The organism is Actinophytocola algeriensis (assembly GCF_014203735.1).
Classification (GTDB): Bacteria; Actinomycetota; Actinomycetes; order Mycobacteriales; family Pseudonocardiaceae; genus Actinophytocola; species Actinophytocola algeriensis.
In genome coordinates this window covers 1,091,464-1,147,388 of record NZ_JACHJQ010000002.1, presented here as the reverse complement: position 1 = coordinate 1,147,388, position 55,925 = coordinate 1,091,464, and the positions used below count along the sequence as shown (strand labels likewise).

Genomic DNA, 55,925 nt, shown 5'->3' with positions numbered 1-55,925 from the left:
GTCCAGCCACTCGGGAATCACGGTCGGGCCCACGTCGGCGAACGGCACCCGCACGTACTCGGCCTGGCCGCCGTCGTACCCACCGCAGGTGTGCGAGTACCCGTAGATCCCGCCGACGGCAGTGGCGTTCGGGTTCACGTTGTGGCAGTTCGAGTACAGGCCCCGGGCACAGAACCAGCACGTACCGCAGAAGACGTTGAACGGCACCATGACACGGTCGCCGGGACGAACGTTGCGCACGTCGGGACCCACCTCGTCGACCACGCCGATGAACTCGTGCCCGAACGTCATGCCGACCCGGGTGTCGGGCATCATCCCGTGGTACAGGTGCAGGTCCGACCCGCAGATGGCCGCCATCGTGACCCGGACGACGGCGTCGCCCGGATGTTCGATCCCCGGCCTGTCCTTCTCCTCGACCCGGACCTTGTACGGCCCGCGATACACCATCGCACGCACCAGCGCCTCCTCCGACCAGTTGTCCCGCGGGCGCTCAGACTCGGCGAGCCGGGTCGCGACAGCGGGCCACCCGCGGCATTCGGTCCGCGGAGTACCCGCCGCGTAACCGGCGAACCACCCCCGCACCGACCGCAGGGCCACGACTTGGAGGGTCGTTGAGCGTTTCCGGCGCTTGGCCGCGGGTATCTGCTCGGTCCGAGCCGCTACGGGCTCTCGACGAAAGGGACAACCATGACCAGCGCAGCAGGCCAACCAGAGCAGATGGCAGGCAGACCCGGCGTGACGACAGGAGTGTGGCGCGGGTGAGAATCCGTCCTCTGGGTGGCCGTGTCGGATGCCTACTGATGATCGTCTTGTCGGTGCTCGTCTCAGTGGTACTGACCGTGGTGCTGAATCTCGTGCTCTGACGTGCCGCGCAAAGGGGTGACAGTCGTGATGACGCCGGACGAGCAATACGAGGTATCACGAGGACCACTGCGCGGATCGGTGGTGGTCTACCAGCACAGCCAGGACGACCAGGACCGGTTCCGCATCGGCGTGGTGGTCGGGCCGGTGGTGCCCGAACCGATGACCGGGGACCTGTGGGTCGGCGTTCGCCTGTCTCAGCACGCCACAGCGGGCTCAGCAGTCGACTTCATCGACGTCGCCGCCATCGTCGACACGAGCCCGCCCGACGATGGGCCCAGCCGCTGACGGTGGCGCAGGACTCGTCGAGCTCCCGCCCGAGGTTCGCGAGGGGCCTCATGGTCTGACCCCGGTTTGGGGCCGTACCGGTGAGGAATCCGCTGTGTACAGGGCGGATGCCGAGCGGAGGCGACGTCGATGACCGAACCGAGCGCACGAGGCAGATCACCCATGGCGCCACGGAGAGCCGAGCAGAAGCCCTCGGGACGTGGTGAACCCGACGACGGACCGCCGGATCCTGTGCCGGTCACCGGCCGTTTCCTGCTCGCGGGCATCGATGCGGTGCTCCCACGGCTGACACCACCCGCACCGCCGACACCCCAGCTGGTCGAAGACTTGCGCGCCGCCTTGGCCCGCACCGCCGCCTGCGGCGAGACCTGCCAGGTCGCCGCCGCGGCCGACGACGTCCGCCTCGCCACGACCCTGCTGCTCGCCGGCTCGACCGACGAGGCGTGCCAGGCGCTGCGGCACGCGCGGACCGCCCTGATCGACCGCCCCGACACCCACCGTTGAGCCGGTCGAGCCACCAGTGGGTGAATGGTCGGGCGGCGGGGCTGACGGCTCGGCGACCACGACGCGGAAGCCAGCGGCATATCCGCTTCCGGCCAGGGTAGCCAGCGGGCATGGCGAACGTGACCAGCGTGAGAGACCGGCTCCAGCGGAACGGGCGGCGGATCCGGCAGCGGTATTCGGGAGGGCAGGACCGTCCGCTGCTCGCGTACTCGGTCGTGCTCGGCGGGTACGCCGGCGTCGTCGGTGTGATGGGTGCGATCGGGCGGGCTCGTGGTGTTCGGCTGCCTGCGCGGTTCGGCGTGCAGGACACGGTGCTGTTGTGCCTGGCGACGCACAAGGCGAGCCGGTTGATCAGCAAGGAGTCGGTGACGAGCCCGCTGCGGGCGCCGTTCACCAGTTACGAGGAGCCGACCGGCGAGGCGGAGGTCAACGAGTCGGTGCGGGGCCACGGTGCCCGGCACGCGTTCGGTGAGCTGCTCACGTGCCCGTTCTGCCTCGGGGTGTGGATCGCGAGCGGGCTCACCGCGGGACTGGTGTTCGCGCCGAAGGTGACGAGGTTGGTCAGCACGGCGCTGACGGCGATCGCCGTCTCCGACACCCTGCAGATCCTGTACGACGGCGCCAAGAAATCCGTTTGAGCGGTACCTCGCTGGGTAGCCTGCACGGCCGACGCGGAGCCGCCCGTCTGCTCGATCTCGGCGGCGAGGGCTTCGAGGCGGTCGCGGCGGCGAGCCACCAGCACGACGGAGGCGTCGTCCTCGGCGAGCCGGCGGGCGGTGGCCTCGCCGATACCGCTGCTCGCGCCGGTGACGAGCGCGACGGTTCCGGCCAGTTTCGATGTCATGGGCTGCTGTCCTCCTGAGGGTGCGGGATGGGATCAGGCGTGGGCGAGGCTGGTGGACAGCTCGCGGTGGGCTTCGGCCTGGGCGAGGAGGTCGTTGGCCTTCTGTTCGAAGGTGGCCACGGCGTCGGCGCCGGCGGCGAAGCGCACCGGGGGCTCTTCGAGGGCAGCGAGCTCGACGAGGGCGTCGGCGAGCTTGGCGGGATCGCCGCGGTTGCGCTGTACTCACCGATCTACGCCGACCCAGCACGACCGGCCAACACCGCCAGGTTCGTCTTCCTCGACCCGCACGCGACCCAGTTCTTCCGCGACTACGACAAGGCCGCCAACGACACCGTCGCCCTGCTGCGCGCGACCCTTACGACCGGGACCTCTCGGACCTGATCGGCCAGCTCTCCACCCGCAGCGAGGAGTTCCGCCGCCGCTGGGCCGCGCACAACGTCCGCATCCACATCAGCGGCGTCAAACTCCTCCACCATCCCGTCGTCGGCGACCTCGACCTGGCCTTCGAGTCCCTGGCCCTGCCCGCCGACACCGGTCAAAGCCTCCTCACCTACACCACCGAGCCCGGATCGCCCACCCAGGATGCCCTGGGCCTACTGGCGAGCTGGGCTGCAACCGGCGACAACCTCGGGCTACCCCGCTCTCTCAGGGACGCGGAGCACTGACTTGGACGGACCGCGGTGACGGCTGGGTGCGGGGGAGTCGGCCGGCAGCGCCGGGCTGTCGACGATCAGCTGGCCTCGACCTCGTTGAGCCGCGTAGCCGGTTGGCGTTGCCTGCACCGGTGGCGTGTGCGAGTCGTTCGGCGGTGTTCGTGTCGAGCACGTCGTCGGCGAGCCAGGTGTCGAGGAGGCGGCCGAGGTGGTGGCGCCACAGCGCGGCCGCGAGGTGGTGCAGTTCGGGCAGGACGTTGCCGTCCGACGAGTACAGCAGCGACTCGAACGGGGCGACCTCGAGTGTCTCGGCCAGGACGCCGCCCGCTCTGGTGCCGACGAACGGGATCATCAGCCCGGTGTCCACGTACACACGTGGGCAAGGTAGGCGGCGTTGCGGTGTGCCGCGCCTGATCGTCGGTGGGCTGGTCGCCGGGTAGGTCGAGCCCGGACTGGTAGGTGAGGACGGATTTCAGTGCGACCGCGTCGTGTGCCCGCTCGCGCGGTTCGGCGCGGAACCGGTCGAGCAGTGTGGCCGCTGAGTCCGCTTAGGAGCCCGGTGAAGCAGTCCGCGTCCCCGACGTCAAACGGCCGCGCTCTCACCGAGGCGCGGTCGTTTTCGTCGTCCCTGTTCATCCGGGGCGAGTAACTGGATCAGCTGGTGGGGGTTGCTTGCGGCGTGGTCGGCAGGAGGCAGGCGTAGCTCAGGGGGAGGAGGTTCACGAACGTTCCGCTGGCTCCGGTGCAGATGTTGCTGGCCTCCTGGACGCGGCGGTTGGTCGGGCTGAGGGGGTTGAACACGCAGATGTATCCGACCGGGTTCACGGTGAGGGACAGCACGCCGCCGGTTGCGTGGCACAGCGCGGTCGCGTTTCCCAGGCCCGAGCCCGGGCCCGTTACGGGCGGGGTGCTGGTGCTCTCGCAGCTGGCGTGGATGTCGGGGTCGGGGGCGGGGCCCTGGCAGGTGTCGACGCCGTCGCCGCCGTCGAGGCTGTCCTGGCTGCCGTCGTTGGAAGGGCCGATGAGGGTGTCGTTGCCCGCGCTACCGGAGATCGTGTCGATGCCCAGGCCGCCGGTGATGGTGTCGGCGCCGGTGCCTCCGGTGATGGTGTCGTTGCCGTCGCCGCCGTCGATCGTGTCGTCGTAGGCTGAGCCGGTGATGGTGTCGTTGCCGCCGTTGCCGTTGATCGTCTTGGCGGGGTCGGTGCCGCCGCAGTCGATGGTGTCGTTGCCGGGGGTTCCGGTCACGACCGTGCCGGTCTGGGTCACGCCGGCGCTCACGACGCAGTTGATGGCGGCCTGGGCGGTCAGCGGGGCGACTGCCCACAAGACCGGGACCGCGAGAACTCCGGCCAGTGTGGCCACGATTCCCCGGCGGATCTGACTTCGTTGAATCCTCATGTCTTCATTTCCTGGAACGCATTATTAGCGATGACTCGCACGGGCGCGGCGCGCCGGCGGGATTGAGTTCGTGTGGACCACGCGTCGCCGACCTTTCGGCGTTCGCTTCGTTCACACAAAGAACCTCGGTTCGTGATCTGCGTCCGCGATCATCGCGGGTATGTCACGTTCACCGAGGTCTGGGGTACAGCACGCGACGTTACTCCTGCGCGGCGGAGATTGATACCGCTGCACCCCGAATGGACGCACGCTCCCACGGAGATCTGCCCATATACCCACGAGGCATGTACGCCATGAGGCCGCGGACTTCGTGAACGCACGGCAGCCGACCCGGCACGAGCGGGTGTCCTCGGTCAGCAAACCGTATATTGGCCTTTGTCGTCGAGAAATTCGAACGCGGCTCGCTCGGCAAGCCGAAGTTGTCTCCCAGGCAGTCGACACATGCACGCAGGTCCGGCCACAACGGAACGTGTTTCGCCTGCTCGCGAGGTCCACCTCGGTGACCTGGGGGCGTCGGCGAGCGCGACCAGGGCACCACCTGAGGAAGTTGATCTAGCAACACTGAGGAAGATCAATAGCGCCAACAAATCAAGGCCTTGCAGCGCATACTGCCGTCTTCTTCCCCTGCTGAGCTATCTCCCTGCGGTCATTATGTCTCCGAGTAGCGATACGATCACCCGCCGTATCGACCAGGTGTTTATTTGCCGGATCTCGGACCACCGGCGAATTCGCGACGTCACGAGCCATGAACCTCCGCCTGACACAACCTCTGGAGGTGCGACACGTCTATATCGGTAAGCCGTATTTCACGGTAATTCAAAAGGAGTCGATGACGATGATGTTGCGAAGAGCCGGGCTGTTGCTGGCGGTCATGGCAGCCGCTGTGGGAGTTGTGCTGCCGACGAGCGTGGCGACGGCGGATCCGTACTGCGGGATCACCTGGGGATCAGGACTCAAGACGGCCTCATCGACGGCGTGGGGCCCGATGGTCGGGCTGCGCGCGGGACGGCACGATTGCTACGACCGACTGGTGTTCGACGTCGACAACTCGGCCAATGGCTACTGGGTGTCCTACGTGGACACAGTGACTTATGACGGGAGTGGTACGCCGGTTCCGTTGCGCGGCGGGGCGCGGCTCTCAGTCGCGGTGCATGCGCCGGCCTACGACGACTCTGGTGCAGAGACCTACACCTTCGCCAACAAGTCGGAACTGGTGAACGTCAACGGCTACCAGACCTTCCGGCAGGTCGCCTGGGCCGGCTCGTTCGAGGGGGCGACGACCGTGGGCCTCGGTGTTCGTGCACGCCTTCCCTTCCGCGTGCACACGCTGCCTGGCCGGATCGTCATCGACGTCGCGCACCACTGGTGACATGGCCAAGGACGTTGCGGAGCTCCTCGGGGACTCCGTCAACGCGCGCCGGGATGCGAAAGCACCTGCCCGCGCAGCGACTGGACCGGCGGTGAGGAGGACGCCGGGACACGCGAGCTGGTGCGCCGCTTCCGACCAGCGGTGGGGGTGGGCGTCGTGACGGTAGCAGCGAGGTGACCGTGTGAGAGCGTCCAAGATCGGCGGCGACCAAGCTCACCGGACCGGAATGCCTCGACTCAGCTGAACCCACGGCGCGGCTAGTGGCTCGTCTCAGTAGGTTGACCCGGTAATTGATCTTGGTGGTGGTGAGTCAGGCTGTCTCCTGCAGATCGAGTGCGGGAGGTGGTTGTGGCTCGTCGACCCGAGGTGTTCGTCCGGGCACTGTCGATGGAGGAAGGCCGCAAGCTGCAGCGTGTGACCAGAACCAGCAAGGATCCGGTCCGGTTGCGGCGGGCGATCGTCGTCATGATGTCCGGCCAAGGTCAGACGGTTCGGGACATCACCTCGTTGCTGCAGGTCAGCGCCGAGTATGTGCGGGATGTGATCCATGCGTTCAACGAGCGGGGGTTCGACGCGTTGGACCCAAAATGGAGCGGGGGACGGCCGAAGGTGATCGGTGAGCAGATCCGGGAACGGATCTGCCTGATCGCCAGGACGTCCCCCGCCGACTGGGGCATCACCGCGTTCTCCACGTGGTCGCTGGCCAAGCTGCGTGAGCATCTGATCGGCCGGGGCACGGTCGCGGCGATCAGCCGGGAGACACTGCGGCGGATCCTGCACGCTGGTGGTGTTTCGTGGCAGACCACCACGACCTGGAAGGCCTCCACGGATCCGGACTTCATCGCGAAGATGCACCGTGTCCTCGATCTCTACGACCACCCACCCGCTGACGGGCGTGTGGTTTGTGTGGACGAGTTCGGGCCGTTGAACCTCCAGCCCCGCAAAGGGAAAGCCTGGCGCCCGGTCACCAAGCCGGCGCGCCAGCGGGCGACCTACAACCGCCACGGCGGAGTGATGCACATGCTCGCCGCGCTGGACCTGGCGACCGGGAAGATCTTCTACCGAATCCGGGACCGCAAACGCCACCGCGAGTTCCTTGACCTGCTCAAGACACTCCGCACCCGCTGGCCCGACGAGAAGCTCTATGTAGTGGTCGACAACTTCTCCCCGCACCGCCACCCCAAGGTCCGCACCTGGTGCGCCGCCCATGACGTCGAGTTGGTGTTCCTGCCCACCTACGGATCCTGGCTGAACTGGATCGAGGCCGAGTTCGCCGCCCTGCGCTACTTCGCGCTCAACGGCACCGATCACCGCAGTCACGAGGAACAGAACGCCGCGATCGAGGGCTACATCCGCTGGCGCAACGCCCGCGCCCAACCCAAGACCGCGTTCGCCACCGACTCACCCATCCGAACCTGGACCCATTACCCGACCAAGGTTGCCTGACGCACCACTAGTTGCGCGCTGCCCAATCGCGGATGGCGGCGATGAACTCCTCGGGCGCGTCGGACTCCGTGTAGAGGCCGGCGCCCTCGAGGATGACGGTCTCGTGGTCGGTGAAGGTCGCTTCCAGACGTTCGCGCTCCTGAGGACGGAAGGCGATGTCGGCGTCACCCCACACGATCAGTGTCGGCAGGTGGGCAATGTCGGCAAGGCCGGCCTCGACCTCGGCGAAGAAGGCCCGGCTGGCGAGGACCCGGCTGGGGAACATGGCGGAAGCCTGACGCCGCTCGGGGGTGTCCAGCGCCCGGCGGTAGTGGGTCATCTCGGCTGCGGTCAACTTCCGCCTTCGGTGGCCTGCGGGCATGAACCAGTTGACGAGGACGTTGAGCCGCCGGACCAGGAAGCGGAACGGGGGGCCGCCGATGATGCGACCGAACCACTCGAAGTGGAATACCCCGTTGACCGGCCAGGCAAAGGTGTTGGCGAGCACCAGCCGATCGAAGACGCCCGGCCGCCGCTGCACGGCGGCCAGGCCGATCATGCCGCCCCAGTCCTGCCCGACCAGAGTGGCCCCCTTGAGGCCGAGCGCGTCGACAAACCCGGTGACCACGTCTGCGTGCTCCTCGGGCAGGTAACGGTAGCCGGGCTTCGGCGTCGACAGCCCGAAGCCCGGGTAGTCGAGGGCGATGCACCGGAAGTCGTCGCGCAGCGCGCGGATCACGTCGCGCCAGAGGAACGACCAGGTCGGGTTGCCGTGCAGGAGCAGCAGGGTGGGACCTGACCCCTCGTCGACGTAGTGCACGGTGTGCCCGTCGATCTCGACGAAGCGGCTCTCGAACGGGAACAGGTCGTCGTCGACCCAGGCGGGCCGCGCGCTCTCGGTGGTATCGGCCATGGCAGCCCTTCTTGGCTCGGTCTGCGGTAAACTTGAGGCTGTCACGCGCACTTGAGACCGTCAAGTAGAGGGTATTATGCGTAGCTACGGCCAGTACTGCGGGCTCGCCCGGTCCCTTGAGGTCGTCGGCGACCGGTGGAACCTGCTCATCGTCCGCCAGCTCCTCATCGCCCCCGCCCGCTACCGTGACCTGATCGACGGCCTCCCCGGCATCGCGACCAACCTGCTCGCCGACCGGCTCCGCGACCTCGAGGCCTCGGGCGTGGTCGAGCGGCGACTGGCCGGCTCGGGCAGCGTGGTCGAGTACGCCCTCACGCAGTGGGGTGCCGAGCTGCGCCAGCCGATCGAGAGCCTGATCCGTTGGTCCACCCCGTTGATGGTCCGCGGCCCCGACGGCGACTCCTTCCGCCCGGAGTGGCTCGCCCTCGCCGTCCCTGCCCTGCTCGGCACCCGGGTCAAGGTCCGCCGCGCGGCGACGGTCGGCCTCGAGATCGGCGGCCAGCTCTTCGAGCTTCGCGCGACGCGCTCCGGCTTCGAGGTCGGCCCGCATGACGGCCGCGACCTCGACGCCACGGTCCGCGCCGACCCCGCCTACGTCCTCGGCCTCGCCGCCGGCGCCCTCACCCTCAGCGACGCCCGCGCTCTCGGACTGGTCGAGATCGACGGCGACGAGTCCGTCGTCCACACCGTCTTCGCCACCTGACGGGGCCGCTCCGTCAGACCCGCGTCAACAGCATCCCGGCGGCTTCCGCAACCGCGACCACCACCGACTACGCATGCTCCTCATCGGTGTCGGACTCACCCACCCCACCCCACCTCAGCCAGGAAGAGACCGAAACCCGACTCCTCAACCTCACCACGAAGATCAACTTGACTAGTGCAGAGAAACTTCGAACTGCGGAGTGTGGCCCTCGGAACCTGTGGTCGCGACCACGGAACCCCTTGCCAGCACGAAAATGCGTGTGTCAGATGCCCACTCCTTCGGGCTGATTCCGCCCACATGCCGCGACTGGAGGAGATCCACGCCAACCTCGTCGACCGGCTGGCGATCATCCCGAACACATCGAGCACAGCAGTATGAGTCCCGGCAGCGGCCCTGTGGCTTCCAACATCTCGGCAAAGTCGGCAAGGCCGCGGCCGGCGTCCGCCCTATCGCGGCAGTTGGCTTCCCGCAAGGCTGATCAGCGCCGCCACCACGGCACATCTCGCTTCGTTGCTCATGGCCGCATTCTCCGCGACCAGAACGCGAGGCAAATCCGCTGCCCGATGCTGCACGTCAACCCCAAGATGCCCGCCCGGCTCGACGAACTCGAAGCCGACCTCGTCGACCGCCGCACCCGCGCCGAGGGCTGGGCCGGCGAGATCGAAGGCATCGACATGACCCTGACCTTCCTGCGAGCCAAACGCGGCTACACCCAGCGTCGGCTCCGGCGACCAGCAGTCCACCTTGGCATCCCGGTCACAAGCCAAGCCTCACACCGGCACTCGGAGCCGACATGACAACTCAACCACCCACTCAGGCAACACAAAACTCGTTTCCTTCGGGGTCATACATGACGACGTGATCGAGGACACCGCCGTTCGACTCCTCGCTCACTGCTGTCGCTCCGGCAGCAACCAGTTCGGTCACCTTCGCGCGGATCAGCTGTTCACGCTCCATCATGTCCCATGGAGGCTCTCCCGCGACCCGGATGTCGACGTGCATGCGGTTCTTGGCGGTCTTCGGCTCAGACACCCTGAGAAATCCGATCGCCGGTCCCTTGCCGTCCGGATCGATGATCGACGCACCCTCAGGGAAGTCATAGCCAGGCTCATCCACATACCCGAGCGCCAACGCCCAGAACGCGGCAAGCCGCCTGGGGTCGGCGGCGTCACAGCCAAGTGTCCAATGAGTAGCCATGCCCGGGAGGCTACCCGAGCGCGATCACCCAACCGGGTCACTGAAGCACGGCATTACTGCTGCTCTATCAGGTCGTTCCTGAGCAGGCCCGCAGCCAGGGTCCCGCTCTCTGCTACCCCGTGCGCCACACCAACCCTGGTGCAGACAAGCACCAGCGAATACAAGATCAACCCACTGAAGAAAGCAGCGCGGGAACTGCTGGGATATCCACACCCTCGACGCGTGCCACGCGGGGTATTCGCCGAGCAGGCCATCGGCATCAGCACCGACGAGAACGGCCGCGCCCGCGACTCCGGTGTCCGGTCCCTGCGCAACGTACTTCCTGCACCGTTCGCGCTTCCCGCTCGATCAGGTCGACCTCGACGCGCCCCGGCGTCGCAAGGCAAGCGCTACCTTCGACTGGTCACTGCCGACGCGCAGAACCGTGCGAACCGTCGCCGTGTGTGGACAACGTGTGGATATTCGCGTCTGGTCCTCGCACCAGGGCGGGTGACACCAAGAAACACGGTGACGCAGAACATTCAGCGTGCGTACCAGCTCCCGACGACGGTTGTGGGGGCGGCACACCGTGCCGCCCCCACAACTCAGGCCCTACCCCAGGTTGTCTGGCTCAGATATTCCGTGTCGAGCCGAGATAAACGTCGTTGGCATATCCTTTCGCGAACGCCCGATCACCCTGATGCACGAGGGTGTCCCCGTAGCACACCGACCACGAATTCTTCGCAACCCCTGACCGCGGGCAGTCCCAGACACCCAGCGCGTCTCCGGATGGGTAGCCGGTCAGGCGTACTGAGGCGTCCGTCTCAAAGAGGCTGGATCGGTTGTTGCGCACGATTATCGCGCCCTGTACGGAGACTCCGCTGGGCGACCTGATCACGCAGACTTGGGCGCCCACGTTGGGTGCGAGAGTCTTAGTGGACGAGCACGACCACGTGCTGGGACTGGAGGTGATCGGGTTCGTGTTGCCGTAAGGCTTCCAAGTTCCGGTATCCGCGGCGGCGGGCCCGGCGACCGCCAGACTCAGCCCCAGGGCAACAGTGACCATGGTTACCAAGCCGGCGAGGACTCTTTGTGCGAAGCCCATTTGCTCTCCCACCTGTTCATGCTCGTGATACTGAAGACGCACCTGCACCGCGTCCACCGCAAGACTAGGAACCTCGATACCACTCGACTGTCAGGTGAACACCGGACAGGCCGTTCGTCAGGACGGATGAGGTCGGCGGTGGCAAAGAACCCGTTGTTCCCGCATCGAGCAGCGCGCGGTCATGGGCGGCGACGACGGGATGATGTCGACCTACGGGCGTCCAGCTCCGCTTGATGGCACGGTCGATGTCGTAGTTGTCTTCGCTGCCAAGCATCGCGTCGTAGACCCGGCTTGCCCGAGCCGGGTGCCGAACTCAACGCGGCGGATGCGCGTCGTCTCGGTTAAGCAGGTCGCGTACTTCGGAGAGGTGTGTGGGCCAGCGCTTCACGACGGTCCGCCACGCCGCCCACAATGACACTCCTTGTGCCAGTACGAGAACCGGTCCCTCCCGCCATGGACTTGCCACCACCGTGCCGACCCGGTCCGGAGTGCCCGGCTTCGGTGGTCCACCGGGCAGGAAGTCGACGATCATCGCGCCGGATGTGCTCATCAGGTCGTCGACCAGGCCTCGCATGGCGACGTGGTAACCCCGCAACTGATGCCGCGCCGCACTGTCGGTCGGCATCGCGCAGGCTGGGTACGCGGCGTTGTAGGCGGCGACCGAGGGATATCGGCGGAGTTCGGGAGCGGTCACGTCTGGACCCTATCGAGGTCGGTGGGTGGCGCATTGGCCGAGGGCAGAGCGGGGCGCGCCAGCCCTTGCAGTTCTTGTCCGGCCGCGACTGGGGTTGAACCCAATCCATCTCCTCTGGGCGTTAACCAGACAAAGAAGATCACACCTCGGACCTGACCCGTCGTGCCCCCTCCGCCGTCTCCACTAACGGTTCGACCTGCTGGTGTGGATCCTGGCGGTCTTGCGGGGACACGATCCTTGCTGGGTACGCGGAAGCCGCGATCCGCGGATCGGCACGAGGACACCCTCCCTGGTGACCAACGGTCACCTCAGACGAGGTTCCGGGCAACGGGAAAGCTCAGCGGCGAGGGTGGTGCGTTGTCGACGCAAGGTCGTGTTCGTCTCCTCAAGGCTTGGTTGACAAAGGTGAGCTGACCAACGCCGACGGGGTGGTCGTCGCCGACGCCGTCCGGCTGATCCGCCGGTAACGGGTAGGTCACGGCGGCTCTCGGGTGGCAACGGGTGCTCGCGGTCCGGCGTGTTAGGGGCGCTGAGGCTGGGGTCGGGGACGAACCTGAGGAGGTCCACGTATGAGGTCGATGCGCGCGGTGGGAGCTGTTGTGGCGGTAGCCGGAGTGCTGACCGGGGCGGCGGGGGTCGCGCGGGCGGAGCCCGAGTCGCCGGATGTCGCGGTCGTGGCGACCAGGTTCGACAAGCTCGCGTACCAGGCGGGCGAGGAGGCCGCGGTCAGCTTCACGCTCGCCAACTACGGGCAGGTCGACGCGGAGCATGTGGTGATCAACAGTGGCGGCAACGGTGACTCCTGGGAGCTGGGGATCACCGACTGGGGTGGTGTCGAGTACGAGGGGGAGGGCGTCAACATCCTGGCCGGTGAGCGGGTGACCGTCGTGTTGCGGGGTGTGGTGTCGGACGGGTCGTATGACGTCGGCCGGGTCACGATCGCGTACGGGTTCGGGGCGGCGAACGGTGACTACGACGAGTCGAACAACATCGGGTCCGCTCGTGCCTCGGTTCCCGGCGCCACCGGGATCATGATGGGTGACGCCATGTACGACCAGGATGGCGACGGGCAGCTGGACCCGGGCGAGGGGGTGCCCGACGTGAAGGTCACGATCGTCGGCTTGTTCGACATCGAGCACATCGCGACCGTGCACACCGACGCGGACGGCCACTTCGGGTTCACCGACCTGCCGGTCGGCGAGTACGAGTTCCGGGTGACCCCGCCTGCCGGGTGGTGGCTGGTCCACGGAGGAAACGTCTCGCACGTCGAGGTGCGCAGGACCGAGTATCCGGGGCTGAGGCTCGAGGTCGAACCCGTCACGTGATCACGTTGTGGCGGACGCGGATGAGCGCGATCACGGTGTCGGCGGTGCGGTCGAGGTGGCTGCGGCCGTGCTTCGCCGTCCGATCCGTCTAAAGGCTGCTGGTCGCGGTCTTCTGGCGCACGAACCTGACCGTGCGCCAGATCGGGCCCTTGCTCGGCGTCGCACACGCCGCGGCGCACCGGGTGATCGGCAAATGACCGGCCCGTCATGGCCGACGGCGGCTACCAAGGTAACCCCGAGGTGATCATGCCCTACCGCAAAACCCGCGGACGGCAGCGAACGTCCGGAGTGGAAAGGAGAACTGATGGACTGAACTGACAACGTTGGGACCCAGCCAGAAGATCAGTAACGTGACAGCGCTTAGTGGAGGTACTCGCGAGCCGGACACCACCCGCCACGAATGGCGGTCGACCAGACACAAACACCCGGCCATGCCAGGCGTTTGTTCAGCCGCCTGGTCGGCACACCCGCCAGGACTAGAGTTCCTCCACCGCCTTGCTGAGGTAGTCCTCGACAGAGGAAGCCCACCTCATGATGGTGGCCTGGTTTAGGGTGTGGAAGGTGAGCAACTTGCTGTTGGCGTCCCAGGCCACCAGGAACGCCTTCGCGTCGGGGGTCTTGGGGTCGTAGTTGTGCGTGACGAACTTGTTGCCCTGGTTGCGCATGTTCTCCCGGTTGTCCCACCAGAAGGCCATCGCCGCCTTCGTGTACTCCTCGACCGAGGAGAAGGGGAACTCGTCCCCGTGTTTCGCGTAGTGGTGCTCCGCGTTCGCCTTGCCGCTGCCTGCCTTCCCCTGGGACCAGGCACCGGCGTACGTCCACCCCTCGGCCCCGGTGTCGAACTTCCCGCGTTTCACCTCCGGCTCCTGCTCGGCCTGTTCCTGTTCCTCGCCGAACTGGTCCGGGTTGTCGTCGCTGAGCTGGGCGTTGTACGCCTTGGCGATCTCAGCGCGCCACGGGTGGCCGCTGATCGCCGCCTTCAGGTCGCCGAAGTCGACGTTGCTGTCGAGGGTCGGCTTGGCAACCGGCTCTGCTCCCGACTGTTCCCGGCGTCGGTTGACCTCCGCGGCCCACAGTTCTCCGATGCGCTTTCGCGCGGCCGTGAGGCCCCTCTTGAACTCGGCCCTGTGTCGCTCCTTGGTCTTCTTGTCGAACGCCGGCGGCACCTGCATGGCCGCGGCGTTCCGCTTCATGCCCCGCTGCTCGTCCGGGCCCGTCGGTGGCACCGTGGCGGTCGGGGCCGAGTCGGACATGATGGCCGAAGCCTCGGCGAGCGCCGTGCTGACGAGCAGGTCCGCGACGTTCGCCAGTGGGCGCTGCTCGTCCTCCTCCTCGTCGCCGCCACTGCCACCTACCGGTTCGGTGCTGGCATCCATGCTCATGACATGTCTCCTCAGACGACGGGACGGGGGTGGGTGCGCTCGAACTCGGCCGCGAACGTCGCGCGGGCACGGGCGATCTCGTCATCGGGCAGGTCGGCGGCCCCCGGCACCTTCTCCAGGGCACTCGCGAAGGCCTGCTCCATCACCTGGTCGTAGGACAGCTCGCTCGTCGGCGGCTGGGCGGCGGGTTCCTGCTCGCCGGACGAGGCACCTGCCGACCACTCGGTCAGCAGGTCGTTCAGCCAGGCCACCTTGTGGTCATCGGGGTTGTCGTCCCAGCCCGCACCCCACCTGCTGTCCAGGTGCCGGCGCATCGGGTCGTGCCAGTCCACGCCCCAGATCCCGGTCACGGCGTCCGCCTGTTCCGGCCGCACCCAGGCGAACGGCGGCGCGGCTGCCTCCTCGGCTGCTTCCTCGGGCGCAGCCAGCTCCTGGACCAAGGCGTCCAGCCACGTGGCCCGGTGCTCGGCGGGGTTCTGCTCCCATCCCGTTCCCCACCGCTCGTCCAGCCATGGGGCCAGCTGGTCGGGCCACTGGTCACCCCAGTAGCCGTGCAGGAGGGCGACCTGGGCCGCGGTCACCCATTCCCACTCTCCCGCGATCTCGCCGCCCTGTGCCTCCTCGACGGGATTCCTGAGCGTCCAGTAGAAATCCGGCATCCACTGCTCGAGCGCGATGATCCGCTCGACCAGATCAATTCCCCCGCTCGACACCGCCACAGCGAATTCGTCCACCATCCGCTCGTCGAACGACGCGTCGAGCACTGCCGCACGAACCCGGTTCACCAGGTCCTCGATATCCCCGTTCGCCTCCTCGCGCGCCCTGCGCATGATCTGCCACCACGAGAGAACTTCGTCGTCGCCCCGGAATTCGAACCCGCGGACGACATCTGCCGTCACCGCGTCGACCGCCTCGGTTGACGAGCCCATATGTCCTCCTCGCCCACGTGGACACCAGCATTCAGATATACCTCAGAAATGCCCAACCCGAGGGGCACGATGAGCTGCACGAAAGGGCAATCGGAGAATGATCAGGGCTGGATGTTTTCCAGTTCCGCCAGCAGGCTCGGGTGTTTCGGCGCCCAGTCGGGTGCTTACCGGGTGTGGGTGCTGGAGGCGGCTGGTCGGCCGCGAAGACGACGCCGAGGGGCCGTAGCTGTCCACAGGCACGGACTCCACCGGCAGGCCCGTCGTCGGCCGATGACCGCGGCGATGTCGCGCCCCCGCTCGTCCTCGGCGGCCACGGAGTGCCAGGAGGTGCCGTGCCGGGCCGCGTCGCCACCGAGCCGACCCGCGACGGCGGGCGCGCTGGACGGCATTCAACGGCGTCGAGTGGAGCAGGCCGACGTAGGATTTCCTGCCGGTTCTCACATCAAGTCACAAAGGACAGCTCACGGAGCTCTGTCGAAGCGGCGCGTACGGATGAGGCTCAGATTCCTGACCTCACCCACTACTTCGGTCGGGTGATGTCGGTCCTGTCGCGGGCCCGATCCTGTCAAAAGCCGGGGAACACGCGGCGCAGGCCGTCGAGCGTGACGTTGCCTTCGACGGTGACGCCGTTGTCGTACGGTGCCTTGAGACGGCCGCTGATCAGCCGGACGAATGCTTCCTGCGGCCCGTGGAACGTCGCGGACGGTGCCTCGAGGTGGTCCACCACGGTGGCCGCGTCGTCGATCACCAGACCGGCGCCGGGGACAGCGATGGACACCGGGGCGGCGAGTTCGGCCGGCTTCGCGAGCCGGCTCAGCATGAAGCCCAGGGGTCCGGTCAGGTGGTCGACGAGCACGGCGGCCGAGCCGGCGTCCACCCCGGCGTGCGGATCGAGGGCCACGCGCACGTCCCACGAGTGGTTGGCCACCTCGTTGAGCCGCATGCCCAGAGCGGTCAGCAGCGGGACCGGCGCAGGCAGAAAGCCGAGATCAACAGAGAGCGTCGAGTGCTGCTCGGGCGTGAGCGCCTCGACCAGTTCGAGCCAGCGGAGGTTGCTCTCCAGGAAGCCCTCGGCCTGCGCGCGCGGCTCGGACGCGTCCCAACGGGCCCAGATCGTCTCGTTGTCCTCGGCCGCCACGGTCTCCCCGGTGGCCCGGACGATGGGCGCACGGCCGATCTCCGCGCCGCTGCCCAGGTGGGACAGGACCTGGGCGACCGTCCACTCCGCAGCACCGCCGGTGGCGGCCAGCCGGTCGTCGGTGAGGGTACGGACGAGACTTGCGAGCGTGTCATGCTCAGCGCGCAGGGCAGTGATCGTGCGATCCACGAGTTGACTCATGCCATCCCCAACCCCCGGACCCACGCACGTGTTCCATCGACCACCGCCACACCAGCTCGCCCTGGCGAGATGTCGCGTGCGTATGGTGCCTCTCGTTGGACGTGAATCACGGCAGGGGTCGGCGGCGTGCTCAGCGTGTGGCGGTGCTCGCGCGGCCGCGGTCGGTGTGGGGGAAGCGGTCGAGCATGGCTTGGAGCTCGGTGCGGTCGACGTTCGCGCCGAAGGCCTCGCTGCCCGGTTCCAGGCGGACGCCGTCGGCGAGCGGACCGGCGACCAACGGGTCGAAGCCGAGCGCGTCCACCACGTGGGCGACCTGGTCGAGGTCGGATGGGGCGTCGCCGGCGACGGCGATGGCCTTGCGTCCGTGGGTACCGGCGGGGCGGGCTTCGTCCTCCAGGTCGTGGTATCCCATGTGGTTGAACGCTTTCACCACTCGCGCGGCCGGCAGGTATGCCTGTACGAGCTCGCTGGTGGAGGTGGTCGGGTCGGTCAGGTCCGGCCGGATGCCGTCGATCTCCCACCAGTAGTTCATGGCGTCGATGACGAGCTTGCCGTTCAGCGCCTCGGCGGGGATCGTGCGGTACTTGCCCAGCGGGAGGGCCAGGACGACGAGGTCCGCGCCTCGTGCTGCCTGGGCCGCGGTGGTGGCGACCGCGCCTGGGGCGAGGACCTCGACGGTGAGGGCGATCGCGGCCGGGTCGCCCGATCCCGCGATCGCCACGTCGTAGCCCGCCGCCACCGCCAGCCGGGCCAGGACGGTGCCGACCTTGCCCGCGCCGAGGATCCCGATGCGCGTCATTCGCCTGCCTCTGCCTTTGTCTCCGTCTCGGTGAGCAGTTCGCGGACTCGGGGGACGACTTTCGTGCCGTACAGCTCGACCGCCCGGAGCCGGGCCGAGGCGGGAACGCTGCCGTTGCCGTAGATCATGTCGAAGCGGCCCGCGCCGAGGGTGCGGATGGCGTCGGCGATCCGGACCGCGACGGTCTCCGGCGAACCGATGTACATCGAACCGCGGGCGATCTCGGCGTCGTACTCGGCGCGGCGGATCGGGGGCCAGCCGCGCAGCGCGCCGATCCGGTCGCGCATCACCTTGTACCGCGGCCACACCACCTCGGCGGCTTCCTCGTCGGTGTCGGCGACGAACCCCGGGGAGTGCATCCCCACCGGATGCGCGGTGGTGCCGAACTCGGCGGCGGCGCGGCGGTAGAGGTCGGCGTAGGGCCGGAAGCGCTTCGGTGACCCGCCGATGATGGCGAGCATGAGCGGCAGACCGTACCGGGCGGTCCGGACCACCGACTGGGGTGAGCCACCGACTCCGACCCACGTGTCGAGATGCCCGGAGTCGGTCTTGGGGAAGACGTCCGCGTCATGCAGAGCGGCCCGGGTCGAGCCCGACCAGGTGACCGGCTTCTCGGTCAGCAGCTCCGCGAACAGGTTGATCTTCTCCTCGAACAGCACGTCGTAGTCGGCGAGGTCGTAGCCGAAGAGCGGGAACGACTCGGTGAACGAGCCCCGGCCGAGGATCACCTGCGCGCGGCCGCCCGAGAGCGCGTCGACGGTGGCGAAGCGCTGGAAGACGCGCACCGGGTCGTCGGAGGACAGCACGGTGACACCGGAGGCCAGCTTGATCCGTTCGGTACGGGTGGCGATACCCGCGAGGACCGTCTCGGGGCTGGAAATGGCGAACTCGGGCCGGTGGTGCTCGCCGAGCGCGATGACGTCGACGCCGAGCCGGTCGGCCAGCACCGCCTCCTCGACGACCTGGCGGATCGCGTCGGCGTGGGTGAGCAGGTTGCCCGCGTCGTCTTCGGGGATGTCACCGAAGTTGTCCAGCCCGAACTCCACGTCCGTGCCGATGTCGTTGGTGGTCATGAGTGCGCTGCCCTTCCCGTCCGGGTCTCGTGCCCATGTCAACAACATGACTGCGCATGTAATTTCCCGGACCGTGGAGACGCCGGTCATACGGGCGGACGACGGTCAGGCGGAGTTCCGCCGCGGCTGCCGCGGCTGCGGGGTGACCGGCGGGCTCGCGTCGACGAGCGCGCCTGCGAGCGCACGCAGCATCCGCAACTGGTCCGGGTTCAGCGCCCTGGTCATCACCCGCGTGACGTGCCGGGCATGCGCCCGGCCCAGGCGCCGCTGCGTCTCACGCCCGTCGGCGGTGAGCGCGATGCGGGTGGCCCGGCCGTCGTCGGGGTCGAGGCGCCGCTCGACGAGCCCGCGCTTCTCGAGCCGTGCGACGAGCCGGGACACGCCCGCCTGGGTCAGCAGGGCGTCGTCGATCAGGTCGGTGACCCGCAGGCCGTCCGGCTCGCCGGCGAGGGCGTAGAGCACCCCGTACTCGCGCGGCGGGAAGTCTCCCCACTCGCCCGCGAGTTCGAACTCACGCGCGAGCGTGGCCTGGGCCCGGAACATCGCCTCCCACGCCTCGTTCGCCAACCGCGTCCGCGACTCGGTGGTCATCCACCCGCCCCCTTCGTTCCCGCACAACATGACCGCGCATGTATTCCAGCACGATCGCGGATGGCGTGCCTGGGGACGCCCGCTTCGTGTGCCAACGTCTCCCAGGTTGGAGGCTGTGACCGGAGTCCCACCGTCGAACTGTCACAGCGCGGCGCTCCGCGGAGTCTCCATGGCATGCGGACGTATCGGACGCCGACGAGGTCTCCCCAACGCCTGCTGGATCGGCTGAGCCAGCAGACCGCCAGGGCCGGTGACCTGCGCCGACGGTTCAACCAGGTCTTGCCGACGCACTGGTCGCAGCTGATCGCCGGGATCACGACGGCCAGCCTCGTCGTCATGCTCCTGACGCGAGGGCTTCTGGCGCTGTACTTCGACCCGTCGATGGGCAGCGTCACCTACGACGGCCCGTTCGACAACCTGCGCGGCGTCGACATGACGCGCGCCTACGCCAGCGTCCTGCACATTGCCTTCGAGGTGCGCGGCGGGCTGCTGATCCTGCAGATCCACGCCTGGGCGGCGTCGCTGTTCGTCGGCTCGCTGCTGGTGCACCTCGCCGTGATGTTCTTCACCGGCGGGTTCCGGCGGCCACACCGTCCTGTGTGGACGGTCACCGTGTTGTTGCTGATCGCCGGGGTCTTCACCGCCTTCTCCGGTGTGCTGCTGGGCGCTGACATGCTCTCCGACACCAGCCTGCGGATGATCTCCGGGTACATCCTGTCGGCCCCGGTGGTGGGCACCGGGCTGCACTGGATCGTGTTCGGCGGCGAGTTCCCCGGCACCGAGGTCATCCCGCGCATCCACGTGGTGCACTGGGTGTTGCTCGCGAGCCTGGTCGGGCTGCTGGTGCTGCGTACGGCCCTACAGCGCCGCGTCGGGCCGGCCCAGTTCCGGGGACACCGGCGGACCGAACGCAACATCGTCGGCGTCCGGCTGGTGCCCGGTTTCGCGGCCCGGCTGGCGACCGTGGTCATGGCGACGGTCGGCGTGCTCGCCCTCATGGGCGGGCTGTTCCAGATCAACCCGGCGTGGAACTACGGGCCGGGCAACCCGGCGCAGGTGTCCGCGGGGTCGACGTCACCGTGGTACTTCGGCTGGGTCGACGGCGCGGTGCGGCTGTTCCCGGCGTGGGAGATCCAGCTGGGCGGCTACCTGATACCGCCGCAGTTCTGGCCCGCGATGGTGTTCCTGCCGTTGAGCTTCCTCGCCCTCCTGCTGTATCCCAGGCTCGAGCAACGGTTCGGCCACGACCGCGCCCTGCACAATCTGCTGCAGCGGCCACGCGACGTGCCATGGCGAACCGCGCTCGGCGTCGCGGTGCTGGCCGGTTACGGCTGCCTGCAACTCGCCGCCGCCATCGATGTGCTGGCATTCCGCTTCGATCTCTCGGCCGACACCTTGCTCTGGACCGCCCGCATCGCGCTGCTGGTGCTGCCACCACTGGCCTACCTGGCGACTAACCGACTCTGCCGAGGCCTGCAACGGCACGATCACGAGACTCTCCGGCGTGGCCTCCCGACCGGGATCATCAAACGGTTGCCTCACGGTGGGTTCGTCGAGGTGCACCAGCCTCTCGGTCCGGCTGCACTGGACTACCGCGGCACCCCGGTACCGAAGAAGGCGAACAAGATCGGCGCCGCGGGCCGTCCGGTGGCGGGCTCCTTCTTCAGCCCGGATCCACCACCATCGGCCTGACGGCGCCGACCATCGCGCTCAGTGTGGGTGCCAGGGACACCGGTGCGCGCAGAGCCGGCAACCGTAGAGTTTCCACCATGGGACGCCTCAACAGGACATTCCGGGAAGTGGACGGGGAACGGGTCGAGGGCACGTGGCGGCACGCGTTCATCCGCAACGGGGACACCTACTTCCTGACCGATCTGAAGATCTACGCGGACGGTGTGATCGACTGCTGGGAACACGTCACGCTCGACGAGTTCGCCGTCAAGGTGCGCGAGGGCTGGGTCGCCACGACGCTGCCGGACGGTGCGCGTGCCTCGGCGCACCACGTCGCGGCGTGGACCTTCGGCAATCCGATGACGTGGGTCGACGAGGACGGGCTGATCGGTGAGGTGGCCGACGAGATCGACCAGCTGGCCGGACGGCCCGATTCGACCGACCGGTGCCTCGCTGCCGCCGACGTGTACCGGCACGACCCGACCGAGGCGAACCGGGCCGCGCTCGAGGAGGCCTACCTGGCGATCCCCGAGCACCTGCGCAACTACGCGCTCGGCGACATGGACTACAAGGACGGCCCGCTGCGCGACCTGTTCGGTGCCGACGACGAGGCTCGGCAGCGTGCTCTCGACTACTTCGCGGACCAGGACCAGGAGCGGGAAACCGCCGAGGCGTCCCTCCCCGCCGACGGCCCGGAAGGTTCGGGCCGGTCGACGATCACGATCCGCGGCACGGTGTACCCGTCGGGCTGGCCGGCCGATCCCGGTCTCGAGGTGCTGCAGAACAGCTACCCGGCGCCGATCACGTGCCATGGCGGCACGTACCCGTCGGTGACCCACGCGTACTGGGCGCTCAGCACGTCCGACGAGCGGGCGCGGGCACGGATCGCGGAGACCGCGAACCCGTTCCAGGCCAGGGAGATCGCCGAGGCGGCGCCACGCCGCGACGGTTGGGCCGACGCGCGGGTCGCGGTCATGGGTGCGCTGATGCGGGAGAAGTACCGTGCGCACTCACATCTCGCCGACGTGCTGCTGTCCACAGGGGACGCACAACTCGTGTCGAACGAGTACCTCTGGTCGCGGTTCTGGAGCAGGCCCGGCGGCCGCCACTGGCTCGCACGGCTGCTGGAGGCGGTGCGGTCCGAACTCGCCGCGGCGCGAGCCGGTATTGCCGTATCTGCTTCACACGACCAGATGTGAACGGACATTCACCGACCGAACAGCGGCATGCCGGTCTTCACCCAGTTCCCGCACGGCGGTGTCGACGCCCCTCGGGGTCACCAAGCCGCACCAGGAAATGGAACTGGAACCCCCCACCACAACGGTCGTGGGGTTCGGCGCGGGCCAACAACCCGGTCAGCCCGCGGACGTTGCGGATCCCGATCGTCCAGAACTCTTTCCAGTGCCTTCGGTGGACCTTATGGCGTTCTTCCTCTTGGGGCCGACAGAGTGACCGCTGCGCAGCCGAACGCGATTACCAGGCCCGCGGATGCCAGGAAGGCGGCTCGGTAGCCGTTTGGGTCGCCGGTTTCGTTTGCCACGGTGGCGACGATCGTGGCGTAGACCGCGACGCCTACTGCTCCGCCGAGTAGGTGGTTGGCGGTTTCGTAGATGCCGGAGGCGATGCCTTTGTCGTCGGGGTGGACGTCCGCGACGGCTTGGTGGGTGGTGATGATGAAGACGAGGGTGAGTGACACACCGAGGATGACCAGTGGTGCCATCAGGTCGGTCAGGTAGTTCGCGGGTACCGGGGTGCGGGCGAGCCAGAGCAGGGCGGCGGCGGTGAGCAGGAAGCAGGCGCTGAGGATGGTGCGGGGGGAGCGGCGCACGATGGGTGCTGCGATGAGGGCGATGACGAACGCGACGGCGTCGATGGGGAGGACGGCGAACGCGGCCTGGATCGGGGTGTAGCCGAGCCCGTCCTGGAGGTACAGGGTGCCTGCGTAGACGGTGGACGTGAACGCGACACCGTTGGCGCCGATTCCGAAGGAGCCGGCGCGCAGGCTGCGGACGCGCAGGATGTCGAACCTCAGCAGCGGGACCGGGGTGCGGCGTTCCCACGCGACGAATCCGGTGAGCAGGGCCGCGCCGATGGCCAGTGACAGCAGCGGGCGGGCGGCGACGAGGCCGTTGTGTTCGATGCTGGTCAGCCCGTAGAGCAGGGCGATCAGGCCGGTGCTGACCAGGACGGCGCCGAGGACGTCGGGCTTGGTGTCGCGCAGCGCGGGGGTTTCGGGCAGGACGTGCGGGGCACCGGCAGCGGCGATGAGTGAAGGCACTGCCATCAGGAGGAACAGCCAGCGCCAGCCGAGCCAGCCGATGACCATGCCGCCGATGACGAGACCGCTCATGACGCCGACGGTGACCATCGCGGCGAGCAGGGACAGTGCGCGGGTGCGGGCGGGGCCGGGTGGGTAGAGGCTGCCGATGAGTGCGAGTGCGGCGGGTACGGCGGCGGCCGCGCCGAGACCTTGCAGTACGCGTCCAGTGATGAGCAGGCCCAGGACTGGTGCGAGGCCGGCGAGCAGTGAGCCGGCGGCGAACAGGAGCATGCCGCCGGTGAGCAGTCGTCGGCGGCCGTACAGGTCACCGAGCCGGCCGCCGAGGAGCATGAAGCTGCCGAAGACGACGCCGTAGCCGGTGAGTGTCCATTGCACGTCGATGAGTTCCGCGTCGAACGTCCGCTGCAGGTGGGGCAGCGCGATCGCGACGGAGAGACCGTCCGCGCCGATGAGGAAATGTGCCGCGCACACCACGGCGAGGCCCAGCCGGGCCCGTGTTCGGTCAACCACGGTCATGGCAGCCACGTACCCACACTCCCGGCCGGCTAATCGATCTCGTCACACCCACCCGCGCCGCGCGGCTCGGTTCCCGGCCGTGCGTCCACCAGGTCTCGAAGAAGGAGTGGAGCACGTGCGCCAGCGGTTGCCCGCGCACGGCGAGAGAGACCGCGGTACGGGAAAACGGGACCATCCCGATGGTGTCGGGGGTGCCGGTCGGTCGAGTGTCAGCACCAAGCCTCGGTCGTCGCCAGCGCACGGCCGTGTCAGGAGTGTCGTCGGCGCAGCGGAAGCCGATGTTGGAGGCTGTGTCACATCGGCTGGCACTCGCCTCGGCCGGCCACTGTGCGTTATGGCGCGGACGTCGTGGAGCTCACGACCGAGGGAGTGCGGTCGCGGTCCCGGAAGAAGGTCGACGCCCGTGCGGGGTGGTGGCGACCGGCGGTTATGCGCATGTCGCCCAATGGTCTGACAAACAGGGGCATGGTGAGAAGTCCTGCTTGTCCCGGGTACGCCTTAGCCGGTCGAGATGACAAGGAGACGAGCAGATGAAGAACGCACTCACCACCGTCGCCATGTCGGCGGCACTGGGTCTCTGCGGTGTGACGGGCGCGGCACAGGCCGAGCCGAGCTATGAACAACAGGTCATCGCGTTGACGAACGAACATCGCACGGCGAAGGGATGCGCCGGTCTCGCGGAGAACGGTGCACTGCGGACGGCGGCACGCGGCCACAGCCGTGACATGGCTGCGCATGACCACATGTCCCACCAGGGCACGAACGGCTCCGATCCCGGGGACCGGATCACACAGTCCGGTTATCCGGCGAAGAAGTGGGCGGAGAACGTGGCCTACGGCCAGCCGAGCCCGAAGGCGGTCGTCGACGCGTGGATGCGGAGTTCCGGCCACCGGGCCAACATCCTTGACTGCGGTCTGTCCGAGATCGGCGTCGGCCACGTGGTGAACGCAGAGGGCGTGCCGTACTGGACCCAGGACTTCGGCACCCGCCGTTGACGACGACGCACGATCCACTCCCAGTTCGATGAGTGAGCGCGGGCCGAGGTCGACCCCAACGAGGTGCCTTCGGAACTCCACGGAGCACCGCGGTTGTACGGGCCATAGTCGACACGGAAGCTCATCCCGCCACCTCACCGCCGGTCCTGTCGGTGCCCACGAGGCAGCCGCGTCCGGCCACGCCCCGGGCATCCGGTCGCGCCATCGACCGGGCACTGAACCCGGCCAACCAAATCGGCCCTCGCGGAGTACTAACGGCCGACAGGTGGTGTTCAGACCACCGGCGACCGTGGAGGGCAGATGTTTCGTAGGAGAGCCGGCCGGCAGCGTGCCGCCGCCGTACTGACCGGGGCGGCGGTGGCCGCGAGCACGGTGCTGGCCCTGCACCCGGAGACCGAGGCGCAGCAACGGACTCCGGGTGCAGGGACGCCGGACATCCACACGGTCACGTTGTTGACCGGCGACATCGTGACCATGGGCGGTCCGGAGCGGGTGCGGGTCCGGCCCGCGCCGGGGCGGGAGCGGGTCAGCTTCAAGACCAGGATCGAACCGGACGGCGACGTGCACGTGCTGCCGGTGGACGTGGCGGCTGATGTCCTGTCCGGCAAGCTCGACGGGCGGCTGTTCGACGTGACCGGGCTGGTCGAGGCAGGCTACGACGACACGCGGCGCGGTGACCTGCCGCTGATCGTGGGCTTCAAGGACAAGACCCGCGCCAGAGTGGCAGGCGCGAAGACCGTCGACGACCTGCCCGGTATCGACGCGGCCGCCGTGCGCGCCGACAAGAGTCCTACGTTCTGGAAGAACGCGCGCGGGTCGGTGGACCGGGTGTGGCTGGATGCTCCCGTACGCGCGTCGTTGGACGAGAGCGTCCGGCAGATCGGCGCGCCGGAGGCGTGGGCAGGCGGGTTCACGGGCGCGGGAGCGACGGTCGCGGTGCTGGACACCGGCATCGACACCACGCACCCGGACCTGTCGGACGCCGTCGTCGCCGAGCAGAACTTCGCCGAGGAGCGCAGCGAGGGCCCTGGCGACGTGCACGGTCACGGCACACACCTCGCGTCGATCATCACCGGCTCCGGGGACACGTACCGGGGCGTCGCGCCGGACGCCAAGCTGCTCAACGGCAAGGTGCTCGACGACAACGGCTACGGCTACGAGTCGTGGATCATCGCCGGTATGGAATGGGCCGCGACCAGCGGCGCCGACGTCGTCAACCTGAGCCTGGGCAACGTCCCGACCGACGGCACGGACCCGTTGTCGGCGGCGGTGAACCGGCTCACCGAGGAGACCGGGACGCTGTTCGTGGCGGCCGCGGGCAACGACGGGCTCGACGAGGCGGTGAGCAGTCCGGCGTCGGCGGACGCCGCGTTGGCCGTCGGCGCGGTCGACGGCTTCGATCGGCTGGCCGAGTTCTCCAACCGCGGCCCACGCGCCGGGGACGGTGCGATCAAGCCGGAGATCACCGCGCCCGGCGTGGGCATCGTGGCGGCACGAGCGGAGGGCAGCACCCTCGGTGAGCCGGTCGGCGAGGGCTACATGTCGCTGTCCGGAACGTCGATGGCCACCCCGCACGTCGCGGGCGCCGCCGCGATCCTGGCGGCGCAGCACCCGGACTGGGACCCGGTGCGACTCAAGGCAACGCTGATGGGCAGCGCCCGACCCAACCCGGACCTGTCGCTGTTCGAACAGGGCACCGGGCGCGTCGACGTCGCCGCCGCGGTGGGCAGCACCGTGGTGAGTGTCCCCGCCGGCCTGAGCTACGGGCTCGCCAAGTGGCCGCACCACGACGACGAGCCTGCCGTCAAGACCCTGACCTACGCGAACTCCGGCCCCGACGCCGTGACCCTGGACCTCGCGGCCGCGATGACCGGACCGGAAGGTGCCGCACCAGCGGAGATGGTCACCGTGGAACCGGCACAGGTCACGGTGCCCGCCGACGGCACCGCCAGGGTGACGGTCACGATCGACACCACTGTGGACACTCCGGACGGCCGGTACACCGGCACGATCACCGCCACCAGCGGCGGGCGGGCGGTGACGACGCCGCTGACCGTGGCCAAGGAGCCCGAGAGCTACGACCTGACCGTGCGGTTCATCGACCACCACGGGAATCCCGCGCAGCGCTACGGAACCGCGCTCGTCGACGTGGTGAACCCCCGCACCTACACGCACGGCGGTGCACCGGGTGGCGGCACCATCCGGGTGCCGAAGGGCACGTACTACCTCGACACCACGGTGTACAGCGAAACCGACGACGAGTTGCGGCCGCTGTTCGCCGACTTCCAGGAACCGAACCTGGTGATCGACCGGGACATGGAGTTCGTGTTCGACGCCCGCGAGACCGAGCAGGTCGACGTCAAGGTGGCCGACCCGGACGCCGACGAAGGCGCGGTGTACCTGAAGTACGAGCGCAAGGTGGCATGGGGCTCGGGCACCTATGCGTGGCAGCCCAGGTACTTCAACCACGGCTACTCGACGCGCCCGTCGACCACCACCGCGGGCGCGGACTTCGCGATGACGGTGCGCGCCGAGCTCGCCGAACCCGATGGCGGCGGTGGCTACCGGAACAGCCCGTACCGGTACAACATCCAGTGGACGGACACCGGGCGCGTGCCGGCCGACCTGACACGGCGCTACGCCGACCGGGATCTCGCGAAGGTCCTGTCCACCTTCGCGGCCGACACCCCCGGTGCGTTCGGGGAACGCGGGATGGTCCAAACCGAACTGCCGTTCACGCTGACCGAGTACTACACCCCGGACGTCCCGTGGTTCGACTGGTTCGCGGAATTACGGAAGGACGACACCCTGTTCGCGTTGCTCCTCAGCGAACGGGAGGGCAAGGTGTACCGGAAGGGAACGGTCACCAGGGAACGGTGGAATGCCGGTCCATACGGGCCTTCCTTCCCGTACTTCACGGAAAATCCGGGTGAGGTCGCCGAACGAACCGGTGACGTGGTCGCGGCACAGCCACCGATGGTGGGGGACCAGTCGTTGACCCGGTGGGCAAGCCCGACCGGCGAACGCGGCTCGATGCAGCTGCTCACCGACGGCGAGGTCATCGCCGAGACCTCCTATTACGGGTCCTTGATCGCCGAGCTGCCGCCGGAGACGCGTGAGTACACGATGCGCGTCAACGTCGACCGGAGCGAGTACGCCCGGTTGTCCACTTCGGTCACCGCCGAATGGACCTTCCGGTCCGGTCACGTCGAAGACAGTGCGGCACTGCCACTCCTGGCGGTGCGGTTCGCACCGAAGCTGGACGACCACAACTCCGCACCGGCAGGCGAGTCGTTGCGGATTCCGGTCGATGTGCAGCGCAACGGCGTCCAGGAACCGGGCCGGGTGAACACCGCGGCCGTCGAGGTGTCCTTCGACGACGGGACGACCTGGCAGCAGGTGCCGGTGCACAACAAGCACGGCCGGACGTGGATCACGGTCGAGCACCCCGGGAACGCGGAGTTCGTGTCCCTGCGGGCATCGATCGACGACCCGGCCGGGAACACCGCCAAACACACCATCATCCGCGCCTACGCACTGACCTGACGCGGCGAAGGGCATCTTCCCCCCATGACGGCATGGGGAGGAAGGTGCCCTTTGGCAAGGCAACCGGGGTCGTCGATCGGCTCCCACGGATAGATCGCGTCCCACGGATGGGCTAGATCTAGTCATTGCCCACGGGACACCCTCCCGGCGTTGACCGCGGCAGAGGTGGTCGAACCCGAAGGAGCACGTCGATGGGCGTGTCACGATGCCAGGTGATGGCAAGGTAGCGGTATGCGAAGGATGGTTGGCGCTCTCGCAGTGGTCGTGCTGCTGCTGGGGGTTGGTGGTGACGCGACCGCCCGCGGTGTACCGATGTCCCATGCCGCCTACGACTACCTCGAAAGCGCGCTGACCCTGTTGCAGGACAAGGCGTTGGACCGGTACACCGTGGACTGGCGGAAGATCCGCGGCGACGCGTTCGAGATGGCGCGGGACGCCAGCGAACCGGCGGACACCTACAGCGCGATCCGTGGCGCGATCGCCACGATCGGCAATCGCCACACCAGGTTGATCCCGCCGGGCGAAGCCGTGCCACCGCCTGCGGCCCGGATTCCCGTACCGGAAGGGGAACTGCTGTACGGCCGGTTCGCACAGATCACGATCCCCGGTATCCAGGCGGATCAGGCTGGTGAAGAGCGGTATGTGTCGGCGGGGCAGGCGGCGGTCCGGACACTGGACGCGGCAGCACCGTGCGGGTGGCTGGTCGATCTGAGAGCAGATGAGGGCGGGAACATGTGGCCGATGCTGACGGTCCTCGCGCCACTGCTCGGTGACGGACGACTCGGGTCGTTCGTTGGACCGGACGGCCGTAGCGTGCACTGGGAGATCCGTGGCGACGACGTGGTGCTGGGCGGGCAGGTGGTGGGCACGAACCCGGTGCGACTGACCAGGCCGGCACCGCCGGTCGCCGTGCTCACGTCCCAGTACACGGGAAGCGCCGGGGAAGGAACGCTCGTGTCGTTCCTCGGACTGGACAGAGTGCGCACCTTCGGCCTGCGCACCGCCGGATTATCCACCGCCAACGAGCCGTACGAGCTCTCCGATGGCGCCATACTGGTACTCACCGTCGCGACCATGGCCGACCGGACCGGACGCCGATACGGAACACCGATCGAACCGGACGTGCCGGCGTCCCCCCGCACTGGTGCGGACGTGGCCGCCGCGACGACGTGGCTCGCTGATCAACCGGGATGCACGTAAACCGTGCACCGTCTACCGGCGCGGTCCCGGAGTGGTGGCTCTCGCCGTCTGGTCACGCCGGCGCTCGATGAGACGGTGAAGCCGATCGCCGAGGACGCCGATTCTCGTGATGTCGGCCCAGCTGAGCTGCGGGTTGAGGTGCGCGCGGGGATCCAGGTGGAGCACGGCAGGGCCGACTGTGAACGAGCGTAGAGCCTCCTAGGAGCCGGACCAGAGCGAGTTCGCCCAGACCAGAGCTGTGATCGCGGCGCCGATCAGTTGGGATCCGCTGATCGCGTCCGGGCGCAGAACGGCGACAAGCCGTGTGGGAACGGGCATGGAGGACCGTCAACCAGCTTAGCAACTCCGGTAGGCGCCGAGGCGTAGCGGCGTACACCCTCGCCGGGACGGGCGAAGCCATGGCGCGTGCAACCTCCCATGGGCCGACTGCGTTCTTATCCCGTCCAAGATCTGCGGAAGGATGCCGGTGGCCGGTTCAGATGAAGACTTCGCCGACTTCTACGCGGCGCGGTTTGACGGGGCGCTGCGCACCGCGTACGCGCTGTGCGGTGACTGGGTCGAGGCGGAGGAACTGGCCCAGGGAAGCTTCGTCCGGCTGTACCCGAAATGGTCACGCGTGGCCGGCGGCAACGCGGACGGCTACCTGCGCACCACCCTCGTCCGGCTCTTCCTCGACGCCAGGCGGCGGGGCCGCGCGAAGGAACACCTGGTCGCCGAGACGCCCGAGCGGTCGGACCACTCGAGGGACCTGGCACGCGTCGACGAGCAGCAGTCGCTGCTGGCGGCACTACAGGACGTGCCACCGAGGCAACGGGCCACGCTCGTGCTGCGCATCGTCCACGACCTGCCCGTCGAGCAGGTCGCGCAGGTGCTGCGGTGCTCGGCGGGCACCGTCAAAAGTCAACTGTCACGAGGGATACAGGCGTTGCGGGCGGCGTACCGCGACGCCGACACACCGGAGCGGAGCGTGCGAGATGTGGGATGAGGATGACCTCGGGGCCGCGTTGCGGGCCGAACTGGCGCAACGGACCCCGCCAAGGCCCCGCGGCGGGCTGGCCGACGCGGTCGCCCGTGGCCGGCGGCGGCGTCGGCGCCAACAGTTCGGCGCTGCGCTGGCGGCGGCGGCCGCAGTCGTCGCCGGTGTGGCCACGGTGGTCGTCAGCGCGGGAGCCCTGCCCTCCGACGGTCAGAACGTCGCCGCGACCGGGACGACCTCGACCGGGATGTCCCCGACCGAAGCGCCGTGGCCGCGGGCCGACCTGCCGGCGCACTCCCCGCACACCACATGGACTCCGGCGCCGACCGCACCACCACCAGCCGGCCGGCCGACCGAGCCAGTGCCCAGGTGCGAGATCCCCGACCTCACCGACCGTGACCTGGACAGCGTCCGCGCCGACCTGTCGGCGCTGCAACAACAGGTCTGGCAGGCTCTGGCCGCCGTGGCCGATGACGCGACGGTGGGCCTGCTTGGCGAGACGAAGCTGCCGTCCACCAGGCCGAACACTGGCCACACGTTCACCTACGACGTCGACGTGTCCGACACCGGGGGCACCGGCAGCGTGAGGTTCTCCTTCGGCCGGTTCACCGGTGATCCACTAACCGCGGCGGACGACCAGGCGTACGACATGTACAACTGTCAGGCGCCGAAACGGCACGTGCTGGCGGACGGGACGGTGTTGCAGATCTACGACGTGGCGCCGAGCGATCCGTTCGCGTCGCTGAACCAGACCCTGCGGATCTACCTGCCGGACGGGCAGCTGTACTCGCTGTCGGTGCGGAACTTCGGCAGTCCGGACTTCGCCACCAACCGGGAGGATCCCGGGCACCCGCACCGGGTCGGCGCCGGACGGCCGACACTGCCGCTGACGGAAAGGCAGCTCGCCGAACTGGGTCTGGCCATGGTGGGCTGACCCTCAGCCGGGACCTGGCCCGGCTGGCAGCGCCCGGCGCGTTCTGCCTCGTCCACCGGTCGCGCCTCGACGACGAGCTCGCGCAGCGTCTCGGGATGAGGGAGCCGTTCTTTGTAGGTGGTCCCGGGTGCCCGTCCACGGCGTCGAGGACGGGCACCCGGGGTTCTCGGGGTGCGACGTCAGTCAAGACCGAGCCTGGGGCGCACCCACTCGGCCAGCTTCCTGATCGCCTCGTCGGCGGCTGGTGACCGGCCGGCCCCCATCTGCCAGGTGTGCTCCTGGCCGTCGAAGATCTCGACCTTGACCTCCACGCCCTCCTTCTCCGCGAGCGCGGCCAGTCTGAGACCGTCATCGAGAATCATCTCGGTGCCGCTTGCCTGGATGTACACCGGAGGCAGGCCGGAGAGGTCGGCGTAGAGCGCGTTGATGGCCGGGTCGGTCGGGTCGCCGTGCTCTCCCAACAGGATCTGCGAGAGGAAGCCCAGGTTCATCGGCGTCTCGCCGCCGAAGATGGAGTCCGTCATCACGTTGGTCGTGCGGGTCTCGCCACCGTTCTCGATGTCGAACCACGGCGAGAGCGGCATGACGGCGGCGGCGACCGGCAGGCCCCGGTCGCGGGCGTGCAGCATGGTCAGGATGCTGAGCCCGCCACCGGCCGAGTCACCGGTGACCGCGATGTGCTCGGCGCTGATCCCCTGGTCGAGCAGCCAGCTGTAGGCCGCCGTGGTGTCGTTCACCTGGGCGGGATGCTGGTGTTCCGGCGTCAGTCGGTAGTCGACGATCAGCGCCCGCGCGCCCGCCATTTTGGCGATGTGGGCGAACATCTTGCGGTGGGTGTACATCGAGCCGCCGATGAATCCGCCACCGTGCAGGCTGAGAAGCACCCGGTCCGCCGCGCTGCCCTTCGGCGTCGCCCACATGGCCGGCACGCCACCGGCGTCGACCTCGACGTAGTCGACACCGCCGGGCTCGGTGGTCGCATCGCCCCAGTGCTCGTTGAGATCGCGGGACTCTTCCAGCGAGATGGGCGGGTTCTGGGCGAATGCCGCGTTCACCATCCGGTAGTGCTCTGTCAGCCAGTCGTTCTTGCTCGCCATCTCATGGTCTCCTTCTGCGGATCACGCCGTCCTACCTATGACTGGTCGGCGGCTCACAAGGAATCGCTGGGGTCCTGCCGCACAGACACGACCTCCGCAACTCAGAGCGGCGTTCTGCGGGCAAGGAACCACCGCTGTGTATGAGCCCTGCTCGCGGCGTGACCGGATCGGCTAGGAGATGACGGCCGGGAACCCGAACCGTTCCACCAGGGCCGCCTCGCCGAAGGCGAAGATCCGGGCGATCCCGGTCGCGGTCGTGGCAAGCACGCCGATGCCGTAGGCATGATGACGTCCGTCGTCGCCGAGCAGGTAGGCCGCCGCCGCGGGTTGGCCGTTGGCTGTCGTCGGGAGCATCTTCCAGGTGCCCCGAACACCCACTGCGCGGCTGAGGAACGGCATGCACGTCGCCTTGCCGGCGAACCAGATCCCGGACGGGACCATCTCCAGCGCGGCGTCGGTTCGCAGCGCCTTCTCGAGCGCCTGGGTGTCGGCGTTCGAGAAGCCCGCCATGTACTGCGCGAGCAGCTCGCGTGCACGCGGGTCATCGGGTTCCAGCAGCTCCTCCTTGACGGGGGCGACCTCCGCCAAGCGCGCCCGGGCCCGCTGAAGAGCACTCTTCACCGCGACGGTGCTGGTGTTGAGCATCGTCGCCACCTCCGACGCGGGGAATGCCAGGACGTCACGCAGGATGAGAACGGCCCGTTGCCGGGCGGGCAGGTGCTGCAGGCTTGCGATGAGTGCGAGCCTGACGCTGTCCCGGGAGGTCACGATTTCCGCGGGGTCGTTGTGCGAGCCCGCCACGACCCCATCCGCGATCGGTTGTATCCACGAGGCATCCCGGTCGGGGGCGGGTGGATCGATGGCCGGGTTGGTGCTCGGCGCGCCGAGACCCGAGGGCACCGCCCGACGGCCGCGTCGGTCGAGAGTGGACAGGCAGGTGTTGGTGGCGATGCGATAAAGCCAGTTCCGCAGCAGATCCTTCTGCTCGAGCCTGGCGTAGGCGCGCCACGCCCGCAGGTAGGTCTCCTGCAGGGCGTCCTCCGCCTCGTCCCACGAACCGAGCACGCGGTAGCAGTGCGCCAGCAGGCCGCGGCGGTACGGCTCCGCTTCCCGCGCGAACTCGTCGTCCTTCGCTCCTACCTCAGCCTTCCCGATCAACGATGTGTTCCTTCCTGAACGGCCGCTCATGACGTATAGACCGGGCGGCGCCCGAGAAGGAATCGGTCGTCGCCGACATCACCCGGTGCGCTTGCCGAGCAACTGGGTGCCTCGGGGCTGACACCCTCGAACGTTTCCGGCACGTCGTCACGAGCACCACCAAGCCACCCCTCCCGGTCGTGGCGATGCTCGGCGGTTGTCGCGTCCTACCCGACCTCGAGGGCCAGCTTCCCGACATAGTGATCGTTCAGAGCGCGATGCGCATCCTTGATCCGCTCCATCGGGAAGGTCCGGGCGACGTGGACCTCGAAGGAGCTCGCCTCGATGATCGCGTTCAGCCGATCGGTGGCGGTGGGGCTTCGATCCCCGTCGTAGTAGGACATCGTCGCGCCCGGCGACGTCACAGGCGCGGGCAGCAGACCGCTCGGGCAGGCGATCCGTCCCGAGCTCTTGATCGCGCGAAGAGCCCGTTCGGCGATCTCGCCTCCGACGGTGACCAGAGCCCCGTCGAGCCCGCCTGGCGCGAACTCGAAGGCCGCGGCCGGCACATCGTCTTTGCGGCCGTCGATGACGGCGTCGGCGCCCAGCCGCCTGGCCAGGGCGACACCGTCGTCACCGGAGGCCACGGCCAGCACTCGGATGCCGCTGTGCCGCGCCAGCTGCACGGCCTGGTGCCCGATGCCCCCGCTGGCCCCGAAGACCATGAGCGTTTCGTCCGGTCGTAGACCGAGCAGGTCGAGACCGCTCAGTGCGGTCAGGGCATCCCACGCCATCGCGCCGGCCTGTTCGGTCGGCAGCCGGTCGGGCACGCGCGCGACGAACTCCGCCTCCACGACGGCGTACTCGGCGTAGAAACCGCCGCGCGGCGCCGGTATCGTCGTGGCGTAGACGCGCTCACCCAGGTCGAACCGGGTGACGTCGCGTCCCTTCGCGGCCACCGTGCCCGCCGCGTCCCAGCCGAGGACGTAGGGGAAGACCGAAGGACCGAAAACGCCGTCGTAGTCCCCCTTCCGCTCGACCGCGTCCCAGGACGCGACCCCTGCGAACTCCACCTGGATGAGGACGTCGTCGTCGCCGACCTCCGGGAGCGGTAGCCGGCGCAGCGAGAGTTCGTCGACTCCGCCGAACCGGTCAAGGGCCACCGCCTTCATCCGCGGCACCACGATCGCGCCGCCCGCCGCGCCCTCGACTCTGCTGTCCATCGAATCTCCTTGTTTACTTGAGTGGCTCAAGCATTATTGGACCACAGCTATTTGAGCCAATCAAGTAACTGCTCTAAGCTGGGAGTATGGCGCTGCCGAACAGACCCGTAGCCACCTCGTCCGAGACCGAGGCTGCCTTGTTCGACCTGGTCGACGTGTACGACCGCGCCTACGAGACGGCCGCGGCCGAGCTGTCGCTCAGCCCGGCGCAGGCATGTGTGCTCGGGCGACTCGACGAGCGACGCGGCATGGGCGCCTTGGCCGAGGAGCTCGGCTGCGATGCCTCCAACATCACCCAGATCGTCGCCCGGCTCGAAGCGCTCGGTCTCGTGACCCGCGAACCGAACCCCCGGGACCGCCGCGCACGACTCGTCGCCCGAACCCCCCGGGGAGATGAGGTCAACCACCGGTTCGCGACAGCCTTCACCTTCGCCCGCACGGCGGTCGGACGACTCTCACCCGACGAACAGGACCAGTTGACGGCGCTGCTGCGAAAAGCACTGGGCTGACACGCACCCGCGGCCCACCCGATCAAGGCGGATCCTCCTCAAAACACGCACTTGGCTTGTTGTTCAAGGTGTGCGTCGCGACGTGTCCGCGTTCCAGGCGTAGGGTTAGGGTGTCGCTCGGACCCTGGTGGTCGGCGATCTCCGAGTCGACGACGTCGTGGCAGGAACTCGGCCCGTGATCACGGTCGATTCAGTCACCAGGCAGTACGGCACTTTCACCGCGGTGGATGATGTCAGTTCGTGACCAGAGTCGAGGTCAAGTGACCGTCTCCCGACCAAGTGGACAGTCCGCTGTGACTCCATCCACCACGACACACAGGACGGAGCTGCTCATGCAGCGAACCGCGTCGTACCGAACCACTGACGACCAACTTCTGTTGGAGGAGCCCACCGGCGTCTTCCGGCTGACGCCGCGATGTGAACGGCGCCCGGCGGAACTCGGTGTACCTGCCGGGAGGCAGGTGCGGGTGGAGCTTCGCGACGCCGACGGCCACCTGCTGGACTCGCTGACCTTCACCGTGCCGTCGATCGACTGATGGCCCTGCCTGCCTGACGTCGGTGGTGACGAATCCCGCGAAGACTCACAGCCGATTATCAGCACATCGGTGGTCAGCGGGCGTAGGATCAAGGCATCGGGGCCGATGACACCCGCGTTCGAGGTGCCGGTTCCGGGCAGACCCTCGTACGGTGCGCCCAGACCCTTCCGCACCGCTCCGAAACCTCCTCCGCCTCACGCGGCGCCACTTCGTGGTTCGCGAGGAGCGCGGCTGACACAAGGACAACACCATGACAGACATCACGTACGTCTCCCGCTACGAGCGACGGGTCTCCTTCGTACAGGACGTCCTCGCGAAGAACTCGACGCTCGCCGACGACGTCGCCCGCGAGCTCGCCGTGCAGGTCGTCTACGCCATCGACCACATTCCCGAGCCGACCCGCTGAACTCCCCTCCGCGGTGGGTCGCCGATCAAGCAACGTGCGACGGTGGATAGAGCAGCGGGCGTCGCCCGCGGCACAAGGCCACCCCAGTCCCCGGTGCGGCTCGACGCACCAAGAAAGCGGTGGCGCACATGACGTCTCTCGTTGCCTCGTCCACGGCGCCGGTCGGCAGCCGGGACTACGGCGAACTGTCCCAACTGGTCAGGAAGGCCGGTCTGCTCCGCAGACGTCACGGCTACTACGCCGTGAAGATCACCCTCAACGTCCTCGCCTTCGCGGGTGGCTGGGTGGCTTTCTTTCACGTCGGTGACTCGTGGTGGCAGCTGTTCCTCGCCCTGTTCTTCGCCGTGATGTTCGCCCAGCTGTCGTTCATCGGACACGACGCCGGGCACAAACAGATCTTCCGCAGTGGGCGGGCGAACGACGTCGTCGGTTTCTGGCACGGCGGGATGGTCGGTCTCAGCTACGCGTCCTGGATGTCGCAGCACACCCGCCACCACGTCAGCCCCAACCACGAGGACGACGACCCCGACATCCACATCCCGGCGATCGCCTTCACCGAGGAACAAGCGCGGGAGAGACGCGGGTTCTTCCGCTGGATGGCCAAGTACCAGGCCTTCTTCTTCTTTCCCCTCCTGCTGCTCGAAGGCTTCAGCCTGCACGTGTCCAGCGTGAAAGCGTTGTGGCGCAGGGACCTGAGGTCGCGCAGGGTGGAGATGGTGCTGTTGGTGGCACACTTCGCCGCTTACCTCTCTGCGGTCTTCCTCGTCCTCTCGCCGCTCACGGCGGTGGCTTTCATCCTGGTGCACCAGTGTCTCTGGGGTGTCTACATGGGATGTTCGTTCGCCCCCGGGCACAAAGGCATGCCCACCATCGCGCCCGGCCAGAGGATCGACTTCCTCCGCAGGCAGGTGCTCACCTCCCGGAACGTCCGCGGTGGCAGGTGGGTCGACTTCGCCATCGGCGCGCTCAACTACCAGGTGGAACACCACCTCTTCCCCAGCATGCCCCGGCCGAACCTGCGTCTCGCCCAACCGATCGTCCGCGCCTTCTGTGCGCGAAAGGACATCGAGTACTCGCAGTGCGGATGGCTGCGGACCTACGGGTACGTGCTGCAACACCTCCACGCCGTCGGCGCACCACTGCGGCAGGCCGACCGCTGACGACGAGAACGACGACAGGGCGCCTGGTGGTCAAGCTCGCGACCTCACCTCCGGACTGACCGGACCAGGAACAGGCACTGAGACGACGCCTCGGATACGGCATCCGGGGCGTCGCGTGCGCGGTGGAGGAGTTCGCGCGGCCGGCACGAAGCACGGTAATTCCGGATGGACGCCGATCGGAGTTCGTGCCCGATATTTCGCGACTCCATTTGGGGGGCTGGGGTGTCGGTCATCTGGGCGAAGCGATAGGCTGTTGTTTGTTACCCCAGACCTCGGATGCCTGACCTGCCCGCGATTGCGGAACGCAGATCACGAGCCGAGGTATTTTTTTGCGTGGATGAATTGCACGCGACCCGTTGGCCAATCGGGTTGAATTGTGTGTACGCCCGTCCGCGTTTATCTCCCGCCGGCGTATCGCGCCGAGGTGGGTCTCCTCTATCCTGTTCCAGGAATTGAAGTAATCATGCGACGTATATTTACCATCGCTCAGGCCCTGTTCGGGGCCGCTATCGCAGCCGGGGGCTTGATCGTGGCCGCCCCGGCGGCGCAGGCCATCACCATTCCGGTGGCGTGCGGTGAGAACGCTCTGGTGGCGGCGGTGAACCTGGCCAACTCCACCCCGACCTCGGACACCCTCGTCCTGGCGGGTGGTTGTACGTATGGCATGACCACCAGCCACGGGGGCCCGTCCAACGCTCTGCCGGTGATCACCACCCCGATCGCGATGATCGGCCCGGCCACCGTCACCAACGCCTCACCGCTGGGGCTCGGGCTGTTCCGGATCGCCGAGGTCGGCCCGACCGGCCGCCTCACCCTCACCACCGGGGTCGCGTTCACCCGCGGCAACGTGCTCGGTGACGGGGGCGGCATCCTCAACCGCGGCGCGGTCACCCTCACCGGTAGCACCCTGACCGGCAACACCGCGTCGGGCAACGGCGGCGGCCTCGCCAACGCCGACACCCCGAGCGGCACCGCACCGGCCGCGACGTTCACCAACAGCCCACTGTCGGGCAACCTCACCCTGCTCGGCGACGGCGGCGCCATCTACAACGGCCTGCGCGGCACGCTCACGGTCACCGGAGTCACCGGCAGCCCCCTGTTCATCACCGGCAACAGCGCCGGCCGGGGCGGCGGCATCTCCGCGGTCAACTCCACCGCCACCACGCTCACCCAGACCGCCGTCACCAACAACCACGCCCTGCCGGCCGTGGGCAACTCCGGCGGCGTCTACCGCCAGGGCGGCACCATGACCACCACCAACTCACCCATCACCGCCAACACCCCGAACAACTGCGTCGGCAGTGTCCCCGCCGTGCCCAACTGCACCGGGTAACCACCGCGCCAGACGCATCGACAGAGCCCGACCGGTGTGGGCCGTTGACTTGGTGGATGTATCGCCAGGTCGGCGGCCCTTCCTGGTGGTGTGGGGGGCGCGACCGCCGGCGGTCAGCGACGTCCCGGGGACAGGGGCAGGTCGGTCGGGAGATCCTCGGTCTTCCGGGGTGCTGGTCGCGGGTCCGGACCACCGAAGCCGGCCACCCGGTCCCAGATCCAGTCGGCCATCGACGCGGCGACGGGTTCGTCGGGATGTCCGGGTCGACGCTTGACCAGCGCCCCGAACGCGACGACGACCAGGTACGCCCCGGCGTCGTCGGTCATCACCTGTTCCCAGATCTCGTTCTCAGGCCAGTCCGGGTGCGCTGCCTGGTCGGCCTCGATCTCGGTGCTCATGGCGATGATCTCGGCTGTCGACATCAGGCGGAACGGCTCGGCCAGCCCCCAGGCGGCGCCGGAGCCGGGCTGCTGGCCGTCGTGCCAGGCCACCAGGTCCTCCGCGGCGATGGAACCGATCTTGTCGCTCTCGGTCTCATCGGAGATCGGGGCTCCTGGTCGCAGGGTGGCGCGCAGGTCGGCGGGCAGCACGTCGTCCAACGCCGCCAGCGCGGAATCCAGGTCGGTGCCGAGCACCTGGTCGCGGAGTTGCTGCCACGCCATCTCGATCAACCCGGTGCGGCGGATGTCCTCCAGGGTGATGTCTTTGGCGTGCGCGTTCTCGACGATCCCCAGCATCGTCCGAGCCGTCTCCACCAGGTTCTGCAGCAGGTCTTCGGTCGGGTTCTCGCGCAGCAGTCGCAGACCGAGTTGTTCGGCGTCGGTGAACCGGTACTGCACCAGGTAGGCCCAGCCGAGCAGCAGAGCGACCCAGGAGTTCGCCGCATCGGCCCGGACGGCCTCCTCGGCCGCGGGGACGAACCGGTCGGGTGGTGCGAGGCTCCCCAGCAGATACTCCGCGCGTTTCCCGAGCGCTTTGGGGAGATCGTCCGGCGCCGTCCGGGAGCACAGTGCCACCGCCTCGTCGAGCTGGCGCCACCCGTCCTCGTGCTCCCCGCAGCGTGCCAGGACAGAGCCCAGCTCCATCCAGTCGTCCCAGTCCTCGTGGTCCTCGGCCAGCACGGTGTGCGCCCACCGCAGCGCCCCGGGATGATCGTGCTCAGCGAACGCCAGACGCCGCAGGGCACGAGCCGCGCTGATGAACTGGCGGTCGCGGCGGCCGGCCACCTGGAGGTAGAGACGCCGCGCCTCGTCAGCCTCGCCACGTGCCTCACGGTGATAGCCGAGCAACAGCGACGCGCTGCTTCGCTCCGGCTGGGCCGCGAGCACCTGCAGCGCCAGTTCGGCGACCTTGGGATGCGCCGGCTGTGCTCCGAGGAGCTCCCAGGCCAGGTCCAGGGTCCGCTCCACGGCATCGGTGTCGTCGGCGGCCGTGCGGCCGAAGTCGCTCATCGCATGCCTCGCTTGACCCGGTACGCCCGGAGCTGGTCGAAGGTACCGTCGTCGACGCCGTACTCCAGCACCGGCGCCACCTGGTCGAACCAGGACATCGTGGACGGGGTGATGCCGCCGACCGCGGCCAGCATCGCGTCGGTGGTGACCGGCGCCAGCTCACCGCGGTTCATCGACTCGACCATCGCCTGCTGCAGGACGGTGGTCGTCAGGTGACTGAGGTCGGCACCGGAGAACCCCTCGGTCGCCGCCGCGACGGCAACGACATCGACATCGTCGGCAGGCTTGCCCGCCAGCGCGCCCTGGACGATCGCCGCCCTGGCGACCGCGTCCGGTGGCAGCACCAGCACCGTCTTGTCGATCCGGCCCGGTCGGCGCAGCGCGGAGTCGATGTCCCACGGCCGGTTCGTCGCGGCCAGGAAGTAGACCCCGTCGTTCGCGCCTGCCACGCCGTCGAGCTCCTCCAGCAGCTGGGTGACGAGCATCCGCATCGACTGCGACCCGCCGCCACCGGAGGTACGCCGTCCGCCGAGCGCGTCGAACTCGTCGAAGAAGATCACGCACGGCGCGGCCGCGCGTGCATTGCGGAACACGCTCTGGATTGCCTTCTCGCTCTCCCCGATCCACTTGCTGAGCAGGTCCGCGAGGGTCACGTGGATGAAGGACGCGCCGAGATCGCCTGCGATCGCCCTGGCGATGAACGTCTTGCCGCAACCGGGTGGGCCGTACATCAGCAGCGACCCGCCCGGCTTCTGCCCGAACGCGGCCGCCAACTCGGGATTGCGCAGCGGAGCCAGGAACGCGGTGTCCAGGTGCCGCTTGACCTCGGCGAGACCCGCGACGTCGGCCAGCGTCACCGCCGGGCGCTCGGCGTCCCACAGCGACGCCGACACAGCGGCGCTGCTGTCCTGACGGTCCTCGTCGGCCGGGGTCGGAACCGGTTTCTGCTCGCTTCCCCCGGACCGCACCGTCGGCGCGGATGACGCGGCCGGGGGCGCAGCGATCTCGGCGGGCGGCGGCGGGTTCGAGGCTCGCAACCGCGCCGCCATCAGCCGGGCGCGCAGCAGACGGATCCGCGCCGGATCACCGCCGAGGGCCTCGAGGGCTGCCAGTTCGGTGGCGGCACGGCCTGGGTCCTGCTCCAGCAGCAGCGTGACGAAGTCCTCACGCAACGCCAGATTGCTGGGGTCGGCCGCCACCTCGCGCGCGATCACCTCGACGAAGCCGTCGCCCGGATTGGCACCGTTCACCGCGCGGCCCCTTCGATCCAGCCCTTGAGCAGACCCAGGTTCGCCAGCGGGATGTAGTGACCGAGCCGCGGATGGTCCAGCGTCACACCGACGACGCCGGCCTTGCCGAGCGAGGCGACGTAGTCGATCGCAGCCGGCATCGGCACCGCGAACAACGGCACCGCGCCACCCTCCGAGTCGACCAGCCCGAGGCTGCGGGCGGCTTCGTTCGCCCGTGCGGCGCTGCTGTAGAGGCAGATCATCGGCCCCTGCTCGGCGGCCACACCGTAGGGACTGGGTCGGTCGGCCGGGCCCCGCGCGATGAAGAACCAGTGCTCCAACCCGGTCACCTGCCGCCACAGCGCGATCTGCGCCGTCGTGTCTCCTGCGGGCGCTGCTTTGACCGCCTCATCGAGGCGGTCCAGCTCGGCGACCATCTCGGGGTCGTTGTCTCTGGTCATTCGGTTCTCTCTCGTCTGCTCAGCTGTCCGCGGTGGCGGTCGCGCCCCTGAACGCGCGCACCCGTCCAGTTTCAAGACCAGAGACAAGCATGCCGTCGATCATGGCGAACAGGCGGTCGAACGTGTCACCGTCGACCACGTTTCTTCTCACATCCGGGCGACCCGCACAGCGGCAGGTGAGTGCGTTCGCCCGATGCGATGGACAGGCCCCGCTCAGGTTCCTGAGCGGGGCCTCGTCCCTGTCAGCGGGTGGCGCCGACCGCGTCGACGACCACCGGGTTGGACACCGACGTGTAGGAGACGATCGTGCCCGGCGGCAGGTCGGAGTCGTCGGACACGTGGACCGTCCGCTCACCGATGTACTGGCCGGTGGCCGGGTCGATGATCAGGTCGTGCCGCACGCCGTACTCGGTGAGTCCCAGGGCGGTGCCCTGGTGACCGTCGAGGTTGGCGACCCGCTCGGTGACCTCCAGACCCGGCAGCAGGGCGAGAGCCCGGTACAGCGCGGCACGGAGGTCGGCCGGGGCCCGGCCGGAGGTCAGCGTGGCGCCGACCCGGTTCATCACCCACGACGCGTCACTCATCGCCACGGGCATGGGCTTGCGGCGCAACAGGTCGTAGAGCTGACGGGGGTCGCGAGTCACCGACTCCAGGAACTCCGCGCTCGGGTACCTCGACCAGTCGCCGCTGCCAGTGCAGGGCTTCACCTCTTCGTGAACTTCCGTTGACAGTGGCTCGATGCCGGCCGCTTTCGCTCGTTCTTCGTCGCCTACCACCCACTCGCGGCCGGTCGCGTGGGAGCGGGCCACGCACTGCTGTGCGAGGTCGGCCGGCACCCATTCCTCGTGCGTCCACTCGTCCAGAGCGATGAACGGGCCGGTGTCGTCGCCGTCGGCATGTGCCGTGAGGTGGTGACCCAGCCCCCGGCTGTGTGAGGCGATGTAGCGGTACTGGCCCGGTTCGATCGGCTCGTCGACCGGGTTGATGTTGTCCGCGGCGGAGTTGAGCGTTGCCGCAGCGCTCGCGGCCGGGGCAGGGCTGTCGGACCGCACGGCCTGCACGAACAGCACACCGGCGGCCAGCACCACGGCCGCGGCGGCCGAGGTGATCAGTCTGCGTGGCGGGCTGCGGAGCAACCGCTTCCTGGGCAGTGGCACCACCGCGGCATCCGGCTGGGGTCCGGTCGTCACCGGGACCGCCTCGATGAGGGTCTGCAGTCGGGCCCGGCTGGCGGCGAACGCCTCGTCGGACAGCTCCGGCACGTCCGTACGCAGGTCACTGATCAGTTCGTCGAGTGGATCACGGTCAGTCATGCGCCTTCTCCTCCTTGGTCGAGACGGCCGCGCAGCTTGGTGCGTGCGCGGTGCAGGTGGGTGCGGACGGTCTGCACGTTCAGGTCGAGCGCGGCGGCGATCTCCACCGGGCGCAGGTCCGCCCACGCCACGAGCAGCAGCACGTCCCGTTCCTCGGGTCGCAGCGCCGCCAGCCCATCGGCGAGTGCACGGACCGCGCGGCCGGCGTCGACACGGGCGGCGCTCGCGGCGTCCTCCGACTCGACCACCGCCGCCCGGCCGGCGTCCCTGGCCATGGCACGTAACGTGTTGGCCTCCGTGCGGGCGTGCTGGCGCGACAGGTTGGTCGCGATGCCGAACAGCCAGGCCCGCGCGGTGCCACGGGCCGGGTCGTACCGCGCCCGCCGCGCCCACGCGACGAGGAACGTCTCGGCCAACAGGTCGTCCGCGACCGCCGGGTTCAGCCGCCTCGCCAGGTATCGGTGCAGGTCACGCGCATGTGCGTCGTGCAGCTTGGTCAGCGCGGGACCGCCGGCTCGCCCGGAGAGGTCGGGACGGTCGGAGTCCACGTCGGTCATCGTCACACCAAGTACTTGCGCAGGTGGCGCTGACCGTTTCAAGAAGGCCGTTCAGCGCGGTGCTGGAACTGGTGCTGTCCGTGCCGGCTGATCGCGGGCAAACCCGTTCTCGCGGCGGTTTCCGGCGCTGGGTGCGCGCCCTCTTCGTTCAATACGTCGGTGCGCCGGGTTCGTGGCGACGAACCTCGACGACGTGGCGGCGGAGGCGGGGATCACCCGGGTGCTGCTCTACCGGCACTTCGACACGAAGGCCGATCTCTACCGCGCCGCACTGGACGTGCGTGCGCGCGCCTCACCGACGCGGTCGGCGCGGACGACTTACCGAGAACAGCATCAGCGCACTCGTCCACGCCGCCGCGGCAGACCCCGACGGTTTCCGGCTGCTGTTCCGGCACGCGGCCCGCGAACCCGAGTTCCGCGACATCACCGACGCCCTCACCACGACCTCGGCCGAGGTCGCCCACCGCAACCTCGCCGCCGCCCTTCCCGACGGACCCTGGACCCGGTGGGCCGCCGGGCTCCTGCCCACGTTCACCACCGAGGCCGTCATCGCCTGGCTGGACATCGGCGGCCCGGACCCGGACCAGGCCGCCGATCGCATCGGCCGCGCTGTCCACGGCATCATCGACGCGGCAGGCCCACGCTGAGGAAGGGCGACGCCACGATGGCGACGATGAGCGAGGACGACCCGGTCGCGGCAGCGGCGGTCACCGCGATCCACGGTGGTGACGTGGCGGCTCTCCGCGAGTTGCTGGCCGAACACCCCGCACTCGCGAGGGCGCGGTTGTCCGACCGCACCGCCGACGGTGCCGACTGCGCGCGGACGCTCCTGCACGTGGTCGCCGACTGGCCGGGCCACTTCCCGCGTGGCGCGGACTCGGTCGCCGCCCTCGTCGCGGCGGGCGCGGACGTCGACGCGCGGTTCGAAGGCGCCCACCACGAGACGCCGCTGCACTGGGCGGCCAGCTGCGACGACGTCGCCGTGCTCGACGCCCTCCTCGACGCGGGCGCCGACATCGACGCCCCAGGCGCGGTGATCGGCGGCGGCACCCCGCTGTCCGACGCCACCGCCTTCGCCCAGTGGGCGGCCGCGTTCCGACTCGTCGAACGCGGCGCCACCACCACGCTGTTCACCGCGGCCACGCTCGGTCTGCAGGATCGCGTCGCCGCGCACTTCGCCACGGCCACGCCGGACCGCGACGAGATCGACGCCGCGTTCTGGGGTGCCTGCCACGGCGGCCGCCTGTCCACCGCCCAGTACCTCGCGGCCCACGGCGCCGACGTCAACCGGGTCGCGCCCTGGGAACCCGCGACGCCGCTCGACGCCACGCTGCGCACCAGCCCCGCCGCAGAGAACCTCATCCGCTGGCTACGTGGACGAGGTGCCAAACCGGCCCGCGGCCTGACCGGACGGACGCCACAACAGTGATTATCGAGATCCTCCACGTCTCCGGCTGCCCCAACGTCGACCTGCTCGACCAGCGCCTCGTCGAAGCACTCGCCGGCCGGCCCGCGGTGGTGACGCACACCCTGGTGTCCGACCTGGACACCGCGACGACGGTCGGGATGACCGGCTCGCCGACCCTCCTGCTGGACGGCGCCGACCCGTTCACCCGCGACGGAGTTCAACCGAGCATGTCCTGCCGCCTCTACGGCCACGAGAACGGTCACGTCGACGGCGCCCCCTCGGTGGACGACCTTCGCCGTGTGCTCGGATAGCGCAGGAAGATCAGGAATCCGATGTCTGCTTCAACGCGCACCCAGGACGTGGTCCACAATGGACGAGCGGGACGCGCTGATGCGCTTGGGCACCGCGACCACGACAGAGTTTTCTTCATGCTGCCGGGTTTCGGACCGGACCGCCCCCTCGGCTCGGCACTGTGGCGATGCGTGACCGGTTTCGGCCAGGACTGAAATGTCTGGTCCCGGTCCGCGGTCCGCTGCCAGACTTTCCGCGCTGACTATCAGTTGTAGAAGGGGAGATCCGTGCTTCGAATGTTCGCGCGCGTGGCGGTCGCCGTTGCCGTCGCCGCCGGGGGATTGCTTGCCACCACCGGCCCGGCCACCGCGGCCCAGCCCACCGCGTCCACCAACACGTCCGTCGCCGCGCCCATCGCCGCGCCTGTCGCCGTCGCGGACGATCCGTGCGGCTTCTGGCGGGAGGGGAACTGGCTGATCGGGTACAGCTACTGGTACCGCCACTGCGCGAGCACCACGGTGTGGGTGCACATCACCTACTACGATGGCGGCTTCGAGGACACCTGTTTCGGCCCGTGGGAGAAGCGTCAGCTGTCGTGGCGGACCAACGGCGCCCACTCCGCCGGCCATCTGTGCGGAGGCTGACGTAGCTCGGAGGGCAGCATCGCCGGTCACGGTGATGCTGCCCTCGCGCTGGAAAGCCGCCGATCGACCCATCGTGCAAAGGTCGTACCGAGATCGTCGGCCACTCACTGCACGACGACTGGCCGGAACCGACACACGCATTCGGTCTCCTGTGTCTCCCGACCCCTCAACTTCGCGCAGTGGGCCGCCCACCTGGGCACCGAGAACGTGGCGCGGGACATTGACTTGTTGCGTGCCGCGGTCGGCGACGAGAGGCTGAACTTCTTCGGCTTCTCCTACGGCACCTAACAACCACGCCCAGTACCTCGCGCTCGAGGCCGCGCTCAACCGGTTCTTCACGTGGTGCGAGAAGGCACCGGGGCAGTGTTCGTTCGGCGACGGCCGGCCGGCGGAGGCGTTCCGCCGACCGCAGTCCGATCTGGACGCCGACCCGGTCCAGGCGACGCATGGCCGGATCATCGCGACCGGTGCGCTGCTGACACTGCGCGTCGCCATGGACCTCGGGAGCGCCGCTCCTACTGGCCGACGTTCGCCGCGGACCTGCGGGAGGTGGCCGCCACCCACGGCGGCTGGTACGTGCGCGAGGTGTCGGCCGGGTTCACGGCCTACCTCAACGCGAACACCGCGGTCGAATGTGCCGCGGACACTGACGAACGCACGCCTGCTCACCTTCGGCGGGGAAAGCCACACGGCGTGGCACCAGAGCTCGTGGGCGCAGGCGATCATCACCCGCTGTCTCGTCGACGGCACGCTGCCCGCGCCGAACACGGTGTGTGCCGACGAGCCGGTGCCAGAGGGCAGCTGACCTTCTTCCCGCCGTCCGGCTCCTGGATCCCGCTCCAGGGACCGGACGTGTTCCCGCATCCCGGGATCCAGGATTTCGTCTCATATTCAACTTCTTTGCCATTATGCTGTTATGAGTCCTGCTGGGGTGGGTAGGGAACATCAAGGGGTGGGCAGTGCTGCGGGTGCATTTCACGGCGGGGGACCTTGCTCGGGTACGCGTGCTCGATGAGCCGCACCCGTTGTGGGAGGTACTGCTGAGCCTGCACCTGTTGCAGACCCAGCAGGGTGCCGTGGCGTTCGGCGGCTGGCGTCGCGGCGTGCGGTCGAGCCCGCCGCCGCTGGTGCGGATGCTGACGACGTTGGCCCGCCCGAAGGGGTACTCACCGGACTTCCTCACCCCGCCGATCGACGCGCTGGACCTCGACACCGCGCTGGAGGCGGTGCTCGGCACCGGTAAGCGCCGGCTTCGCACCGACATCGGTGTGCTCGCGACCGAGGTGGCCGTGCCTGCGTGGGTGGGCGGCGTCGCGGACGGGGACGTCGCCACACTGGGGCGGCTGGCCGAGGCCGTCCGGGACTACCACGCGGTGGCGCTGGCGCCACACTGGCCGGTGATCCGGGCGCAGGTGCGGGCGAGCCGGACCCGTCGTGCCGAGCTCGCGGTGAGCGGCGGGATCGGGCACATGCTGGACACACTTCATCCCGGCGCGCGGTGGGATGGGTCGGTGCTGGAGGTGCCCTATCCGGTCGACCAGGATCTGCGTCTTGGCGGCCGTGGGCTCACGCTCGTGCCGTCCTTCTTCTGCTGGCAGCACCCGATCACGCTCGCCGACCCGGATCACCGGCCGATGCTGGTGTACCCGGTGGAGCGCAGCCTCGACTGGGCGAACGGCGACGGCGAGCCCCGGTCGGGGCCGCGCCCGCAGTCTCTGGGCGCCCTGCTGGGCCACACGCGTGCGGCGGTGCTCCTCACCATCGCGGAACGCCCACATCTGACCACCACCCAGCTCGCCCGCATCCTGGGCACCTCACCCGCGAGTGCCTCGCAGCACACGACCGTCCTCCGCGAGGCCGGACTGGTGAACACCCACCGCCACAACGGATCCGCGATACACACACTGTCCTCCCGCGGCACGACCCTGCTCGCGGAGCCGCTCCGGCAGCAGACCGCCTGACAGTTCGCCGTCCCACGATGCCCCGCAACGGGTGTCGGCCGGACAAGCCTGTCCCGCAGGCGGTCGTCCCTCGTGCTGTTCGCCGGCGAGCACCGGGCCCATGGCCTCCCGCGCGGCACTACTGGCCTGGCGCGGACGATCCGGTCAGGGGCAGGTCTCCTCGAGCTTGACGACTCCGAGGTCGACCCGTGACTCGGCCGTCAGCGCCGCGCCCGCGGCGATGTTCTGCGTGCAGACCTGCCAGTTCCGGTCGAGCACCTGGCTCCGGTCCTGCCCACCGAGGTCGTGCGAGCCGGTGAAGTAGACCCCGCCCGCCGTGACTGCCTGGACCTGGTCCTGGGCGGCCTGCAAAGTGGTCCCGACCAGGTTCGGCATCACCCACTGGTCGGCTGGCCGCGGGGCCGCCGCGGGCGGCTCCTGCGTGATCGCGGACGGGTCGGGGGTGTCCGGCGTCTTCTCGACCGTCACGGTGGCCGCCGGTTCCTCCCGCGGCGCCGAGCCGGTTCCGCATCCAGAGGCCAGGACGAGAACAGCACAAGCCCCGGCCGACACCAGGCCGGCGACAACCCGCATGAGTACCTCCCTTTCCCGACACTCACCTCATCGTGAACGCCCGGCCCCGCGTTGCGGAACCACTCGATCCTCACTCGGTCGAGTGAGTTCGAGGAGTGGGAGTTTCCCTACGCCGCACTGCTCGGCAGCGCAGCAGCGACGCGCTACGCCCGCGAGGTCGGCATCGAGGCCATCGAGCAGCGCACCCCGGCGCTCGCGGCCCGGCTGCGCGACCGGCTCACACCGGTCCCCGGGGTGCGCGTACTCGACCGCGGCCCGCGCCTTGCTTCGCTCGTCACCTTCGGCGTGGCGGGGCTGGCGGCCCCAGCCGTTCAAGGCGGCCATGGACGCCCGCGGTATCAACTCGGCGCTCAGCTTCCGCGAGTTCGCACAGTGCGACTTCGCGGACAAGGACGTCGAATGGTGCCTGCGTCTGTCGCCGCACTACTACAACACCGAGGAGGAGGTGGACCACGTCGCGGACGTGGTCGCGGACCTCGCCGGCCAGGGACGGCGATGACCGCCACCCTGGCACGGTTTTCGCAAAGCCTCTCGAGAAACGGCGACCCAGGCAGGCGATCCCACTTCGGGAACCGCCTGCCGAGGCAGCCGCATGGAGCCTGTCCGCTAGGCGAACATCCAGTACACGTCGAGACCGTTGTTGCGGACGACGATCGATGCCAGCCGCGTGATGCCGAGCCGGTTGCCGAACTGCGTGATCAGGTGCTCGACAAAGCTGGCGTTGGTGATGCCGAGCAGCGCGAGGAAACCCTCGTCCGCACGTGACGTCTCCACGGAGTAGGTGACTTCGCCGCCGGTCCAGTGCTTCGCACCGCCGTAGACCATTACCAGGTGCCCATCCGGGGACGACACGTGCTGGTGGGCGACGTAGGTAAACGGGTGTGCCTTGTCGATCGTCAGGCCAACCACGTCGTGCGCCAGCAGCACCAGCCCGTAGACGAGCTCGTTCTGCCGGTCGGCGACCGTCAGTGGCGCGGCGGGCAGTGTGTCCTTCGGTTTCGCCGCCGCGATCGCCTCCCAGCGCCGCCGACCGACCTTGACGGCCGCTGCCCAGGCCTCCTGTGCGACGTGTTCGGGGACCTGGCGCTTGCCGTTACCCAGGTCGTAGTAGCCAGCGTAGTTGTCGGGCTCCGTGCGTTCGATCAGCTCGATGGTGCCGACCACCACGCCCCGCTCCGCCGGGTTGACGTGTCCCTGAATCCGCTGGTTCGTGTTGCCAACGCGCCGGTCGTCGATGTCGTACTCGAGGACACCGGTGTCCTCGCGCCAGGAGTACTCGATCTTGGTGAACCCCAGTGCCCGGAACGGCTCTCCGACGTTACGCCGCTTGGCGTCGAGCACTCGCCCCGCCATGTCGGCGGATGGCGGCGCGGTCGGTTGTCCGGCGGTCGCGCTGGTCATGGGTGGACACCCCACGTGCTGTCACCCGGGTGCGTGCTCGGCATTCGTTCGACCTCTCCACAGTGCGGTCGCGTCCACCGGCCTGCGCCGTCCCCGACGCGCGCTGTCCGCCAGCCTACCGGAGTTGGCGCGCTGGTCATGGCGGCTCGTTCAGGCGTTTGGCCTCAATCCACCGCTCGGTGCGTCAGTGGCGACCGCGGCTTCTGGCCTTGCCCGTACGGGCGGATCCCGCTGCGGCTCCGCGCTGTCGACGTGCCGCCGGTGGTCGTGTCATCCCTTGTCCGCTCCGCTGGTGAGGCCTTCGGACAGCAGGCGTTCGGTGAGGAAGAACAGGACGACGATCGGTACGGTGATGACCACCGACCCGGCCATCAGGACGGTGGTGGGGATCTCGACGGTGCCCGAGAGCTGGGCGAGGCCGAGGGAGACGGTCCAGCGGTCCCGGCGTTCGACGAGGAACAGCAACGCGAACAGGAACTCGTTCCACGCGATCATGAACACGAAGATGCCGGTGGCCACGATCGACGGCACGGCGAGCGGCAGGCTGATGCGCCGGATGACGCCGAGGCGGGTGAGGCCGTCGACCATGCCCGCCTCCTCGACGCTCTCCGGGATCGTCTCGAAGTAGTTGCGCAGCATGTAGATCGCGACCGGGACGGTCTGCGCGATGTACACGAGCACCAGGCCCGCCAGCGACCCGCGCAGCTGCAGCTTCGTCAGCAGCACGAACAGCGGGATCGCGGTCACGATGGCCGGGAACAGGTACACCATCAGGAGCAGCGCGCTGACCTTCCTGCGCCCGAAGAACTCCAGACGGCTCACGGCGTAGGCGCCCGGGATCGCGACGACCAGCGCCACCAGCACCGACGCGGTCGCCACGATCGCGCTGTTGCCCAGCAGCGACAGGAAGCCCTGCCCGCCGTCGGTGACCGGGCTCAGCACCTCCTCGTAGGTCGCCCACGTCAGCGTCCTGAAGTCCGGCAGCAGGGAGTCCGGCCGCATGAGCAGGTCCTCGATGGGCCGGACCGACAGCATCAGCATGTAGTAGAACGGCACCAGGGACGCGAGGAGCGCCAGCGCGATCACGACCCAGCGCAGGACCCCGAAGATCCCCCGCTCCACCCGGTCCCTCGTCCACGGCCGCGCGGCACTCACGTCCGACCTCCTCCGTTCCGCCGTCGCAGCAACCACATGTAGAAAGCGAGCAGGACCACGAGGACACCGGCGAGGAAGACGGACTGGGCCGCCGCCGCGCCCACGTTCCGCTGCACGGTCAGCAGCTCGTACACCCGGATGCTCACGACCTCGGTGCCCGCGGCGCCGCCGGTGAGCAGGAAGATGTCGTCGAACTCGTTGAAGGTCCAGATGGTCCGCAACACCACCAGCACGGCGAGGATCGGCATCAGCTGGGGCAGCACGACGTGCCGGAACCGCTGCGACGGGGTGGCGCCGTCGATGGTGGCCGCCTCCTCGAGCTCGCCCGGGATCGCCTGCAGCCGGGCCAGGACGAACAGGAACACGAACGGGAAGTACCGCCAGCCCTCGAACACGATGACCGTCAACAGCGCGGTCGGCACCGGGATGTCCAGCCCGAACAGCGAGATCTCACCCCGCGCCTGGGACAGGAACGCGACCGGGTCGTCCCACCCGAACAACCGGCGGCCCCAGCTGTTCACGATGCCGAACTCCGGGTTGAGCAGCACCTTCCACACGAACGTCACGGCGACGATCGGTGCCACGTACGGGATGAGCATCGCGGCGCGCACGAAACCCCTGCCGAAGAACGGTTTCCGCAGTGCGAGCGCGACGCTCACGCCGAGCACGAGCGCGAGAAACGTCGAGCCGGCCGTGTAGACAACCGTGGTGAGCAGGGTGTCCCACAACGTGTTCGAGCCGAACACGCGCGCGAAGTTCGCCACCGTCAGGTTCTCGAACAACCCGGTGCGGCCGATGCCGATCAGCCGCACCCGCTGGAACGCGATGAGCACCGACCACGCCAGCGGTACCAGGACGACCGCCGCCACGATCACCAGCGTCGGGGTCATCAGCAGCAACCCGCTGCGTGCGTTCCGCTGGGCGAGCGTCTTCCGCCCACGCCGCCCGACGACCCCCGGACCCGCCGTCCGGGGCTCTTCAGTGCGCGTCACGGCGCTACGAGCCGAGCTCTTCGGCGATCGTCACGGTCTGCTCGTTCGCCTCGCTCGCCGCGGCCTGTGCGTCGCCCGTGCCGTTGACGAGGTTCGCCAGCGCCTTCGGCACGACGAGCTGACCGGTGACCGCACCCGCCAGCTCACCCTTGCGCTGGGTGAAGCCCCACCGGGTGAACGTCTCCGGGCTTTCCTCGACCGCCTTGAGCGTCTCCGCGTCGTAGAACTGCGCCAGCGGCGCCTTCGTGTCCACACCGGCGTCGAGACCGCGCCACTGCTCCACGAAGGCCTGCGGGTCGTCGGCGGTGCCGGTGCGCACCGGCACCTTGCCCTCCGGGGCGACCGCGAGCCAGTCCGCGTAACCGTCGCCCATCAAGTAGGCCACGAGCTGCTTCGCGTCGTCCGTCGCGGCCTCCTGCAGGATCGCGAACGACACGACCTCGCCGAAGGTGCTCGGCTCCGACCCGTCCGGACCGGTCAGCCCGGCCACCACGCCGGTGTTCTTTGCCAGGAACGCCTTGTCCGCCTGGCACTGCGGGCAGGTCGGCAACGCGTCGTTGCGCAGCCCGGCCAGTTCGTCGAGCAGGAACGACGACCAGATCACCATCGCCGCCTGCCCGGAGAAGTACGTGGCCCGGGTGGTGTCGACGTCCTGGTTGCCCGCGACCGAGTGCTCGCGGATCAGGTCTCCGTAGAAGCGGAACGCCTCGACGCACTGGTCGCTGTCCAGCGCAGGCTCGCCGCCGTCGTCGACCAGCTGGCAGTCGTTGGCGAGTGCGATGTGCTCGAAGGTCTGGTGGGTGAAGGCGTCGGCGGGCGTGGTGCTGGCGGCGATGCCGGCCACGTCGCCCTGGTCCAGCTTCTCCGCGGCCGCCTGGATGGCTTCGTAGCTGGTCGGCGGCTCGAGTCCGGCCGCGGCGAAGAGATCCTTGCGGTAGTAGAGGAGCTGGGCCCAACCGTCGCTCGGCACGGCCAGCTGTGTGTCGCCGTCCCGGGTGAGCGTGAGCGCCCGTTCCGCGAACGTGTCGGCACCCAGCTCTTCCACGACCTGCGCGGCGGCCTCGGTGTCCAGCAGCTCGTCGGTACGCAGCTGGTTGACGATCGGCAGGGACAGCGCGCCGATGACGTCCGGCAGCTCGCCGGAGGACGCGGCCGAGGACAGCACGGTGGTCAGCTGTCCCTCCGCGATGGCGACGAGTTCGGTCTCGATCCCGGTCTTCTCCGTGAACTCCGCGAGCAGCCGCTCCTGCGCCTGTACCCGGTCCGCGGTGTCCTCCACCGTCCAGACCAGGAGCGTTCCGTCTCCGCCTCCCGAATCGTCACTCCCGCACCCGGTCATCGCGAGTGCGATCGGTAAAACCACGACCAGTGCCCTGATGCCCCGACGAATCATGTGCACCTCCTGCCGGTGAGCCAGCGGACAGCGAAACAAATAGAGACACCCGCGGACAACCCTCAATCCGGTAACGAAAGACGGTCTCCAGCGGAGTGCGAGCCAGTCGCAATCCGCTCCAACCATGCTCATGGTCTGCACGGAACACCGCACCGTGCGGCAGGTTCCCGATCGACCGCGACGGCGCGAGGGAGAACTCGGTGGGCACGGTGGTCCAGTTCGTCGGCAAGCGCCGCGTCGAGGTGACGGAGACCGGCGAGGAACCGCTCCCGCCCGCCGCGCTGCGCGTGCGCACGATGTACTCCGGCATCTCGGCGGGCACCGAGCTGACCGCGTACCGCGGCACCAACCCGTACCTCAACCGCGCGTGGGACGAGCGGCGGCGGTTGTTCGTGCCCGGTGACGCGTCCGCGCCCTACCCGGTGGCGGGTTGGGGGTACTCGGAAGTCGGTGTGGTGACCGAGGTGTCGGCGGATGTCGCCGGGCAGCCCGGGATACCCGTCGTCGACGACGTGGTGTGGGGCATTTGGGGGCACCGCAGCGAAGCCGTGGTCCCGGCAGCCAAATTGGCCGGACACGCGATCCCCGTCGGACTCGATCCGCTCGCCGCCACCTTCGTCCGCGTCGGTGCGGTCGCGCTCAACGCGGTGCTGGCCGCCGAGTCGCACCTGGGTGAGGTCGTGACCGTCTTCGGGCAGGGGGTGATCGGCCTGCTCGCCACCCGGCTGTTGACCCTGTCCGGGGCACGGGTGATCGCGTGTGACTCGATTGCCTCCCGGCTGGCCACGGCCGCCGCCTTCGGTGCCGCCGCGACGGTGGACGTGCGGGAGACGAGCGCGGCCGAGGTGGCTCGTTCGCTCACCGGCGGGCGCGGCGCTGACGTCGCGGTGGAGCTGTCCGGCACGCATCTCGCGCTGCACGAGGCGATCCGATCGGTCGCGGTCGGCGGCCGTGTCGTCGCGGCCGGGTTCTACCAGGGCGACGCGATCGGGCTGCGCCTCGGCGAGGAGTTCCACCACAACCGCGTCGAGCTCGTCTGCTCACAGATCGGCGGACCCCCGCCGCGACTGGCGGGCCGGTGGGACCAGGAACGCATGAACACCACATTCCTCGGGCTGGCCACCGACGGCGCGATCGACCCGGTGCGGTTGGTGAGCCACCGGGTCCAGGTGCCCGAGGGCGTCGCCGCGGCGTACCAGTTGCTGGACGAACGCCCGGCCGACGCGCTTCAGGTCGTACTCGACTACACGGAGGCCGAGTGATCCGCGTTGCCTGCCAGGAACAACTGCTGCCGGGCGCGGACCTGGTGGAGAAGTGGGAGTTCGCGACGGCAGCCGGCTACGCCGCGATCGAACTGCGCGGCAAGGGCGAGCTGGCGCTGGAGAAACGGCTGCCCGAACTGCGCGGAGCCGCGGCCGCCGGTGTCGTCATGCGTACGGTGTGCGTGGACATGCTCCACTTCTTCGGCGCCTTCGCCCCCGACCTGCGCGCCGATGCGATCAGGCAGATGCGTTCGCAACTCTCGGTCATCGCCGAACTCGGCGGTACCGGCGCCATGACCCCGGCGTCCTACGGCATGTTCTCCCGGCGGCTGCCTCCGTTCGAGCCGCCCCGCAGCGAGTCCGAGGACCGCGAAGTGTTGTTGACCGGCCTCGCCGAACTGGGCGAGCACGCGGCCCGCGAGGGCGTGACCCTCTTCCTGGAGCCACTCAACCGCTACGAGGACCACATGGTGAACCGCCTCGAGCAGGCAGCGAACCTGATCGACGAGATCGGCCTGTCCTCGGTTCGCATCGGTGCGGACACCTACCACATGAACATCGAGGAGGACGACCCGGCGGACTCACTGGTGCGGTGGGGTTCCTACATCGGACACGTCCAGGTCAGCGACTCGAACCGCTTTCAGCCCGGCACCGGCCATGTCGGCTGGACCGCGGTCATGACGGCCCTGACCGCCATTGGCTACGCCGGTGACCTGGCCCTGGAATGCCGTCTGCGCGGCGACCCCGCCGAAGCGGTCGCGGCTGTCCCCGCATTCCTCCACGACGCCGCCCGGCAACGAGGAAGCTGACGAACCAGCTGGTCCGAGGGCTGCCGTCGACGGGGTGCGACTATCCGTTGGAGCGCGGTCAGGCCATGCCCGAGGCGGCGAGCGGGTCGTAGCCCGGAGTGCGGAACAGCGCCTGCAACTGCCTGCGGCGC

The 55,925-nt window shown here is 68.8% G+C and carries 57 protein-coding genes and 5 pseudogenes (2 of these 62 only partly in view); 32 read left to right on the top strand and 30 right to left on the bottom strand.

Annotated elements, in window-relative coordinates; translation table 11 throughout:
- A protein-coding gene (locus FHR82_RS11485; RefSeq protein ID WP_311771018.1) for a zinc-dependent alcohol dehydrogenase crosses the window boundary here: on the bottom strand, positions 1 to 597 show its 5' end (the start). It extends 690 nt beyond the left edge of the window; 597 of the gene's 1,287 nt are visible here — the first part of the coding sequence; the start codon lies at positions 595 to 597; its stop codon lies off the left edge, out of view.
- A gap of 291 nt (positions 598 to 888) precedes the next feature.
- On the opposite strand from FHR82_RS11485, the gene FHR82_RS11480 reads away from it, so the two are divergent.
- The 3 genes from FHR82_RS11480 (at position 889) to FHR82_RS45940 (ending at position 2,291) form a co-directional block, all read left to right on the top strand.
- Complete coding sequence (locus tag FHR82_RS11480) at positions 889 to 1,149, top strand: hypothetical protein (protein WP_221463616.1); 261 nt, start codon at positions 889 to 891, stop codon at positions 1,147 to 1,149.
- Positions 1,150 to 1,311: 162 nt separating this feature from the next.
- A complete protein-coding gene (locus FHR82_RS11475; protein ID WP_184810240.1) occupies positions 1,312 to 1,653 on the top strand; it encodes a hypothetical protein in 342 nt (113 codons plus the stop codon).
- Positions 1,654 to 1,781: 128 nt separating this feature from the next.
- On the top strand, positions 1,782 to 2,291 hold the full coding sequence (locus tag FHR82_RS45940; protein WP_311771017.1) for a DUF1360 domain-containing protein: 510 nt from the start codon (positions 1,782 to 1,784) through the stop codon (positions 2,289 to 2,291).
- Between the two features lie 56 nt (positions 2,292 to 2,347).
- On the opposite strand, the pseudogene FHR82_RS45935 reads toward FHR82_RS45940, so the two are convergent.
- A pseudogene (locus FHR82_RS45935) lies at positions 2,348 to 2,497 on the bottom strand (SDR family NAD(P)-dependent oxidoreductase); the annotation flags it as partial.
- A gap of 27 nt (positions 2,498 to 2,524) precedes the next feature.
- Between FHR82_RS45935 and FHR82_RS47960 the strand changes: the two are divergent.
- A pseudogene (locus tag FHR82_RS47960) lies at positions 2,525 to 3,162 on the top strand (MmyB family transcriptional regulator).
- Here FHR82_RS47960 and FHR82_RS11460 read toward each other — a convergent pair.
- Complete coding sequence (locus tag FHR82_RS11460; protein ID WP_184810238.1) at positions 3,143 to 3,523, bottom strand: hypothetical protein; 381 nt, start codon at positions 3,521 to 3,523, stop codon at positions 3,143 to 3,145. The pseudogene FHR82_RS47960 and the gene FHR82_RS11460 overlap by 20 nt on opposite strands.
- A 281-nt stretch (positions 3,524 to 3,804) precedes the next feature.
- Positions 3,805 to 4,515 (bottom strand): calcium-binding protein, encoded by a 711-nt coding sequence (locus FHR82_RS11455; protein WP_221463615.1) that lies wholly within the window; start codon positions 4,513 to 4,515, stop codon positions 3,805 to 3,807.
- Between the two features lie 781 nt (positions 4,516 to 5,296).
- Here FHR82_RS11455 and FHR82_RS11450 point away from each other — a divergent pair.
- Together FHR82_RS11450 and FHR82_RS11445 are read left to right on the top strand one after the other, a co-directional pair.
- Complete coding sequence (locus FHR82_RS11450; RefSeq protein WP_225943774.1) at positions 5,297 to 5,920, top strand: AMIN-like domain-containing (lipo)protein; 624 nt, start codon at positions 5,297 to 5,299, stop codon at positions 5,918 to 5,920.
- A 348-nt stretch (positions 5,921 to 6,268) separates the two neighbouring features.
- Positions 6,269 to 7,366 carry an IS630 family transposase gene (locus FHR82_RS11445; protein ID WP_311771016.1) on the top strand — a complete coding sequence of 366 codons (1,098 nt, stop codon included), beginning with the start codon at positions 6,269 to 6,271 and terminating at the stop codon, positions 7,364 to 7,366.
- 7 nt (positions 7,367 to 7,373) lie between these two features.
- Here FHR82_RS11445 and FHR82_RS11440 read toward each other — a convergent pair whose 3' ends face one another.
- A complete protein-coding gene (locus FHR82_RS11440) occupies positions 7,374 to 8,258 on the bottom strand; it encodes an alpha/beta fold hydrolase (RefSeq protein ID WP_184810236.1) in 885 nt (294 codons plus the stop codon).
- 76 nt (positions 8,259 to 8,334) lie between these two features.
- Between FHR82_RS11440 and FHR82_RS11435 the strand changes: the two genes are divergently transcribed.
- The gene (locus FHR82_RS11435; RefSeq protein WP_184810235.1) at positions 8,335 to 8,961 is read left to right on the top strand and encodes a winged helix-turn-helix transcriptional regulator; all 627 of its coding nucleotides are present in this window, start codon (positions 8,335 to 8,337) and stop codon (positions 8,959 to 8,961) included.
- Positions 8,962 to 9,407: 446 nt separating this feature from the next.
- On the opposite strand, the gene FHR82_RS11430 is transcribed toward FHR82_RS11435, so the two are convergent.
- From FHR82_RS11430 to FHR82_RS11410, 4 genes are all read right to left on the bottom strand, one after another.
- Positions 9,408 to 9,704 (bottom strand): hypothetical protein, encoded by a 297-nt coding sequence (locus FHR82_RS11430; protein ID WP_184810234.1) that lies wholly within the window; start codon positions 9,702 to 9,704, stop codon positions 9,408 to 9,410.
- 70 nt (positions 9,705 to 9,774) lie between these two features.
- Positions 9,775 to 10,158 (bottom strand): VOC family protein, encoded by a 384-nt coding sequence (locus tag FHR82_RS11425; protein WP_184810233.1) that lies wholly within the window; start codon positions 10,156 to 10,158, stop codon positions 9,775 to 9,777.
- A gap of 610 nt (positions 10,159 to 10,768) precedes the next feature.
- Entirely contained in the window at positions 10,769 to 11,299 is a 531-nt protein-coding gene (locus FHR82_RS11420; protein WP_184810232.1) for a hypothetical protein, read from the bottom strand.
- A gap of 256 nt (positions 11,300 to 11,555) precedes the next feature.
- Entirely contained in the window at positions 11,556 to 11,936 is a 381-nt protein-coding gene (locus FHR82_RS11410) for a hypothetical protein (RefSeq protein WP_184810230.1), read from the bottom strand.
- Between the two features lie 599 nt (positions 11,937 to 12,535).
- Here FHR82_RS11410 and FHR82_RS47355 point away from each other — a divergent pair.
- Both FHR82_RS47355 and FHR82_RS45915 read left to right on the top strand, forming a co-directional pair.
- The gene (locus FHR82_RS47355; RefSeq protein ID WP_184810229.1) at positions 12,536 to 13,261 is read left to right on the top strand and encodes an SdrD B-like domain-containing protein; all 726 of its coding nucleotides are present in this window, start codon (positions 12,536 to 12,538) and stop codon (positions 13,259 to 13,261) included.
- Between the two features lie 95 nt (positions 13,262 to 13,356).
- Positions 13,357 to 13,449: pseudogene (locus tag FHR82_RS45915) on the top strand (helix-turn-helix domain-containing protein); the annotation flags it as partial.
- Positions 13,450 to 13,737: 288 nt separating this feature from the next.
- On the opposite strand, the gene FHR82_RS11395 reads toward FHR82_RS45915, so the two are convergent.
- The 6 genes from FHR82_RS11395 to FHR82_RS11370 all read right to left on the bottom strand — a co-directional run bounded on the left by FHR82_RS11395 (position 13,738) and on the right by FHR82_RS11370 (position 19,374).
- Positions 13,738 to 14,643 (bottom strand): hypothetical protein, encoded by a 906-nt coding sequence (locus FHR82_RS11395; RefSeq protein WP_184810228.1) that lies wholly within the window; start codon positions 14,641 to 14,643, stop codon positions 13,738 to 13,740.
- An 11-nt stretch (positions 14,644 to 14,654) separates the two neighbouring features.
- Positions 14,655 to 15,572: a hypothetical protein gene (locus tag FHR82_RS11390; protein WP_184810227.1), complete on the bottom strand. Its 918-nt coding sequence runs from the start codon at positions 15,570 to 15,572 to the stop codon at positions 14,655 to 14,657.
- Between the two features lie 565 nt (positions 15,573 to 16,137).
- A complete protein-coding gene (locus tag FHR82_RS11385) occupies positions 16,138 to 16,899 on the bottom strand; it encodes a maleylpyruvate isomerase family mycothiol-dependent enzyme (protein ID WP_311771015.1) in 762 nt (253 codons plus the stop codon).
- Between the two features lie 142 nt (positions 16,900 to 17,041).
- Positions 17,042 to 17,710 (bottom strand): NADPH-dependent F420 reductase, encoded by a 669-nt coding sequence (locus FHR82_RS11380; RefSeq protein ID WP_184810225.1) that lies wholly within the window; start codon positions 17,708 to 17,710, stop codon positions 17,042 to 17,044.
- Positions 17,707 to 18,783, bottom strand: a complete 1,077-nt coding sequence (locus tag FHR82_RS11375; RefSeq protein ID WP_184810224.1) for an LLM class flavin-dependent oxidoreductase — start codon at positions 18,781 to 18,783, stop codon at positions 17,707 to 17,709. The genes FHR82_RS11380 and FHR82_RS11375 overlap by 4 nt, the downstream gene beginning before the upstream one ends.
- A 105-nt stretch (positions 18,784 to 18,888) precedes the next feature.
- Positions 18,889 to 19,374 carry a MarR family winged helix-turn-helix transcriptional regulator gene (locus FHR82_RS11370; RefSeq protein WP_184810223.1) on the bottom strand — a complete coding sequence of 162 codons (486 nt, stop codon included), beginning with the start codon at positions 19,372 to 19,374 and terminating at the stop codon, positions 18,889 to 18,891.
- A gap of 174 nt (positions 19,375 to 19,548) precedes the next feature.
- On the opposite strand from FHR82_RS11370, the gene FHR82_RS11365 reads away from it, so the two are divergent.
- Positions 19,549 to 21,066, top strand: coding sequence for a cytochrome b (locus FHR82_RS11365; RefSeq protein ID WP_184810222.1), 1,518 nt, complete (start codon positions 19,549 to 19,551; stop codon positions 21,064 to 21,066).
- Between the two features lie 77 nt (positions 21,067 to 21,143).
- The gene (locus FHR82_RS11360; RefSeq protein WP_184810221.1) at positions 21,144 to 22,244 is read left to right on the top strand and encodes an NADAR family protein; all 1,101 of its coding nucleotides are present in this window, start codon (positions 21,144 to 21,146) and stop codon (positions 22,242 to 22,244) included.
- Positions 22,245 to 22,462: 218 nt separating this feature from the next.
- Here FHR82_RS11360 and FHR82_RS11355 read toward each other — a convergent pair whose 3' ends face one another.
- Positions 22,463 to 23,842: an MFS transporter gene (locus FHR82_RS11355; RefSeq protein ID WP_184810220.1), complete on the bottom strand. Its 1,380-nt coding sequence runs from the start codon at positions 23,840 to 23,842 to the stop codon at positions 22,463 to 22,465.
- 530 nt (positions 23,843 to 24,372) lie between these two features.
- Here FHR82_RS11355 and FHR82_RS11350 point away from each other — a divergent pair.
- The 5 genes from FHR82_RS11350 (at position 24,373) to FHR82_RS11330 (ending at position 31,493) form a co-directional block, all read left to right on the top strand.
- Positions 24,373 to 24,837: a CAP domain-containing protein gene (locus FHR82_RS11350; protein ID WP_221463614.1), complete on the top strand. Its 465-nt coding sequence runs from the start codon at positions 24,373 to 24,375 to the stop codon at positions 24,835 to 24,837.
- Positions 24,838 to 25,137: 300 nt separating this feature from the next.
- Positions 25,138 to 28,383, top strand: coding sequence for a S8 family peptidase (locus FHR82_RS11345; protein WP_184810219.1), 3,246 nt, complete (start codon positions 25,138 to 25,140; stop codon positions 28,381 to 28,383).
- Between the two features lie 231 nt (positions 28,384 to 28,614).
- On the top strand, positions 28,615 to 29,583 hold the full coding sequence (locus FHR82_RS11340) for a S41 family peptidase (RefSeq protein WP_184810218.1): 969 nt from the start codon (positions 28,615 to 28,617) through the stop codon (positions 29,581 to 29,583).
- 466 nt (positions 29,584 to 30,049) lie between these two features.
- A complete protein-coding gene (locus FHR82_RS11335) occupies positions 30,050 to 30,568 on the top strand; it encodes a SigE family RNA polymerase sigma factor (protein WP_311771014.1) in 519 nt (172 codons plus the stop codon).
- Positions 30,558 to 31,493: a hypothetical protein gene (locus tag FHR82_RS11330; RefSeq protein WP_184810216.1), complete on the top strand. Its 936-nt coding sequence runs from the start codon at positions 30,558 to 30,560 to the stop codon at positions 31,491 to 31,493. The genes FHR82_RS11335 and FHR82_RS11330 overlap by 11 nt, the downstream gene beginning before the upstream one ends.
- A 179-nt stretch (positions 31,494 to 31,672) precedes the next feature.
- Here the strand turns inward: FHR82_RS11330 and FHR82_RS11325 are convergent, their stop codons facing one another.
- From FHR82_RS11325 to FHR82_RS11315, 3 genes are all read right to left on the bottom strand, one after another.
- A complete protein-coding gene (locus tag FHR82_RS11325) occupies positions 31,673 to 32,590 on the bottom strand; it encodes an alpha/beta hydrolase (RefSeq protein WP_184810215.1) in 918 nt (305 codons plus the stop codon).
- A gap of 171 nt (positions 32,591 to 32,761) precedes the next feature.
- Positions 32,762 to 33,748 carry an RNA polymerase subunit sigma-70 gene (locus tag FHR82_RS11320; RefSeq protein ID WP_225943775.1) on the bottom strand — a complete coding sequence of 329 codons (987 nt, stop codon included), beginning with the start codon at positions 33,746 to 33,748 and terminating at the stop codon, positions 32,762 to 32,764.
- 206 nt (positions 33,749 to 33,954) lie between these two features.
- A complete protein-coding gene (locus tag FHR82_RS11315; protein ID WP_184810213.1) occupies positions 33,955 to 34,899 on the bottom strand; it encodes a quinone oxidoreductase family protein in 945 nt (314 codons plus the stop codon).
- A 137-nt stretch (positions 34,900 to 35,036) separates the two neighbouring features.
- On the opposite strand from FHR82_RS11315, the gene FHR82_RS11310 reads away from it, so the two are divergent.
- From FHR82_RS11310 to FHR82_RS11290, 5 genes are all read left to right on the top strand, one after another.
- Positions 35,037 to 35,459, top strand: a complete 423-nt coding sequence (locus FHR82_RS11310; protein WP_184810212.1) for a MarR family winged helix-turn-helix transcriptional regulator — start codon at positions 35,037 to 35,039, stop codon at positions 35,457 to 35,459.
- A 377-nt stretch (positions 35,460 to 35,836) separates the two neighbouring features.
- Entirely contained in the window at positions 35,837 to 35,995 is a 159-nt protein-coding gene (locus tag FHR82_RS11305; RefSeq protein WP_184810211.1) for a hypothetical protein, read from the top strand.
- Positions 35,996 to 36,245: 250 nt separating this feature from the next.
- Positions 36,246 to 36,401 (top strand): DUF6307 family protein, encoded by a 156-nt coding sequence (locus FHR82_RS11300; RefSeq protein ID WP_184810511.1) that lies wholly within the window; start codon positions 36,246 to 36,248, stop codon positions 36,399 to 36,401.
- A 128-nt stretch (positions 36,402 to 36,529) separates the two neighbouring features.
- Positions 36,530 to 37,561 (top strand): fatty acid desaturase family protein, encoded by a 1,032-nt coding sequence (locus FHR82_RS11295; RefSeq protein ID WP_184810210.1) that lies wholly within the window; start codon positions 36,530 to 36,532, stop codon positions 37,559 to 37,561.
- 529 nt (positions 37,562 to 38,090) lie between these two features.
- Entirely contained in the window at positions 38,091 to 38,894 is an 804-nt protein-coding gene (locus tag FHR82_RS11290) for a hypothetical protein (RefSeq protein WP_184810209.1), read from the top strand.
- Between the two features lie 113 nt (positions 38,895 to 39,007).
- Here the strand turns inward: FHR82_RS11290 and FHR82_RS11285 are convergent, their stop codons facing one another.
- The 5 genes from FHR82_RS11285 to FHR82_RS11265 all read right to left on the bottom strand — a co-directional run bounded on the left by FHR82_RS11285 (position 39,008) and on the right by FHR82_RS11265 (position 43,905).
- On the bottom strand, positions 39,008 to 40,345 hold the full coding sequence (locus FHR82_RS11285) for a tetratricopeptide repeat protein (RefSeq protein ID WP_184810208.1): 1,338 nt from the start codon (positions 40,343 to 40,345) through the stop codon (positions 39,008 to 39,010).
- On the bottom strand, positions 40,342 to 41,595 hold the full coding sequence (locus FHR82_RS11280) for an ATP-binding protein (protein ID WP_184810207.1): 1,254 nt from the start codon (positions 41,593 to 41,595) through the stop codon (positions 40,342 to 40,344). Before FHR82_RS11280 ends, FHR82_RS11285 begins: the two co-directional genes overlap by 4 nt.
- Positions 41,592 to 42,011: a hypothetical protein gene (locus tag FHR82_RS11275; protein ID WP_225943776.1), complete on the bottom strand. Its 420-nt coding sequence runs from the start codon at positions 42,009 to 42,011 to the stop codon at positions 41,592 to 41,594. Before FHR82_RS11275 ends, FHR82_RS11280 begins: the two co-directional genes overlap by 4 nt.
- 266 nt (positions 42,012 to 42,277) lie before the next feature.
- Positions 42,278 to 43,348 (bottom strand): CU044_5270 family protein, encoded by a 1,071-nt coding sequence (locus tag FHR82_RS11270; protein WP_184810205.1) that lies wholly within the window; start codon positions 43,346 to 43,348, stop codon positions 42,278 to 42,280.
- Positions 43,345 to 43,905, bottom strand: a complete 561-nt coding sequence (locus FHR82_RS11265; protein ID WP_184810204.1) for an RNA polymerase sigma factor — start codon at positions 43,903 to 43,905, stop codon at positions 43,345 to 43,347. The genes FHR82_RS11270 and FHR82_RS11265 overlap by 4 nt, the downstream gene beginning before the upstream one ends.
- A gap of 184 nt (positions 43,906 to 44,089) precedes the next feature.
- Here FHR82_RS11265 and FHR82_RS47955 point away from each other — a divergent pair.
- From FHR82_RS47955 to FHR82_RS11235, 7 genes and pseudogenes are all read left to right on the top strand, one after another.
- Positions 44,090 to 44,173, top strand: a pseudogene (locus tag FHR82_RS47955) (TetR family transcriptional regulator); the annotation flags it as partial.
- 13 nt (positions 44,174 to 44,186) lie between these two features.
- Positions 44,187 to 44,552: a hypothetical protein gene (locus tag FHR82_RS11260; protein WP_225943777.1), complete on the top strand. Its 366-nt coding sequence runs from the start codon at positions 44,187 to 44,189 to the stop codon at positions 44,550 to 44,552.
- Positions 44,553 to 44,578: 26 nt separating this feature from the next.
- A complete protein-coding gene (locus tag FHR82_RS11255; protein ID WP_221463613.1) occupies positions 44,579 to 45,334 on the top strand; it encodes an ankyrin repeat domain-containing protein in 756 nt (251 codons plus the stop codon).
- Complete coding sequence (locus FHR82_RS11250) at positions 45,331 to 45,624, top strand: alkylmercury lyase (protein ID WP_184810202.1); 294 nt, start codon at positions 45,331 to 45,333, stop codon at positions 45,622 to 45,624. Before FHR82_RS11255 ends, FHR82_RS11250 begins: the two co-directional genes overlap by 4 nt.
- 276 nt (positions 45,625 to 45,900) lie before the next feature.
- Positions 45,901 to 46,248 (top strand): DUF6355 family natural product biosynthesis protein, encoded by a 348-nt coding sequence (locus FHR82_RS11245; protein WP_225944175.1) that lies wholly within the window; start codon positions 45,901 to 45,903, stop codon positions 46,246 to 46,248.
- A gap of 634 nt (positions 46,249 to 46,882) precedes the next feature.
- Positions 46,883 to 47,053 carry an alpha/beta hydrolase gene (locus tag FHR82_RS45195; protein ID WP_221463612.1) on the top strand — a complete coding sequence of 57 codons (171 nt, stop codon included), beginning with the start codon at positions 46,883 to 46,885 and terminating at the stop codon, positions 47,051 to 47,053.
- 154 nt (positions 47,054 to 47,207) lie between these two features.
- Positions 47,208 to 48,209 carry an ArsR/SmtB family transcription factor gene (locus tag FHR82_RS11235; protein ID WP_184810199.1) on the top strand — a complete coding sequence of 334 codons (1,002 nt, stop codon included), beginning with the start codon at positions 47,208 to 47,210 and terminating at the stop codon, positions 48,207 to 48,209.
- A gap of 144 nt (positions 48,210 to 48,353) precedes the next feature.
- Here FHR82_RS11235 and FHR82_RS11230 read toward each other — a convergent pair whose 3' ends face one another.
- A complete protein-coding gene (locus FHR82_RS11230) occupies positions 48,354 to 48,782 on the bottom strand; it encodes a hypothetical protein (protein WP_184810198.1) in 429 nt (142 codons plus the stop codon).
- Positions 48,783 to 48,833: 51 nt separating this feature from the next.
- Between FHR82_RS11230 and FHR82_RS45905 the strand changes: the two are divergent.
- Positions 48,834 to 49,025, top strand: a pseudogene (locus FHR82_RS45905) (aminotransferase); the annotation flags it as partial.
- A 79-nt stretch (positions 49,026 to 49,104) separates the two neighbouring features.
- Entirely contained in the window at positions 49,105 to 49,281 is a 177-nt protein-coding gene (locus tag FHR82_RS45900; protein WP_225945319.1) for a hypothetical protein, read from the top strand.
- 107 nt (positions 49,282 to 49,388) lie between these two features.
- Here the strand turns inward: FHR82_RS45900 and FHR82_RS11220 are convergent, their stop codons facing one another.
- The 4 genes from FHR82_RS11220 to FHR82_RS11205 all read right to left on the bottom strand — a co-directional run bounded on the left by FHR82_RS11220 (position 49,389) and on the right by FHR82_RS11205 (position 53,609).
- On the bottom strand, positions 49,389 to 50,183 hold the full coding sequence (locus FHR82_RS11220) for a hypothetical protein (RefSeq protein ID WP_184810197.1): 795 nt from the start codon (positions 50,181 to 50,183) through the stop codon (positions 49,389 to 49,391).
- Positions 50,184 to 50,453: 270 nt separating this feature from the next.
- Positions 50,454 to 51,338 (bottom strand): carbohydrate ABC transporter permease, encoded by an 885-nt coding sequence (locus FHR82_RS11215; RefSeq protein ID WP_184810195.1) that lies wholly within the window; start codon positions 51,336 to 51,338, stop codon positions 50,454 to 50,456.
- Positions 51,335 to 52,330: a carbohydrate ABC transporter permease gene (locus FHR82_RS11210; protein ID WP_221463611.1), complete on the bottom strand. Its 996-nt coding sequence runs from the start codon at positions 52,328 to 52,330 to the stop codon at positions 51,335 to 51,337. The genes FHR82_RS11215 and FHR82_RS11210 overlap by 4 nt, the downstream gene beginning before the upstream one ends.
- Before the next feature lie 4 nt (positions 52,331 to 52,334).
- The gene (locus tag FHR82_RS11205) at positions 52,335 to 53,609 is read right to left on the bottom strand and encodes an ABC transporter substrate-binding protein (protein ID WP_221463610.1); all 1,275 of its coding nucleotides are present in this window, start codon (positions 53,607 to 53,609) and stop codon (positions 52,335 to 52,337) included.
- A gap of 314 nt (positions 53,610 to 53,923) precedes the next feature.
- Between FHR82_RS11205 and FHR82_RS11200 the strand changes: the two genes are divergently transcribed.
- Positions 53,924 to 54,985, top strand: coding sequence for a zinc-dependent alcohol dehydrogenase (locus tag FHR82_RS11200; protein WP_184810193.1), 1,062 nt, complete (start codon positions 53,924 to 53,926; stop codon positions 54,983 to 54,985).
- A complete protein-coding gene (locus FHR82_RS11195; RefSeq protein ID WP_184810192.1) occupies positions 54,982 to 55,794 on the top strand; it encodes a sugar phosphate isomerase/epimerase family protein in 813 nt (270 codons plus the stop codon). Before FHR82_RS11200 ends, FHR82_RS11195 begins: the two co-directional genes overlap by 4 nt.
- A gap of 58 nt (positions 55,795 to 55,852) precedes the next feature.
- Here the strand turns inward: FHR82_RS11195 and FHR82_RS11190 are convergent, their stop codons facing one another.
- Positions 55,853 to 55,925, bottom strand: partial view of an acyl-CoA dehydrogenase family protein gene (locus tag FHR82_RS11190; protein WP_184810191.1) — the 3' portion only. Its footprint extends 1,163 nt past the window's final position; the window shows 73 of its 1,236 coding nt (coding positions 1,164–1,236); its start codon lies off the right edge, out of view; its stop codon occupies positions 55,853 to 55,855.

What these genes read in the sequence shown, in the direction of transcription:
- FHR82_RS11300 (WP_184810511.1), top strand. Translation starts at nt 36,246, where the DNA reads ATGACAGACATCACGTACGTCTCCCGCTACGAGCGACGGGTCTCCTTC.
- FHR82_RS45900 (WP_225945319.1), top strand. Translation starts at nt 49,105, where the DNA reads ATGGACGCCCGCGGTATCAACTCGGCGCTCAGCTTCCGCGAGTTCGCA.
- FHR82_RS11230 (WP_184810198.1), bottom strand. Translation starts at nt 48,782, where the DNA reads ATGCGGGTTGTCGCCGGCCTGGTGTCGGCCGGGGCTTGTGCTGTTCTC.
- FHR82_RS11425 (WP_184810233.1), bottom strand. Translation starts at nt 10,158, where the DNA reads ATGGCTACTCATTGGACACTTGGCTGTGACGCCGCCGACCCCAGGCGG.
- FHR82_RS11265 (WP_184810204.1), bottom strand. Translation starts at nt 43,905, where the DNA reads ATGACCGACGTGGACTCCGACCGTCCCGACCTCTCCGGGCGAGCCGGC.
- FHR82_RS11275 (WP_225943776.1), bottom strand. Translation starts at nt 42,011, where the DNA reads ATGGTCGCCGAGCTGGACCGCCTCGATGAGGCGGTCAAAGCAGCGCCC.
- FHR82_RS11245 (WP_225944175.1), top strand. Translation starts at nt 45,901, where the DNA reads ATGTTCGCGCGCGTGGCGGTCGCCGTTGCCGTCGCCGCCGGGGGATTG.
- FHR82_RS11220 (WP_184810197.1), bottom strand. Translation starts at nt 50,183, where the DNA reads ATGACCAGCGCGACCGCCGGACAACCGACCGCGCCGCCATCCGCCGAC.
- FHR82_RS11325 (WP_184810215.1), bottom strand. Translation starts at nt 32,590, where the DNA reads ATGGCGAGCAAGAACGACTGGCTGACAGAGCACTACCGGATGGTGAAC.
- FHR82_RS11345 (WP_184810219.1), top strand. Translation starts at nt 25,138, where the DNA reads ATGTTTCGTAGGAGAGCCGGCCGGCAGCGTGCCGCCGCCGTACTGACC.
- FHR82_RS11295 (WP_184810210.1), top strand. Translation starts at nt 36,530, where the DNA reads ATGACGTCTCTCGTTGCCTCGTCCACGGCGCCGGTCGGCAGCCGGGAC.
- FHR82_RS11360 (WP_184810221.1), top strand. Translation starts at nt 21,144, where the DNA reads ATGGGACGCCTCAACAGGACATTCCGGGAAGTGGACGGGGAACGGGTC.
- FHR82_RS11380 (WP_184810225.1), bottom strand. Translation starts at nt 17,710, where the DNA reads ATGACGCGCATCGGGATCCTCGGCGCGGGCAAGGTCGGCACCGTCCTG.
- FHR82_RS11365 (WP_184810222.1), top strand. Translation starts at nt 19,549, where the DNA reads ATGCGGACGTATCGGACGCCGACGAGGTCTCCCCAACGCCTGCTGGAT.
- FHR82_RS11435 (WP_184810235.1), top strand. Translation starts at nt 8,335, where the DNA reads ATGCGTAGCTACGGCCAGTACTGCGGGCTCGCCCGGTCCCTTGAGGTC.
- FHR82_RS11270 (WP_184810205.1), bottom strand. Translation starts at nt 43,348, where the DNA reads ATGACTGACCGTGATCCACTCGACGAACTGATCAGTGACCTGCGTACG.
- FHR82_RS11450 (WP_225943774.1), top strand. Translation starts at nt 5,297, where the DNA reads ATGAACCTCCGCCTGACACAACCTCTGGAGGTGCGACACGTCTATATC.
- FHR82_RS11285 (WP_184810208.1), bottom strand. Translation starts at nt 40,345, where the DNA reads ATGAGCGACTTCGGCCGCACGGCCGCCGACGACACCGATGCCGTGGAG.
- FHR82_RS11350 (WP_221463614.1), top strand. Translation starts at nt 24,373, where the DNA reads ATGAAGAACGCACTCACCACCGTCGCCATGTCGGCGGCACTGGGTCTC.
- FHR82_RS11255 (WP_221463613.1), top strand. Translation starts at nt 44,579, where the DNA reads ATGAGCGAGGACGACCCGGTCGCGGCAGCGGCGGTCACCGCGATCCAC.
- FHR82_RS11330 (WP_184810216.1), top strand. Translation starts at nt 30,558, where the DNA reads ATGTGGGATGAGGATGACCTCGGGGCCGCGTTGCGGGCCGAACTGGCG.
- FHR82_RS11395 (WP_184810228.1), bottom strand. Translation starts at nt 14,643, where the DNA reads ATGAGCATGGATGCCAGCACCGAACCGGTAGGTGGCAGTGGCGGCGAC.
- FHR82_RS11370 (WP_184810223.1), bottom strand. Translation starts at nt 19,374, where the DNA reads ATGACCACCGAGTCGCGGACGCGGTTGGCGAACGAGGCGTGGGAGGCG.
- FHR82_RS11315 (WP_184810213.1), bottom strand. Translation starts at nt 34,899, where the DNA reads ATGAAGGCGGTGGCCCTTGACCGGTTCGGCGGAGTCGACGAACTCTCG.
- FHR82_RS11440 (WP_184810236.1), bottom strand. Translation starts at nt 8,258, where the DNA reads ATGGCCGATACCACCGAGAGCGCGCGGCCCGCCTGGGTCGACGACGAC.
- FHR82_RS11340 (WP_184810218.1), top strand. Translation starts at nt 28,615, where the DNA reads ATGCGAAGGATGGTTGGCGCTCTCGCAGTGGTCGTGCTGCTGCTGGGG.
- FHR82_RS11390 (WP_184810227.1), bottom strand. Translation starts at nt 15,572, where the DNA reads ATGGGCTCGTCAACCGAGGCGGTCGACGCGGTGACGGCAGATGTCGTC.
- FHR82_RS11310 (WP_184810212.1), top strand. Translation starts at nt 35,037, where the DNA reads ATGGCGCTGCCGAACAGACCCGTAGCCACCTCGTCCGAGACCGAGGCT.
- FHR82_RS11355 (WP_184810220.1), bottom strand. Translation starts at nt 23,842, where the DNA reads ATGACCGTGGTTGACCGAACACGGGCCCGGCTGGGCCTCGCCGTGGTG.
- FHR82_RS11375 (WP_184810224.1), bottom strand. Translation starts at nt 18,783, where the DNA reads ATGACCACCAACGACATCGGCACGGACGTGGAGTTCGGGCTGGACAAC.
- FHR82_RS11475 (WP_184810240.1), top strand. Translation starts at nt 1,312, where the DNA reads ATGGCGCCACGGAGAGCCGAGCAGAAGCCCTCGGGACGTGGTGAACCC.